Source organism: Oceanobacillus caeni (assembly GCF_042678465.1).
In the GTDB taxonomy this organism is placed as follows: Bacteria; Bacillota; Bacilli; order Bacillales; family Amphibacillaceae; genus Oceanobacillus; species Oceanobacillus caeni.
In genome coordinates this window covers 57,672-115,342 of the sequence record NZ_JBHTKV010000006.1, presented here as the reverse complement: position 1 = coordinate 115,342, position 57,671 = coordinate 57,672, and the positions used below count along the sequence as shown (strand labels likewise).

The 57,671-nt window shown below is 36.5% G+C and carries 60 protein-coding genes, 6 pseudogenes and 1 riboswitch (1 of these 67 only partly in view); of the genes and pseudogenes, 34 read left to right on the top strand and 32 right to left on the bottom strand.

All coding sequences use genetic code 11. The features are described from left to right. Positions 1–130: the 3' portion of an NAD(P)/FAD-dependent oxidoreductase gene (locus ACFQ18_RS06720; protein WP_018705598.1), read on the top strand. The gene continues 785 nt to the left of window position 1, outside the view; only the last 130 of its 915 coding nucleotides appear in the window; its start codon lies beyond the left edge, outside the window; its stop codon occupies positions 128–130. Positions 131–501: 371 nt separating this feature from the next. On the opposite strand, the gene ACFQ18_RS06715 is transcribed toward ACFQ18_RS06720, so the two are convergent. Beyond that, positions 502–666, bottom strand: coding sequence for an IS3 family transposase (locus tag ACFQ18_RS06715; protein WP_328799779.1), 165 nt, complete (start codon positions 664–666; stop codon positions 502–504). Here ACFQ18_RS06715 and ACFQ18_RS06710 point away from each other — a divergent pair. From ACFQ18_RS06710 to ACFQ18_RS06700, 3 genes and pseudogenes are all read left to right on the top strand, one after another. After that, a complete protein-coding gene (locus ACFQ18_RS06710; protein WP_077735391.1) occupies positions 634–1,596 on the top strand; it encodes a VanZ family protein in 963 nt (320 codons plus the stop codon). The two genes, ACFQ18_RS06715 and ACFQ18_RS06710, sit on opposite strands and share 33 nt — an antisense overlap. 135 nt (positions 1,597–1,731) lie before the next feature. Then, a pseudogene (locus tag ACFQ18_RS06705) lies at positions 1,732–2,886 on the top strand (IS3 family transposase). A 234-nt stretch (positions 2,887–3,120) separates the two neighbouring features. Then, positions 3,121–3,333, top strand: a complete 213-nt coding sequence (locus tag ACFQ18_RS06700) for a hypothetical protein (protein WP_033369738.1) — start codon at positions 3,121–3,123, stop codon at positions 3,331–3,333. 401 nt (positions 3,334–3,734) lie between these two features. Here the strand turns inward: ACFQ18_RS06700 and drcS are convergent, their stop codons facing one another. Both drcS and drcR read right to left on the bottom strand, forming a co-directional pair. After that, positions 3,735–4,760, bottom strand: a complete 1,026-nt coding sequence (gene drcS / locus ACFQ18_RS06695) for a daptomycin efflux sensor histidine kinase DrcS (protein ID WP_018705603.1) — start codon at positions 4,758–4,760, stop codon at positions 3,735–3,737. Further along, positions 4,757–5,428: a daptomycin efflux response regulator transcription factor drcR gene (gene drcR / locus ACFQ18_RS06690; protein ID WP_018705604.1), complete on the bottom strand. Its 672-nt coding sequence runs from the start codon at positions 5,426–5,428 to the stop codon at positions 4,757–4,759. Before drcR ends, drcS begins: the two co-directional genes overlap by 4 nt. A 207-nt stretch (positions 5,429–5,635) precedes the next feature. Here drcR and drcA point away from each other — a divergent pair, with 207 nt between their 5' ends. Further along, entirely contained in the window at positions 5,636–6,403 is a 768-nt protein-coding gene (gene drcA, locus ACFQ18_RS06685) for a daptomycin efflux ABC transporter ATP-binding protein drcA (RefSeq protein WP_018705605.1), read from the top strand. Then, complete coding sequence (drcB, locus tag ACFQ18_RS06680; protein WP_094423637.1) at positions 6,390–8,315, top strand: daptomycin efflux ABC transporter permease drcB; 1,926 nt, start codon at positions 6,390–6,392, stop codon at positions 8,313–8,315. Before drcA ends, drcB begins: the two co-directional genes overlap by 14 nt. 715 nt (positions 8,316–9,030) lie before the next feature. Here drcB and ACFQ18_RS06675 read toward each other — a convergent pair. The 5 genes from ACFQ18_RS06675 to ACFQ18_RS06655 all read right to left on the bottom strand — a co-directional run bounded on the left by ACFQ18_RS06675 (position 9,031) and on the right by ACFQ18_RS06655 (position 12,379). Further along, complete coding sequence (locus tag ACFQ18_RS06675; RefSeq protein ID WP_204797943.1) at positions 9,031–9,285, bottom strand: helix-turn-helix domain-containing protein; 255 nt, start codon at positions 9,283–9,285, stop codon at positions 9,031–9,033. Continuing rightward, positions 9,269–9,706: an RNA polymerase sigma factor gene (locus ACFQ18_RS06670; protein WP_204797942.1), complete on the bottom strand. Its 438-nt coding sequence runs from the start codon at positions 9,704–9,706 to the stop codon at positions 9,269–9,271. Before ACFQ18_RS06670 ends, ACFQ18_RS06675 begins: the two co-directional genes overlap by 17 nt. 459 nt (positions 9,707–10,165) lie before the next feature. Next, positions 10,166–11,317, bottom strand: a complete 1,152-nt coding sequence (locus ACFQ18_RS06665; protein WP_204797941.1) for an acyltransferase family protein — start codon at positions 11,315–11,317, stop codon at positions 10,166–10,168. A gap of 102 nt (positions 11,318–11,419) precedes the next feature. Beyond that, positions 11,420–11,641, bottom strand: a complete 222-nt coding sequence (locus tag ACFQ18_RS06660; RefSeq protein ID WP_077735380.1) for a hypothetical protein — start codon at positions 11,639–11,641, stop codon at positions 11,420–11,422. 24 nt (positions 11,642–11,665) lie between these two features. Continuing rightward, positions 11,666–12,379, bottom strand: a complete 714-nt coding sequence (locus ACFQ18_RS06655) for a GAP family protein (RefSeq protein ID WP_077735377.1) — start codon at positions 12,377–12,379, stop codon at positions 11,666–11,668. Positions 12,380–12,499: 120 nt separating this feature from the next. Between ACFQ18_RS06655 and ACFQ18_RS06650 the strand changes: the two genes are divergently transcribed. Together ACFQ18_RS06650 and ACFQ18_RS06645 are read left to right on the top strand one after the other, a co-directional pair. Next, complete coding sequence (locus ACFQ18_RS06650) at positions 12,500–13,105, top strand: TetR/AcrR family transcriptional regulator (RefSeq protein ID WP_077735375.1); 606 nt, start codon at positions 12,500–12,502, stop codon at positions 13,103–13,105. Positions 13,106–13,755: 650 nt separating this feature from the next. Further along, positions 13,756–13,983: pseudogene (locus tag ACFQ18_RS06645) on the top strand (LOG family protein); the annotation flags it as partial. A 351-nt stretch (positions 13,984–14,334) separates the two neighbouring features. Here the strand turns inward: ACFQ18_RS06645 and ACFQ18_RS06640 are convergent. The 3 genes and pseudogenes from ACFQ18_RS06640 to ACFQ18_RS06630 form a co-directional block, all read right to left on the bottom strand. Further along, complete coding sequence (locus ACFQ18_RS06640) at positions 14,335–14,685, bottom strand: hypothetical protein (protein ID WP_379566008.1); 351 nt, start codon at positions 14,683–14,685, stop codon at positions 14,335–14,337. Continuing rightward, positions 14,686–14,823 (bottom strand): hypothetical protein, encoded by a 138-nt coding sequence (locus tag ACFQ18_RS06635; protein WP_018705619.1) that lies wholly within the window; start codon positions 14,821–14,823, stop codon positions 14,686–14,688. After that, positions 14,812–14,954 (bottom strand): annotated as a pseudogene (locus tag ACFQ18_RS06630) (TetR/AcrR family transcriptional regulator); the annotation flags it as partial. The pseudogene ACFQ18_RS06630 and the gene ACFQ18_RS06635, both read right to left, overlap by 12 nt. Positions 14,955–15,170: 216 nt before the next feature. Here ACFQ18_RS06630 and ACFQ18_RS06625 point away from each other — a divergent pair. Next, the gene (locus ACFQ18_RS06625; RefSeq protein ID WP_204797939.1) at positions 15,171–15,383 is read left to right on the top strand and encodes a hypothetical protein; all 213 of its coding nucleotides are present in this window, start codon (positions 15,171–15,173) and stop codon (positions 15,381–15,383) included. On the opposite strand, the gene ACFQ18_RS06620 is transcribed toward ACFQ18_RS06625, so the two are convergent. After that, positions 15,355–16,104: an alpha/beta fold hydrolase gene (locus ACFQ18_RS06620; RefSeq protein WP_204797938.1), complete on the bottom strand. Its 750-nt coding sequence runs from the start codon at positions 16,102–16,104 to the stop codon at positions 15,355–15,357. The genes ACFQ18_RS06625 and ACFQ18_RS06620 overlap by 29 nt on opposite strands. A 323-nt stretch (positions 16,105–16,427) precedes the next feature. On the opposite strand from ACFQ18_RS06620, the pseudogene ACFQ18_RS06615 reads away from it, so the two are divergent. Next, a pseudogene (locus ACFQ18_RS06615) lies at positions 16,428–16,577 on the top strand (TetR family transcriptional regulator); the annotation flags it as partial. Between the two features lie 34 nt (positions 16,578–16,611). On the opposite strand, the gene ACFQ18_RS06610 reads toward ACFQ18_RS06615, so the two are convergent. The 14 genes from ACFQ18_RS06610 to ACFQ18_RS06545 all read right to left on the bottom strand — a co-directional run bounded on the left by ACFQ18_RS06610 (position 16,612) and on the right by ACFQ18_RS06545 (position 30,019). After that, positions 16,612–17,523: a conjugal transfer protein gene (locus ACFQ18_RS06610; RefSeq protein WP_204797936.1), complete on the bottom strand. Its 912-nt coding sequence runs from the start codon at positions 17,521–17,523 to the stop codon at positions 16,612–16,614. Between the two features lie 15 nt (positions 17,524–17,538). Beyond that, positions 17,539–18,549 (bottom strand): bifunctional lytic transglycosylase/C40 family peptidase, encoded by a 1,011-nt coding sequence (locus tag ACFQ18_RS06605; RefSeq protein ID WP_204797960.1) that lies wholly within the window; start codon positions 18,547–18,549, stop codon positions 17,539–17,541. 5 nt (positions 18,550–18,554) lie between these two features. Further along, positions 18,555–20,783, bottom strand: coding sequence for a CD3337/EF1877 family mobilome membrane protein (locus ACFQ18_RS06600; protein ID WP_379566005.1), 2,229 nt, complete (start codon positions 20,781–20,783; stop codon positions 18,555–18,557). Next, the gene (tcpF, locus tag ACFQ18_RS06595; protein ID WP_204797934.1) at positions 20,734–23,190 is read right to left on the bottom strand and encodes a conjugal transfer ATPase TcpF; all 2,457 of its coding nucleotides are present in this window, start codon (positions 23,188–23,190) and stop codon (positions 20,734–20,736) included. The genes ACFQ18_RS06600 and tcpF overlap by 50 nt, the downstream gene beginning before the upstream one ends. After that, positions 23,174–23,566, bottom strand: a complete 393-nt coding sequence (locus ACFQ18_RS06590) for a conjugal transfer protein (protein WP_204797933.1) — start codon at positions 23,564–23,566, stop codon at positions 23,174–23,176. Before ACFQ18_RS06590 ends, tcpF begins: the two co-directional genes overlap by 17 nt. A 61-nt stretch (positions 23,567–23,627) precedes the next feature. Next, on the bottom strand, positions 23,628–24,128 hold the full coding sequence (locus ACFQ18_RS06585; RefSeq protein WP_077702581.1) for an antirestriction protein ArdA: 501 nt from the start codon (positions 24,126–24,128) through the stop codon (positions 23,628–23,630). Positions 24,129–24,293: 165 nt separating this feature from the next. Beyond that, entirely contained in the window at positions 24,294–24,515 is a 222-nt protein-coding gene (locus tag ACFQ18_RS06580) for a hypothetical protein (protein ID WP_077702580.1), read from the bottom strand. 25 nt (positions 24,516–24,540) lie between these two features. Continuing rightward, positions 24,541–25,743: a MobT family relaxase gene (mobT, locus tag ACFQ18_RS06575; protein WP_204797932.1), complete on the bottom strand. Its 1,203-nt coding sequence runs from the start codon at positions 25,741–25,743 to the stop codon at positions 24,541–24,543. Positions 25,744–25,970: 227 nt separating this feature from the next. Then, positions 25,971–27,311 (bottom strand): FtsK/SpoIIIE domain-containing protein, encoded by a 1,341-nt coding sequence (locus ACFQ18_RS06570; protein ID WP_204797959.1) that lies wholly within the window; start codon positions 27,309–27,311, stop codon positions 25,971–25,973. After that, positions 27,311–27,691, bottom strand: coding sequence for a YdcP family protein (locus ACFQ18_RS06565; RefSeq protein ID WP_204797931.1), 381 nt, complete (start codon positions 27,689–27,691; stop codon positions 27,311–27,313). Before ACFQ18_RS06565 ends, ACFQ18_RS06570 begins: the two co-directional genes overlap by 1 nt. Positions 27,692–27,703: 12 nt before the next feature. After that, a complete protein-coding gene (locus ACFQ18_RS06560) occupies positions 27,704–28,018 on the bottom strand; it encodes a YdcP family protein (RefSeq protein ID WP_204797930.1) in 315 nt (104 codons plus the stop codon). Positions 28,019–28,126: 108 nt separating this feature from the next. Continuing rightward, on the bottom strand, positions 28,127–28,321 hold the full coding sequence (locus ACFQ18_RS06555) for a hypothetical protein (protein ID WP_204797929.1): 195 nt from the start codon (positions 28,319–28,321) through the stop codon (positions 28,127–28,129). Between the two features lie 61 nt (positions 28,322–28,382). Beyond that, entirely contained in the window at positions 28,383–29,450 is a 1,068-nt protein-coding gene (locus ACFQ18_RS06550; protein WP_204797928.1) for a DNA cytosine methyltransferase, read from the bottom strand. Further along, entirely contained in the window at positions 29,447–30,019 is a 573-nt protein-coding gene (locus ACFQ18_RS06545) for an MT-A70 family methyltransferase (protein ID WP_204797927.1), read from the bottom strand. Before ACFQ18_RS06545 ends, ACFQ18_RS06550 begins: the two co-directional genes overlap by 4 nt. Before the next feature lie 873 nt (positions 30,020–30,892). On the opposite strand from ACFQ18_RS06545, the gene ACFQ18_RS06540 reads away from it, so the two are divergent. Both ACFQ18_RS06540 and ACFQ18_RS06535 read left to right on the top strand, forming a co-directional pair. Next, entirely contained in the window at positions 30,893–31,441 is a 549-nt protein-coding gene (locus ACFQ18_RS06540) for a GNAT family N-acetyltransferase (RefSeq protein ID WP_145523812.1), read from the top strand. A 579-nt stretch (positions 31,442–32,020) separates the two neighbouring features. After that, a complete protein-coding gene (locus ACFQ18_RS06535; protein ID WP_083452610.1) occupies positions 32,021–32,929 on the top strand; it encodes a DUF2268 domain-containing protein in 909 nt (302 codons plus the stop codon). A 193-nt stretch (positions 32,930–33,122) separates the two neighbouring features. Here the strand turns inward: ACFQ18_RS06535 and ACFQ18_RS06530 are convergent, their stop codons facing one another. Both ACFQ18_RS06530 and ACFQ18_RS06525 read right to left on the bottom strand, forming a co-directional pair. Continuing rightward, on the bottom strand, positions 33,123–33,599 hold the full coding sequence (locus tag ACFQ18_RS06530; RefSeq protein WP_052771732.1) for a DUF3231 family protein: 477 nt from the start codon (positions 33,597–33,599) through the stop codon (positions 33,123–33,125). Between the two features lie 216 nt (positions 33,600–33,815). Further along, complete coding sequence (locus ACFQ18_RS06525) at positions 33,816–35,189, bottom strand: catalase (protein ID WP_128715719.1); 1,374 nt, start codon at positions 35,187–35,189, stop codon at positions 33,816–33,818. A 264-nt stretch (positions 35,190–35,453) separates the two neighbouring features. Here ACFQ18_RS06525 and ACFQ18_RS06520 point away from each other — a divergent pair, with 264 nt between their 5' ends. Next, positions 35,454–35,711 (top strand): type II toxin-antitoxin system prevent-host-death family antitoxin, encoded by a 258-nt coding sequence (locus tag ACFQ18_RS06520; RefSeq protein ID WP_204797958.1) that lies wholly within the window; start codon positions 35,454–35,456, stop codon positions 35,709–35,711. A 254-nt stretch (positions 35,712–35,965) separates the two neighbouring features. Here the strand turns inward: ACFQ18_RS06520 and ACFQ18_RS06515 are convergent, their stop codons facing one another. Both ACFQ18_RS06515 and ACFQ18_RS06510 read right to left on the bottom strand, forming a co-directional pair. After that, on the bottom strand, positions 35,966–36,310 hold the full coding sequence (locus tag ACFQ18_RS06515) for a type II toxin-antitoxin system PemK/MazF family toxin (RefSeq protein WP_047185516.1): 345 nt from the start codon (positions 36,308–36,310) through the stop codon (positions 35,966–35,968). Then, the gene (locus ACFQ18_RS06510) at positions 36,303–36,500 is read right to left on the bottom strand and encodes a hypothetical protein (protein WP_047185515.1); all 198 of its coding nucleotides are present in this window, start codon (positions 36,498–36,500) and stop codon (positions 36,303–36,305) included. The genes ACFQ18_RS06515 and ACFQ18_RS06510 overlap by 8 nt, the downstream gene beginning before the upstream one ends. Positions 36,501–36,751: 251 nt before the next feature. On the opposite strand from ACFQ18_RS06510, the gene ACFQ18_RS06505 reads away from it, so the two are divergent. The 8 genes and pseudogenes from ACFQ18_RS06505 (at position 36,752) to ACFQ18_RS06470 (ending at position 44,192) form a co-directional block, all read left to right on the top strand. Continuing rightward, positions 36,752–36,979: an AbrB/MazE/SpoVT family DNA-binding domain-containing protein gene (locus ACFQ18_RS06505; RefSeq protein WP_379565998.1), complete on the top strand. Its 228-nt coding sequence runs from the start codon at positions 36,752–36,754 to the stop codon at positions 36,977–36,979. Between the two features lie 291 nt (positions 36,980–37,270). Beyond that, on the top strand, positions 37,271–38,191 hold the full coding sequence (locus ACFQ18_RS06500; RefSeq protein ID WP_204797925.1) for an alpha/beta hydrolase fold domain-containing protein: 921 nt from the start codon (positions 37,271–37,273) through the stop codon (positions 38,189–38,191). 64 nt (positions 38,192–38,255) lie between these two features. Beyond that, the gene (locus ACFQ18_RS06495) at positions 38,256–39,512 is read left to right on the top strand and encodes an acyltransferase (RefSeq protein WP_204797924.1); all 1,257 of its coding nucleotides are present in this window, start codon (positions 38,256–38,258) and stop codon (positions 39,510–39,512) included. Between the two features lie 5 nt (positions 39,513–39,517). Beyond that, positions 39,518–40,177: a DUF6320 domain-containing protein gene (locus ACFQ18_RS06490; protein ID WP_204797923.1), complete on the top strand. Its 660-nt coding sequence runs from the start codon at positions 39,518–39,520 to the stop codon at positions 40,175–40,177. Positions 40,178–40,374: 197 nt separating this feature from the next. Next, a pseudogene (locus ACFQ18_RS06485) lies at positions 40,375–40,905 on the top strand (aldo/keto reductase); the annotation flags it as partial. 195 nt (positions 40,906–41,100) lie between these two features. Next, positions 41,101–42,219, top strand: a complete 1,119-nt coding sequence (locus ACFQ18_RS06480; protein ID WP_204797922.1) for an RNA-guided endonuclease TnpB family protein — start codon at positions 41,101–41,103, stop codon at positions 42,217–42,219. Between the two features lie 254 nt (positions 42,220–42,473). After that, positions 42,474–43,484, top strand: coding sequence for a hypothetical protein (locus ACFQ18_RS06475; RefSeq protein WP_204797921.1), 1,011 nt, complete (start codon positions 42,474–42,476; stop codon positions 43,482–43,484). 477 nt (positions 43,485–43,961) lie between these two features. Further along, entirely contained in the window at positions 43,962–44,192 is a 231-nt protein-coding gene (locus ACFQ18_RS06470; RefSeq protein WP_047185509.1) for a hypothetical protein, read from the top strand. A gap of 427 nt (positions 44,193–44,619) precedes the next feature. Here ACFQ18_RS06470 and ACFQ18_RS06465 read toward each other — a convergent pair whose 3' ends face one another. Then, entirely contained in the window at positions 44,620–44,829 is a 210-nt protein-coding gene (locus tag ACFQ18_RS06465) for a hypothetical protein (RefSeq protein ID WP_060668756.1), read from the bottom strand. A 639-nt stretch (positions 44,830–45,468) separates the two neighbouring features. Between ACFQ18_RS06465 and ACFQ18_RS06460 the strand changes: the two genes are divergently transcribed. From ACFQ18_RS06460 to ACFQ18_RS06405, 12 genes and pseudogenes are all read left to right on the top strand, one after another. Next, positions 45,469–45,651, top strand: coding sequence for a hypothetical protein (locus ACFQ18_RS06460; RefSeq protein WP_047185508.1), 183 nt, complete (start codon positions 45,469–45,471; stop codon positions 45,649–45,651). A gap of 21 nt (positions 45,652–45,672) precedes the next feature. Next, entirely contained in the window at positions 45,673–45,930 is a 258-nt protein-coding gene (locus tag ACFQ18_RS06455) for a type II toxin-antitoxin system RelE/ParE family toxin (RefSeq protein ID WP_204797920.1), read from the top strand. 201 nt (positions 45,931–46,131) lie between these two features. Beyond that, complete coding sequence (locus tag ACFQ18_RS06450; RefSeq protein ID WP_204797919.1) at positions 46,132–46,710, top strand: M15 family metallopeptidase; 579 nt, start codon at positions 46,132–46,134, stop codon at positions 46,708–46,710. A gap of 252 nt (positions 46,711–46,962) precedes the next feature. Further along, positions 46,963–47,847 carry a LysR family transcriptional regulator gene (locus tag ACFQ18_RS06445; RefSeq protein WP_204797918.1) on the top strand — a complete coding sequence of 295 codons (885 nt, stop codon included), beginning with the start codon at positions 46,963–46,965 and terminating at the stop codon, positions 47,845–47,847. A 95-nt stretch (positions 47,848–47,942) separates the two neighbouring features. Beyond that, the gene (locus ACFQ18_RS06440; protein WP_047185504.1) at positions 47,943–48,452 is read left to right on the top strand and encodes a flavodoxin; all 510 of its coding nucleotides are present in this window, start codon (positions 47,943–47,945) and stop codon (positions 48,450–48,452) included. A gap of 36 nt (positions 48,453–48,488) precedes the next feature. Next, a complete protein-coding gene (locus ACFQ18_RS06435) occupies positions 48,489–48,806 on the top strand; it encodes a carboxymuconolactone decarboxylase family protein (protein WP_047185503.1) in 318 nt (105 codons plus the stop codon). Positions 48,807–48,845: 39 nt separating this feature from the next. Then, a complete protein-coding gene (locus ACFQ18_RS06430) occupies positions 48,846–49,571 on the top strand; it encodes a dihydrofolate reductase family protein (protein ID WP_047185502.1) in 726 nt (241 codons plus the stop codon). 39 nt (positions 49,572–49,610) lie between these two features. Continuing rightward, positions 49,611–50,011 (top strand): annotated as a pseudogene (locus tag ACFQ18_RS06425) (cupin domain-containing protein). Between the two features lie 145 nt (positions 50,012–50,156). Further along, a riboswitch (purine riboswitch) is annotated at positions 50,157–50,258 on the top strand. 91 nt (positions 50,259–50,349) lie between these two features. Then, positions 50,350–51,654: an NCS2 family permease gene (locus tag ACFQ18_RS06420; RefSeq protein WP_204797917.1), complete on the top strand. Its 1,305-nt coding sequence runs from the start codon at positions 50,350–50,352 to the stop codon at positions 51,652–51,654. A gap of 146 nt (positions 51,655–51,800) precedes the next feature. Then, positions 51,801–53,498, top strand: a complete 1,698-nt coding sequence (locus tag ACFQ18_RS06415) for a methyl-accepting chemotaxis protein (protein WP_204797916.1) — start codon at positions 51,801–51,803, stop codon at positions 53,496–53,498. Between the two features lie 151 nt (positions 53,499–53,649). Further along, entirely contained in the window at positions 53,650–54,354 is a 705-nt protein-coding gene (locus ACFQ18_RS06410; protein ID WP_204797915.1) for a gamma-glutamyl-gamma-aminobutyrate hydrolase family protein, read from the top strand. A gap of 69 nt (positions 54,355–54,423) precedes the next feature. Further along, positions 54,424–55,485 carry an NAD(P)H-dependent flavin oxidoreductase gene (locus ACFQ18_RS06405; protein WP_204797914.1) on the top strand — a complete coding sequence of 354 codons (1,062 nt, stop codon included), beginning with the start codon at positions 54,424–54,426 and terminating at the stop codon, positions 55,483–55,485. A 692-nt stretch (positions 55,486–56,177) separates the two neighbouring features. Here ACFQ18_RS06405 and msrA read toward each other — a convergent pair. Further along, positions 56,178–56,702, bottom strand: a complete 525-nt coding sequence (msrA, locus tag ACFQ18_RS06400; protein ID WP_370447404.1) for a peptide-methionine (S)-S-oxide reductase MsrA — start codon at positions 56,700–56,702, stop codon at positions 56,178–56,180. Between the two features lie 126 nt (positions 56,703–56,828). Between msrA and ACFQ18_RS06395 the strand changes: the two genes are divergently transcribed. After that, a complete protein-coding gene (locus ACFQ18_RS06395; protein WP_047185495.1) occupies positions 56,829–57,365 on the top strand; it encodes a 3-alpha domain-containing protein in 537 nt (178 codons plus the stop codon). Positions 57,366–57,671: the final 306 nt, after the last annotated feature.

Sequence of the window (57,671 nt, the reverse complement as noted above, 5' to 3'; positions counted from 1 at the left end):
TGTTTATGCAGCTGGGGATGCAACTACACACTTGCACCAATCTATTGTTGCAGCTGCTTCAGGAGCTGTATCCGCAGCCGCAATAAACGGAGAATTAAATCGAGAAGAATGGCATAAGAACAACGTTTGATTCAAATTCTAAATATATTTATAAAGAGGACTTTAAATTTATAATGTACCCTTTGTAAAAGACACTTTTATAAGGCCAAGCTACTTGAAGAAAGTGATTCCAGTACTATGAAATACTCCTCATTACCATTTATGAATCAACTCTTTAGAAAAGGTGGCAGGGTCACTCCTGCACGATTTGCCACTGTGCAAAATGGTCCTAAAACAGGTCTGTCAATAAATTTGTGGAATTGACCGTAAAAAAATTTAGTCGGTGTGGAGGATAATCCTGTCCACGAAGCGGATAGACAACCAGAGGTGCGATTATTTCCACAAAAAAGGAGCCATTCCTTCTTTAGACTGTACCCTTTGTAAAGGACAATCATAAAAAAGCTAGGCAGACTTAAGAAGGTGATCTCTGTATTGAATAGGGGTCATCAGGTTCCATTGATATCTGTAACGGTTATAGTAAATCATGTATTTTAAACATGACTTTTGATACACTGTTTCAGGAGGTGTTTTTATATGACTGCCAAGGGCAAAATAACATTGCCACAAAAACGTACAGTTATTTTTACCGTAACTATTCTTTATACTATTTTGATACTATATTTTATTTTTTTCGCTTTCGGCAGAATAGGTGCATCTGCAAGCACGACTGGGGTCACCTTTATTTTTTTTCCGATTGAGTTCTACCATTTGCCAAAGATTTCTGATTTTCTGCATCCTACTCTGATGGATTTCGTAGATCTAGGAAATGTGGCAGCCTTTATTCCATTCGGCATATTGATTCCATTGTTATTCCGTGTGAAGTTTATTCGTTTCTTTTCATTGTTCTTCCTGTCTATTCTCGTGATCGAAACCATACAGGCACTAACTTTGCTCGGAAGCTTTGATATTAACGATGCCATTCAAAACTCTCTAGGCGCAAGCATCGGATTCGGAGCGTACAAACTAGGGTATCGAACAAAAAACTTTTGGCTAAATATGGCTATTACCGGTATCACGTGTATTGTTATTCTAATCGGGGTATTAGCAATTTGCGGAATTGTGGAGAAAACGTTCACGAAAGCAGAGGGTCCCTTTATAGCTTTAAATGAACTGAAAAATAGTTCCGGGCATACAACAGCGGGAACAAAACCGTACAGCTTTAAAGTTAGCGGTCAAAACGTCGAACCTGGATATAATATATTTGGCGCCAAAGGCAAAGGAAGTGAAACCTACACTTATACGTCCAAGAAGGAGATTATTTTTTCATTTTATTATGGAATACCGGACTTAATGGATAGTGATGGAAGTATACGAGTTTTAGTCGATGGTCGTGAGGTATTATCCGGCTCTGGAACGGAGCAACTGAATTATCCGGAATTGTTTCCACAAATGTTTGAAATTCCACTTGAACGTGCAAGTAAGATTACGATAATCGTTAAGGGGAATGAAAAGCTTTGGGATGTAGGGTTTAGGGAAATGAAATATTTCTGGAAATGATTCAAACGTTTTGTTCAAGATAATGGTCTTTTTTCTTTTTCCCACCCCAAACATGTGGTGCTAGTATATTTTCATGGACACATCCTAGTTAGTTTCATAATTTTTGAGGAATAAGATTAAGAAGAGGTGTGTCCAATGAAAGGCCATAATAAAAACCAAAATAAATTTAATGGAGATTTCAAAAGGATGGTTGTGGAATTATATCAATCTGGCACTCCAGTCAAGCAATTAACCAGCGAATATGGCGTATCTGATGTCTCCATTTATAATTGGGTCAAAAAGTTTTCTCCCGTCAAATTTGAAGATGGAACCGTGGCAACGGCGGATGACTATACCAAGATTCAAAAGGAGCTTCGCCGGCTGCAGGAAGAAAATGAAATCTTAAAAAAGGCTATGGCCATATTCGCGAAAAGGTAAGCCAATCTGCAGTAGCTTCCGTGATTGATCAACATAAAGACCAACATCATCCAAACTATGTGCGAAGTCTTGGAATTGCCGCGAAGCTCCTACTACCTAACACTCCAAGAAACCGAATCCAAGCGTGAGCGGGAAAACAAGGAGCTGACAAAAAGGATCAAAGAGATCCACGAAGAAAGCAAAGGACGTTATGGAGCCCCAAAAATTCACCAATATCTCTGTGCGGAAGGATATAGAGTAAGTCTGAAACGTGTACAGAGACTGATGAAAAAAGAGGGCATCCGTTCCATCGTCATTAAAAAATATCGGCCAACACCAAGCAAAGAAACAGTTATCGAACGCGAGAATATCCTGGCCAGGGACTTTTCTACGACCACCATCAATGAAAAATGGGTGGCCGATATTACGTATATCCATACATTAAAGGATGGCTGGTGCTACCTTGCTTCTGTGATGGACCTGCATTCAAAGAAAATCGTAGGCTATTCCTTTTCTTGTACAATGACAACAGACCTGGTGATTAAAGCATTGGATAACGCCTATGCCACGCAGCTACCACCAGAGGAGTTAATTCTGCACAGTGACTTGGGTTCCCAATATACGAGTGAGGCTTTCATGGAAGAGGCTGAGTCAAAAAAGATCAGACAATCATTCAGTCGAAAGGGCTGCCCGTACGATAACGCCTGTATTGAATCCTTCCATGCTATTTTGAAGAAGGAAGAAATACATCACGTAACTTATCTGGATTACGCCTCTGCAAAGATTCATCTCTTCCAATACATTGAAGGCTGGTATAATCGAAAGCGAATGCATGGCAGCCTTCAATATAAGACCCCACAACAGGTTGAAGATGAAATCCGGGTGGCGGCTTAGTCACTGCATCATGTCTGAGCACGGCGCTTTACATGGAGGGGGGCATGTTAGGCTCGTCCGCCTGCGAAAGGATTGTTTGACCCTTTCGACCTTCGCAAGACACCCATGCCCATAGAGGCTCCATGTCAAGCGACATAGACCAACCCACTCTTATGAAATGGAGCTCTGTCCAATCCACCATCTATTTTGTGTCCAGAATATTGGCGTAGATCCAATTATACGATTTACAGTGCTATGAATATTAATTTATTTAATAGGGTTTTTCAACACTATAATCCGAATACCCAAAAGAAAAAGAAATTCAAAGAAGTTGAAGCTACTTTCATAAAATTGTTACCTGATCAATTCCCGAATTGGGGTCAAATAGGCTATGAATGGGTTTATGAAGAAATCTATGGTGCTGACTTTTCACCACTGACTAAAGCAATGGAGGAGGGTTATTTTTAACCCTCTTTCTACACTATTTTCCGATTACCCCATAAAAATATAACCAAATAAAAATCTTAAATAAAGTGTTTGAGCCTCAATTGATTTTCAAAAGTCATTGCATATGCATGTTAAAACCATGGATAATATTTCCCATACTTGGAACTGGAGATAAAAAGAGGACATATAACGTTGATTTATCGTGGTATTAATAAAACCATATTTGAAAAGTTCGATTAAAATATAATAAAAACCTGGTTATAGCTATTTTCAAGTACTTATTTTTTTATCAATTAATTCACTTACTATTGGCTATATTATTTAATATTTCTTAAGCCTTACGATAAACATTATTCTACTTGAACACCTTTAATTTGATACTATTTTCCGATTAACCAATTTCTTTAACCCCACCATTATACTTATAGATGATAATAATTTCTGATTTTTGGAAAGTGGATGATGACCTTCGTATATTTCCCATCTTCTGAATGAATGGAAAGGTCATGTCCTAATTTAAGAGCCATTTCTTTTGCAAGGTAGAGACCTAAACCGGTAGATTTGGTATGACTTCTCCCAATAGATCCTGTAAATCCTTTTTCAAATACGCGGCTGATATCCTCTGGCTTAATTCCAATGCCTGTATCTTGAATCTGTAGCCGCTTTTCTTTTAGATCTTCCTCAAATTGTACGGAGATTTCCCCGCCTTCACCTGTATATTTTAAAGAATTTGAAAAAACTTGATCCATAATAAAACCAAGCCATTTACTGTCGGTATGGACAACCTGTTCAATATTGTCCATATGAAAACGAATTTGCTTGTTAATAAAAGATTTGGCAAATTTCTTTACACTGTTTTTAGCGACTTGATCCAACACTACCTCGGAAATAAAATAATCTTTGGAAAAAGAATCAATGCGAGAATAATAAAGAGCCTGCTCCACGTAATTTTCGATTCTATCCAACTCATCTTCAAACTTGTCCACAAGGTATTCAACAGTTCTTCCATTACTGTTTTCCATAAGCAAGCGACCTGCCGCAATCGGAACCTTGACTTCATGAATCCAAGATGTAATAAAGTCTTGATGATCCATTTTTTCGTTATACAACTTTTGTAATTGATCGCCATGCACACTATTTACTTTTTTTAATAACTCAAGATATAACAGTTGTTCATCGTTTCGCGGTTTAGGCAGAGTTGCGAGAAATTCTTCATGATTACTTTCAACCAAATCATTTAATTCCCGATAAAATTCTCTATTGTAATAGTATTCGATGATTACGTATATAGCTACAATAAAAAAGATAACCACATTGGTATATACGATATTACTTACAGTGTTTCTGGAATCTGTGCTCACAATCGTCATCAAAGAAACAAAGAACATAATGATCACGTTTAATATAAAGAAATTCCGTTTATCTTTTAGATATTGAAAGAAACTCATTGGATAATATAACCTTGTCCTTTCTTAGTCATAATGAAGTGTTCTTTTCCAAGTTCAGCAAGCTTTTTACGCAGACGAGCAATATTAACCGTCAATGTATTTTCGTCTACGAAATTTTCATTCTTCCAAAGGCTACGCATCATTTTCGTACGACTGACGATGGTTCCTTTATTTTTCATCAGGATTTTCAAAATAAGAAATTCTGTTTTCGTGAGTTCCGACTTTCGATCTCCATGTAAGGCCTCTCCGTTCTCAAGGTTTAATATAATTCCATCATGTTCGATTGTCTTAGACTGTGTTTCCATGTAGGAATACGTTCTGCGGAGGAGTGCATTAATTTTTGCAATCAATACATCCATATGGAAAGGTTTTTGAATATAATCATCTCCTCCCATGTTTATCGACATCACTATATCCATTGGTGTATCACGGGAAGAGAGAAAGATCATAGGGACCTTTGAAATTTCTCTGATTTTATTACACCAGTAAAATCCGTCAAACGATGGCAAATTGATATCCATGATGACTAGGTGAGGATCATGATTAAGAAATACCTGCATGATTTGGTCAAAGTCTTCGATCTTAACGGTTTCAAAACCCCACTTTTCTAATGTTTCCCCTACCATATCACGAATGGTCAAATCATCTTCCACAATCATGATTTTCATTCCTCTTCCCTCCAAACAATCATCCTTCTTTAACATCATATTAATTGAATATCGACCAACATACAAAGAAAATATCGTGTTTAAACATATTTTTTATCAATGTGACGAAAATGTAAGGTTACGAGATCAAGCTGTAAGTTTATATAAAGGGCACCTATTGTAAAATAAAAACGTAAAACAAAACAACTCTGAATGGAGGATTTAAATATGAAAACTATTGTCGAAGCAAAACAAATAAAAAAAGTCTATGGTGCAAAGGGAAATGTATTTTCAGCTTTGGAGGATATAGACTTAACCGTCATGGAAGGTGAATTCGTCGGTATTATGGGTCCCTCGGGTGCTGGTAAATCAACTTTACTAAATATATTGGCAACAATTGACGAGCCGACTGCTGGTGACATCGTGGTTGACGGAATCAATTTGACAAAGATGAATGAAGAGCAATTATCTGCCTTTCGCCGTGACAAACTTGGTTTCCTTTTCCAAGACTATAATTTATTAGATACTCTAACTGTGAAAGAAAATATTATCTTGCCGTTAGCCTTGGCAAAATTGAACGTTAAGGAATTGGAACGAAGAGCAGATGAAGTGGCAGATAAGTTTGGCATTCGCGACATTTTAAATAAGTACCCGTATCAAATTTCTGGGGGACAAAAGCAACGCACGGCAGCATCACGCGCGATTATTTCAAAGCCAAACCTAATATTGGCAGATGAACCAACAGGTGCGTTGGATTCGAAATCAGCAACAGACTTATTAGAAAGTTTAAAGGATCTTAATGAACAAGACAAGGCAACAATTTTAATGGTTACCCATGATGCTTATGCGGCAAGTTATTGTAATCGCGTCCTATTTATTAAAGACGGTAAAATCTTCACAGAACTTGTGAAAGGGAAAAGATCCCGCAAAGAATTTTTCAACAAGGTGTTGGATGTTCTATCCGCACTGGGGGGTGGAGCAAATGACGTTATTTAGTTTAGCAAGGAAAAATATTAAAGGTAACTTCAATAATTATTTTGTCTATTTTGTTACGCTCGTCTTCAGCATGGTTATTTATTATACGTTCACTTCCTTGCAATATAGCGAAAAAATTCAGGAAAGCATTGAATTGTCGGATACAATGAGTTTCATGTTTGGGGTATCATCAATTATCTTAATTTTATTCGTAGCAATCTTTATTTTGTACTCCAATTCATTCTTCACAAGAAAAAGGAAGAAAGAAGTCGGATTGTACGCCATACTTGGTTTACGCAAGAAAACCATTGCAAAAATGTTATTTTATGAAAATTTGATTATGGGAATCATTGCAATAGTTATTGGAATTATTCTTGGAACCTTACTTTCCAAATTATTTGCAATGATTTTAATAAAACTTATGGGTTCAATTGCCGAGGTGGACTTCGGTATTTCCATTCTAGCGATTACCCAAACAGTCATAGTCTTTATGGTCATTATTTTATTCACTTCCGTTCAAGGTTACCGTTTGATTTATCGTTTTACATTAATCGAATTATTCTATGATGAGAAAAAAGGTGAACAAATTCCAAAGGTTTCACTTATATCGGCTGTTATCGGAGTTATATTGCTTGTCGTTAGTTACTGGCTGATATTAAAACCATTTCCTGACGAATTTACTACGGAATATTTAATGAAAAATTATGGTATTGCTTTTGTTGCTCTCGTCATTGGCACCCATTTATTTTTTCGATCTGTAACGGTCTATTTATTAAGATTATCACAAAAAAATAAGTCGCGTTATTACAGAGGAACTAGAATAATTGAAACATCTCGCTTACTGTTTCGTATTAGAGGGAATGCACGTACCTTTACAGTCATTGCATTGTTGAGTTCTGCAACGATCTGTTTCTTAGGTGCAACTTACAGTGGGTATTACAGCAACGAAAAAAGAGCTGAGGAAGTTGTTCCGTTCAGTTATTCGCATTTGTCAAAAGGTCCAGAATTTGATTCGCAGGTGGAGAGAATAATAAAAGCAGATCATCGACATCCAATAAAAGCCCAACTAGACATACCCGTCATTCAGGTAAAAGGAATACTCTCATTTCAACTGGATTATGACATAAATCCTGTGCAATTAATCTCAGAAAGTACATTTAATAAAGCAGCGAATGCTTTAAATAAGGATGAAACAGTCTTACTATCAAGAAATCAAGCAGCAGTAATCCAGCCAAGGTTTACTGAATATACGAAGTCGGTTTTTAAAGGAGAAAATATAACGATTCAATTGCCTCAAGGAAGCAGCGAACTGCCATTTGTTCATATGGTTGAAAGTAATGTGCTACCTTTCGATTATCCCGATTTCTTTCTCGTAGTCAGTAACGAAATGTTTGCTGAGATAGCCAAAAAAGAGGCTCCATTAACTTATAAAGTATATGAAGTGGAAAATGAAGTAACGGCACAAGCCACTTCAAAGAAAGTAAATAAACTGGTTGGAAACGATTTTCAAGTTTCTTCATCATTTTATACTGAGTATAAGCAAGGTAAAGAAGGAAACGCAATTACTCTCTTTATTTTTGGTTTTTTGGGACTTGTATTTTTAGCGGCAAGTGGAAGTATCATTTATTTCAAACAGTTAACAGAAGCGAATGAGGCGAAAGGACACTATGAAATCCTTAGAAAAATCGGTGTCAATAAAAAGGATATACGTAAATCAATCAAAAGACAGTCATTATTTGTGTTCGGATTGCCACTAACCGTAGGAATATTGCATAGTTGTGTGACATTGTACTTTACTAGCAACTTTATTTCTAATCTAATTGGAATCAATCTTATCTTCCCTATTCTAATGGCTATAGTCTTCTTTGTTATCATCTATGCAGTCTATTATGTATTAACTGTTAATACGTACAATCGCATTGTAAACAAATAAGAGCGAAACATCTCTCGAATGTTCGGTTCGAGAGGTGTTTTGTCATGTATTCCTTTGTTAAAAAAATCCTCATTACTCTGGAATCTAGACCGATTATATTGTTGAAGTTCAAATTGAACATCCTTAAATCTTCTAACAACAAAAAAAACGAATGATTGGAAATATGATAACTCCCATACAAAATGTATCGCCAATAGAAACACAATTAAGCCTGTACTATCAGAAATGATGCAATATTTTTTCATTAATTTATTTTTGAACCATGTAATATTCTTACTCGGTAATTATGTACGGGTTAGCAGTTGTTTTAATATAGTAATTTGCATACTATAAGGAATCAAGTTCTGTTTCAAAAAGACCCCCCCTTTTAATTAATCAATTAAAATCAGACGGCTGTTGGTACAGCTCCACGGGAATTTCACCCCTGCAAGTATTCCTTCCAGCACTACTCATAGCCTGCGACGCTTTGAACGCTCGAACCATGACGGTAGAGGAGTATCATTATCCTAGCTGATGGGTTATCGCCAGCAATCCACCACGATTGCATTAGACTCATAGATAATCGCTCGTTTCTATCGAAAGTCATGGCGTATGAATCAAGTGGCTCATCATCAGTAGAACGTATCTGATTTTCGGTCTATACTGCACGGCGTTATCTTCCGTGCTTTCTTTGTCAAAGAACAATATATGTGAAAGGGAAAACTTAACCATGTAATCAAATCTTGAAAGCTAAAATGCCCTGCATAAGCTTCGAACGTAAACGATCATGTGTGTCTACATCAATGCCCCAATACGTATTACCACGCTCATCATAAAGTTTACGCATAGACAAACTTGTCATATAGCTTCCATAATGCAAAATAACGTAATTCATCGCTTCTGGATCACCCTTATTTGCAGCTAAAATAATTGGATACGGTAATAAGCCACATTCGTTGTCTTTTGTTTTAGTATCAATCATCCCAGTCATCTGCATGTTCCTCCAAAAATCGCTTTAACCTTTTAAAAGAGCTTGTCCGTCTATACTGAACCGTACTACGAGGAATCTCTAGTAGTTCGGCTATTTCTACATCTGATTTATCAAAAAAATAGTATAGTAGGACTGTCTTACGCTTTTCTATTGGCAAATTATGCAGCGCTTCAGCAAGTAATTTTGGAGTGATTTTCTTTCCAGCCACTTGAAAACTTTGTCCTTCTTCTCCTTCATATTGCTTATCTAAAGTATAGAGTTGATTTTCTTCTTGTGGTGTGAGATCAGAAAATGTCATCTCCTTTGCTTGTCGTTGTTGTCTTTCGTTGAAAATATTAATTGCTTCATTCTTCAATACACGTTTACAAAAAGCATTAAATGCACAGCGAACTTGCCACTCGGTACGATCTGGTTCTATCATGCATTTCCTCTCCCTTCGCAACTGCAAAGGTGGGTGATGATTTCTCCTTTCATAACCTTCAACAAGATTTTTTATGAAATGCCAAAAATAAAAGCAATATTTTATTCATTAAATACAAAAAAGCCCAACTGAACATAAGCCAGGTGGGAGTAAAAATTTATACATATTATTAAATGGAAAATTCTATTTGAAAAAGTTGAAAGCCTTAGTTCAAGAAGAAAACAAAATACGACAAAACAAAAAGTAAAAGTAGTATATGAGCTAAGGCACGATTATCCTGTGAAGGCATTACTCAAAATTGCCGGTATTCCACGTAACACTTATTATTATAAAATTAATACTTTTAAGCACTCATATAAAAATCCAAAGTAGAAAAGGCTCATTAGTTCTATTTTTGAGAAGCATAAGGGCAGATATGGTTATCGTCGTATCCTCTTTTTTCTTTAAAACTCACCATCCCTAAAGAATCTTTGACACAAAGGGAATCTGCCTAATTATATAACCTAACAAGAAGCAAAGTGGTATCGTGATCAGAATCATAGCTAGAAACATGAAGGATGGTGGAAAGTGGATGACCTTCAATCCAGCAATAACAATAGCGATAATCGGTATATGAATGATGTAAATCACGAAGGAATGGGTTGACAAGAAGCTCCAACCTTTTCCTTGATGAAAAACTCTTTTGCGAAAGAATATGATTAATCCGAGAATGATGCCAACACAAAATAGAGCTTCCCAAAGAGAATAAACCAAAGATGTCCAGTTCCAGCCGCCAGAAAACTGTAATCCGTCTACCCCAAATATCAAGACTAAGGGAAGGAGAAGAATCGATGCTCCAATTGCAATTCCAAAACCCGCCCTCCCCATATAATCAGGAATATTTCGAAACCAATTGCGTTGGTAAGCGATGATGCCTAAAATGAATAGCCCGACATATTGTGGGAGATCATAGCCGCTTGCTGTAAAAAGTCCAACAAATGATTGAACCCCGGGAGATCCACCGGGTAAATTAAGAGCAGGGACCCACAGTCTTATGATGAAGTATCCTACTGCTAATATCATGACAAAGACTGTAAACATCCTGTAGGTGGGTGGCGTACTCTGACGAACTACTGATAGCTTATTTTTACTCATAAACTTCGCCCAGACTGCGTATAAACAAATGAATACGAAAAGTAGCTCGACGTACCACATCGGGCCATAGGTTAAATTTGAAAAATAGGTTTGCCATGTAAATGGCTCCTGGTTAAGCATATAGACTTCAATTGATTGAACTTGGCTAAGAATGAGAACGTAGAAGATAAACGGGACTAGGAACCGGATGAATCTATCTTTGATAAATTGGGTCGCTCCATTACGTTCAAAAGATGAAGGAACAAAATATCCGGAAATAAGAAAAAACGTCCCCATGAAAAAAGTCTGATTAAAAGCAAGGAATAGAAGGCCCATAACAACCCCAATAGACCCTTGTGATAATACTTCGTTATAGATGGAAAAATACACTAAATGATGTAGCACTACTAACATTGTAAGAGCTGCCCTTAGGTTATCAATAAAGTATAACCGACCTTCCTTTTGGAGAGACGAGCTCCCTATATGTCTTGAATTCATAATAATTCTTATGTTCCCCCTATTAATCTTTAAAAATATATCTCAACGGAGCATCCGCCAAGCTGGACGGCTATGTATAATCCGTCCTATTTGCTCTATATTTTAATTTTCACTTTTAGTTGATCCGCCTATTTTCCAAGAGGCTAAACTTATGATCCCGCCAACTACAATAAATATAATGTCCATAACAATTTCAAATCCCTGAAACGCATCAATATAATTTACCAAAAACCAACTTTTTCCACCATTAGTCAAATGATTGATTAATCCGCCTACTCCCTGTATAACGAAAAGTAGACCAAGTCCACTGATAATTTCTTTCATGATGAACACCTCATTAATAATTTTTTAATTTAATATGCCTCTAAGACCGATATTAAAAAAAACCGCACCTACTACTCCTATCGCTACCAAGAGTGAGGAAATCGGAGCTTCATTTAATTTTGATCTAATTTTATTTAGAAATTGTTGCAGTCTCTCTTTAAACATAATATTAACCCCTAACAAAAGAAGAGAAGGAAGCACCATTACAAGATTGTAGCCAATTATAATAAAGATAGAAGAGGAAGGCTCAATTGTTAGGTGATTCATTAACAAAATTGAATAAAAGTAAGGCAAAGCAGTTACAAATTCAATTAGAAAAACAATGATACCTAACATGATCATCCCTTTCATCGTTGTTTTTTGGGGTATAAATGAAATTAAACGTTTTTTTGTATTATCATTTGGTTTACAGAAGCTAATTAGAGCCATAACTGCTCCAAAAAGGAGATAAAACCAATTGATAAAGTCAAATTCAGATAATTTTCCGATTCCTTTCAATAGTGAATCTCCACCAAAGTATAGTAATAAGCCCATGATGAAGTAGCCAAACTGCGTAATAAACAAAAAAACAAGCAAACGAGAAGATAATTGATTAGGCTGTGTCAATAATAAATAGGCTGTTACAGCAAGTACACCAGGACTTAATATATCAATTAATGCGCAAATAGAAATAATTAGCAAAGCTATCGATGTGTCTATTGTTGAAGAAGGCATTAATGCTTCAATACTTTCGATCAAATATAGAGTCCCTCCTTTTTATATGTTATAATTTAAATAACACAGTGTGTTAAAATTATAATAACACACTGTGTTAAAATTATAATAACACACTGTGTTAAGAAAAGGAAGTGATTTTTTATGCCAAGGATTGTTGATCATGAAAAAAAGAGGAAGTCAATTGCTGAGGCCGCTTGGAATATTATTAAGAAAGAGGGAATCGAAAAGGCATCTATAAGAAGAGTTGCTATTGAAGCAGGCATGTCTGCTGGAGCGTTAAGACATTATTTTTCAACTAAGGATGAAATGTTATTATTTATCATGGATTATTACCTGGAAGAAGGGAAAAAACGTTCTCAAAGTAAAAGTTGGTCAGACAATCCATTGCAGGCAGTCGCAGAAGTTTTATTGGAGCTTGTACCAATTGATGAAGAAAAGAAAATCGAAACGAGCGTTTGGTTGATCCTTGCACTTCAGTCACTTACAAGTGATACATTAAAAGAAAAAAAAGATGAAATGACTAACGGTATGTATGAATTAGCAAATTCAATGATTGAGATATTAGTCCTACAAGGGATTTTATCTGATTCAACTAATGTAAAATTAGAAAAAAGTAGGCTAGCGGCATTAATTGATGGATTGTCCATTCATGCTCTGTTAAGACCTGATGTCTACACTCCAGAAAAGGTGAAGGAAGTAATCCGTTATCATTTAGAAACACTCTGCGATGAAAGTAAATTGAGTTAATTGATCATGTATCTGAAGTTATAGTCCATTTGTGTTATAACGAGATGCACTTCAAAGGGGCATTTTGTTGAACAGTTGCATGAAGTAGGCTTTAGTATATTACAGCTTTTCCTTCCATTACAGGCATAGCCGTCATATTTTTAGTAAAAATACAGTTCACGGATAAGCTTGTAACTAAGTTAAAAATAAATAATTTTAGAATGGCAGTAAATTAGATGAAAAATTCACATTTTTAATCATAGGTTTAAAAAATAGTTACTTTTCAATAAAAATCTGATAGGAAGTGTGTAAATATGTTGGATACTATATGTTTTTTCTGCAAAAATAAATTTACGATTAATCATTCTGATTCACAATATTATAAAATCAAAAAAGGAGAAAATAAATATTATATATGTAAAAGTTGCAATAATTCATTTCAACAAGAAGCGATTAATAAAACTGGAATAAGTCCGGATCAAATTGATGATTATGATAAGTTTTTCCGGTATAAATAAAATTCTCTTTAATATCGCGTAAATGTCAATTTTCTCATCATTCTTACAAAACTTCCTGTAGAATATTCTCAATGAGGGGATCGGAACGAAAGCGATTAATCATGCGATAGCTTAGTCCGTAACCCTGCACTAGCCACATCATGCGAACACTGTGGAGCAAGTGTTGGTGTTATGGGAGCAGTTGCGGATGCTGTCTTAGATGAAGGTAGACAAGTTATTGGAATTATGCCTAGTTTTTTAGAGCAGAGAGAAATATCGCATAAAAGATTATCCAAGCTGATAGTTGTCGAATCTATGCATGAGAGAAAGGCTAAAATGGAAGAGCTTGTAGATGGCTTTGTCGCTTTGCCAAGTGGACCAGGAACATTAGAATGTCACTTTAGGAGATATATTGCATACCATTTAAATGCTATTTTGCATTAAGTAAATATAAAAGCCTAATTTCTCAACATTAAAATTGAGAAATTAGGCTCATAGAAGGACATTAAAACCTTTCGATCATGATGCATAATGTCCCAGGTTTTTCTAAACTTCATATTCCTCTTTCCTCTGGTTAAATAAACAAATAATAATTTACTCTAGAAGTTTTAGGTGACTGATTATTCACAAAGTAGCCTGTTTGTTGAACTAAGATCAATAATTAGGACTGTGAGTTTATGATACCATCCAAACACAGAAATGTTGAATGGTTGTTTTAAGATTCACTTTTTTTCGTGGACATTACCGTTTTTCTCATCTAACTCGATAAGATGAGACTTGGTCGTTCCAAGAAGTAGTACCAGACATTCCCCAAGAAGTTAAATTGGTGGTAAAGTATTTGTTTGGATAACCTACAAGAGTTAAATAACGACCACCATAATAACGATTTTGATAGAGCCTAATCCAAGAACCAGGAGCTACAGATACAGCAGATATTCTGTTATCCCATGCAGTACTCAGAGAAGTGACCTGAGTTCCAGGATACGCAATTAATGATCTTCCATATCCATGACCCGAAGTATGTTCATATAAATAAGTTGGTCTTGCCATTATACCTATTGACTGACTCTTCTGGTAATATATGATATTTACATAGACCTGCATCTACTTGTCCCATGTTTTTAAAAGTGATTTCAACATATGAATGGCATGTTTCTGCTTTTTAGGATCCAACGGTTTCTGCCATCGAAGTTGCCCTTCTAATAAAAGCATCATTTGGAAAGCAATGTCTTCACATTGCATAAGGACCTCTTCGATTAGTTGTTCCTTTGATGTAAAGTGGTTTTGTATAACGTCATAGTAGCTACATTTGCTTCCTCAATAATTTTCTTTATTCCAACAGCATGAAAACCGTGATAGTTTCGAGCAATCATAAACACTCCTTATTAATAGGAAATCCTTTAATCTCTTTTAATGTATAAAAAAGAAACAGTGGTACCACTGGCTCTAGTCATGCTGTTTGAGAATAACCATTACTTTTGTCATTTAATTTCTCACCAACTGATCTAAAGACGTGAAGTTGTCATAAGTTATCAATATTCTTTAGGTGGAGACAGCCCCATGGATTCATTGACTGGAACAGAGGTAACATGGCACTCTATTTTATTAAGTATGATAAAAATTTTAAAAACTTTAATGAAGAAAATATAAAAATCATAGATATACTAAATGAAAATACAGAATCAGGTGAATGGAAAACCTTAGATTTTGCTAGTTTTGGCGCAAGTGGTTTAGAATTATTTGTCTATGGTGATAAGATGTCATTTCTGATTATCATTCTGGTAACCTCAAAAAAAGATTGATATGGTCGGAAACTTCCTTAGGGTGGGTCAAAGTGATGATGTGATTAGCACCAGGTATACGCACAAAGTTAATATTGGGAACTTCCTTATATAATTGTGCGATTTTAAAGAGATCTCCTGAGTCCTTCTCGCCTATGATAAAAAGTGTCTTCGTTTTAATTTCTCCCAATCTTTCCATCGCTGAATTGGAGGAAACAGTTTCGAATGTTTTCCAATCAAAAGTTTTTTGAATATTGTGTATCATCATTTCGCGCAATAAATCGTATGCTTTTCCAAAAGAAACGCTCCAGGAAGGCTCGCTTAATATTATATTAGTCATTTTCTCAACATCTGGTGCAACTTTAGAAACTCGGCTCTCTAATTCCGCATGTTCGGAAGAAAATTTAAACCCCGACAGGCCTGGAGCGACCAATACCAATTGAGACACCCTTTTTGGATAGGTCAGAGTAAAATCAGTTGCAATTTGTCCACCTAGGGAATGTCCAACGAGGGCACCTTTCTTAATTTTAAGATGATCCAAGAGTTTTCTAAGATCCTTAACATAATCAATGGGTTCATTCGGAACAGGTGACTTCCCTGCACCCCGGACATCAAGAGTGATTACTTTGAACGACTTTGAAAGATGTGGTGTGATGAATTCCCAGTCACGTGAATCCATAGCTCCACTATGAAGTAGTATAACTGGCTTTCCTCTTCCTTTAATTTCGTAATGAAGATCCATCTATTTCAATCTCCTTTCCCTGAAAAAAGTAGGCATTGCCCCATGACTATCTTCGTTTCATTTCTAAGATTCCTTTTCCTATCTCCCAAACTGTTTACAAAACCATTTAATTAACTTGTTCGGTTAAAAAGGAAGTTTAATGTACCATTACAAATGATTTAATTGCTCAAGAAGGTCCTATTTCACCACTTTTATAATGCCCATCCGCTTTAATGTTCTAATAAGCGATTTCAAGAATTTAAACATCCCCCCTTATTTATTTCACACACTGTGATGAAATGATAATAACACAGTGTGTGAAATAAAAGCAAGAGGTGATTTGAGTGCCGAAAATAGTTGATAATGATCACAAAAGAAAAATGATCGCTGAAACAGCTTGGAAAATTATTGAAACGGAAGGCATTGAAAAAGCATCTATCCGAAGAATTGCATCTGAAGCTGGAATGTCTACTGGAGCAATTGATCAAACCTTTATTCTAAAGCTACAGTAAATAAACTAAATCATTTTTACTCGACAATCATCCAATTTGTATCTTTTTCTAACGTGATTATATATTGCGAATACTGTGTGGCTTTTGTTGCTTCGTCAATATATTTAACAGTAACCCATACTTTTATTTGGTTCTCTATTGTCTGGAATACTGGATTGACTAGCCCTGAAAATAGATAATCCTTACCAATCGGTGGTAAAGCATTATTTTTCACATAATAATCAAGTTCCTGTTCTGTTGCAGTCGGATAAAATGTAAAGAACGTCTCCAAAAACTCTGTCACTTCTTGCACAGTATCGGAATCAACTGTACCATTACTTTCAGGTTGTTGTGGCTCATAGTCTGATTTATTCGGTATGCTCCATAAGGTAGGGTTTTGTTTAATAACTAAGTTACCTATATTATCTTGATGTAGTATGATTCGATAGGTGGATCGGACCCTTTCGCTATTTTTATCTTCCGTAATTTTTTGATCTACCGAATAAACAACCGCATAGGTACTATCATTCTTTGGTGACACTGACCAGATATCAATACCACTCACACTGGAACTAGTAGGAATATCCACTCTAACAGTATCGGTATTTAAAGCTTGTAATTCCTCTGTCAAATAGTGACTGATCTTTTCCGCTCGTTGTTCAATGGAATCTTTTTCGTTTTGCCAAGTGTAGTAGTCTTTCACAAAGTTTTTTGTAAAGCTCTCAATCGCATTGGTATCTATGATCTTGGTTTTAATGATTTCTCTTTCATGAACGGTATGTTGATCAATTGCTGTAAAGTTTTTATAGATCCCAAAGGCTAGGCTACCAATAAGTAACATCCATAAAAGAGTTACTGTTTTTTTACGTGTACCGACAGTCCGTACTTTCATTTTTCTGGATTTTGCTTCGGTCGTTTGTTTTTCTTTTCTTTTAAAAAATCTTCTCATCTGATTCAAACCTTTCTATTGTTTAATACGTCCAGCTCCAATTAAGTGCTTTTGCCAGTAGGCAGTAGTTAAATTTGCATAACCGATTGGATCTCCAGCATTATACATTTGGTTGTTCCCAACATAGATTCCAACGTGAGTGACATAGGTTCCTGCATTATATGTGGAATGAAAGAATACTAAATCACCAGGTTTTGCTTCAGACAAGGGTATATGCTCGGTCACGTCATACTGTTCCTGCGCTGTTCGGGGCAAGTTAATACCCGCCTTTCGATAACTCCATTGTGTTAATCCGCTACAATCAAAAGAAGTATTTGGATTATCTCCCCCAAAAACATAAGGAAACCCTTCATACTTTAAAGCTTCATTCATCACGATCTGAACCATTTCATCATCGAAGTGAGGCGATATAAAATATTGACTGACTAAATCGACATAAAACATATTGCCATAACGGTAACGCCAACCACCATTTTTCTTTTTGGTTATTGGATTTGAATAAATGACTCTGCTACCACCTGAACGTTCTTTCGCAAAACTTTCGGCCAGTCCAAAACTATATTGTGTGTCTCTTTTTGCAACGTAATCAATAAAAGCACCGCCATAGTTATATGCTTGAATGACTGTATTCTTATCGACACCACTCGCTTCTGCGGAACGCAGCAAATCTGAAAAGTATTTAGTTCCTTGTTTAATTGAAGCTTCGGTATCTAAAGAATTGGGTGGAAGTCCCAAAGATTCACTTGACTGCATCACATCTGGAAGTTTTCCACCACTCTCTACTTGGATAATGGCAAGTAGGGTAGAGACATATTCACTAATTCCGTATTCTTGTGCATATTTTTCTACCATTGGTTGATGTTTTAACACATCTTTGGAGACCGATACATCGCCTATATCATGGATGAAATCCCCGCTATCTGATGAATGTTCTTCATTTGATATAAAAATAGCTACAAATGCTAACAGACCTAAAAAAGCAAGAAAACCTAATCCTCCAGCAATTAACATGATTTTTATTCTCATAACCTTCATTGGCGTTTCCTCCTAGTTGCATGGATTGGACGCTTAGTGATTTGTTTCTGGTTTGTACGTTTCAACGGCTTAGAAGGACGCTCGATGATTGTCCGACTATTTTTTGGTCGAGAACGTTCTTCATTGGGAGATCGATTTTCTTTTTTAACAGGTTGTTTGGGATTATCTATAAAATACTCTTTTCTGTCTGGACTCGATAACTGTCGTTGTAATTTGAATTGCTTCATATGCTCACTTTTTGTGACAGGTCTTGTCTTTTCTTTTTGTTGAACAGTTGGGTTCTTTAATCTATCTTGATGTGCAGATTCATTGACATCATGCGTGACTGGTCGTTCATAACTAGCAGTCTTTCGAGAAGGGGTACGTTTTTTATCCAATACTTGCCGCCTATCTGCAATGGTTTGACGATGTTTTGCTTGACGGTCTGCATGTGTTTTTTGTCTCTTTTCCTTTGCTTGCTTCATGCCTTCTTTAAAATCACGGGCGGGTTTCGTAAGCTGTTCTTTTCCTTGCATCACCGCATATTGAGCAGTAGTAGGTAAGTCATGCAGTTGTTCTTTACGATGATCAATATTTGCACGGAACTGACTTTTGGCACCAAGCACTTTTCCTGTGACTTGACCTACTTTCTGACTTAAAGATGTTGATTTCGTGCGATCAGTTGGCCGTTCTTTGTTATTTTTTGTAGTCGATGTTAACCGTTGCAATGGGCGTAGGGGGGAGAAGGAACCTTTTGTTTGATTTGATTTTCCAACCATTGCCCCGGCCGTTGCTCCAGCTGTTGCTCCTGCAAGGGTGCGTCCGATTGTTCGCTGTAATCGCCGACTGCCCCGATTAAACATTCGGTAAGGACGACGCATGACTTGACGTCCGACTTGTTGCGAATCACTACTTTGCAGTTTAAACATGCTCATAATGTCACCGAGTTTCATGTAAATGCCTGCAAACGTCACGATCTGCAAAAAGGCAATTAAGAAAAATGGATAGCTTGTCGTTAAACTGTAAAGCATGGATGAAATACTAAAGGCTACTGTAATAATCAACGTAATCCCAGCCCGAAGCATAATCACATTAAATAGTTTCATAATCGCTTGTTTTCCCATGTTTTCAAAGGTGGGTATCATGGAAAGTAGAAAACTAATGGGTAGAAACATGGCGTAGATAATAAACAGAATTTGCGAGAAAATCATAATTCCTGATAGAAGAAACACAAAAATGGATATTCCAATATTAAACAGAAACAAAAAGAAGACCATTCCCAAACGTGTGGTGGTCTTCGTAATCGTTAAGTTTTTATTTTCGTGATCTTCAATTTCTGCTTTGACAGCATCTTCACGATCTTTACCATTATTCGTATCAGGGTTGATAGAAACTAAGCTTTCAACACGTTCTTCGCCAATCGTTTCTTTATCCGAATCATCAAATTGTAATAGCATCCAAGGCTGCTCTACTTGTATGGAAAAGAGGTTATTCCGTATCATATCGACACTATCTTTTCCTTGGCTACTCGAATTCGGCATCAAGATTTTAGTACCTAAATCTAAACTTGCTTGACTAATATCTGCTGAAAAATCATTGATTTTAGCAATATACGTTGGGGCATAGGCAATAAAAGAAGCCGACAAAATAAACACGACTAAAAAGTTTAGGATTGCTCGAATCGCTTTCGTTGTTTCCCGTTTCATTAAGCCTGTATAAGCCACGTAAATTCCAATCACTAAAATGAAAAGAAGCAAGAAACCTACATAAAACCCCGAACTACTGAAACCACTTGCGGTAATCCCAGCTAATGTTTGCATGTTCTTCCCGATAGCGTCTGCCGTTTGTGAAATCAAATCGAGTGAATAAGCTTGTTGGATTAAATAGCCTGTTGCATTAGATAAATACAAGCTAATAATCCAGATGAAATTAGTAATCGTGTAGAGACCATACATGACCTGTTTTCCTATTCCATCGTTCCAGTTCCATGGCAGCCAATCCCAACCTGTGTCAACATAAAAATCGAGTTGGTAATGGTCAAGTGGGTATTTGGAATACAGATTGTCTTCCGATACCGTATCATCAACTAATCCAGCAGCTTGGGCAAATGTTCCAAGTAAAAGAAGACATAGAAAAACGGCAGTACCAATAAGTACCACCGTCAAGACAATCTTTTTCAGTTTTTGTTTATTCAAATTAATCGCCACCTTTCCTCTCCTGTGTCGGTGGACGCGTGTCAAAAGCATGGAATAAATCTTCAAAGACAGGATGGACTTGAATAATTCCCACACGCCCATATAAGTCTTGAATTAAACATTGGCCGTTTTCCAGTTCCCGTAATCGCCTTTGATTCGATTCATCTTCCGCATCCACACCAAAGAATTGCAGGGTTTTCTTTATTTCTGTCATATCCCTGGAACGGAAAGCAAACTTGACGCCGATGTTATTTTTTAATTTTTCATCGGTTAAATCGTCGGCATTCTGGGTAACAAAGTAGACACCAGCATTCATTGCACGCCCTGCACGAACTAATTTATTTGAAAGTGTTTTTCCTTGTGCAACTTGTAGAAAGCTCCAAGCTTCGTCCAAATCAACAATTTTAAAAATGCTACGATCGGAATGTATAAAGTCTAATGCAAAAGTAGAAATGACAATCAGCATGGCGACACTTAATAATTCCATCGTTGTATATTCCTCAAAACTTGTTTCTGCGTCTGGTAACACTAAATCTGCCACTTGAATAATATTCAACTGTTTTTCTAAACTAATCGAATTTTCCACAGTACCATCCGAAAAGAGAAGGTGGGCAAAGTCATAGTCGGTAAAACTTTCGATATGGTCAGCAATTGGACCAGCTAATGGATTAGGATCACTTCTAAGTTCATGAATCACAAGAAGCAAACCACGTTCTTCCTGTTGACCAACAGCTCGAATCGCTCGTCGTAATACAGGGAATTTATCTCCATCCCGACTGGATATACCTGTGAGGAAAGTAAGAATATCAATCGCAAGACTTTCCGAGTCCTTTTTCTTTTTCATAATGACAAAAGGATCAAGTAATCCTTTGTTGGTATCGTCACTTGTTAAATTAACAATATTTATTTCGTGAGCAATTTCAGGTAACGTTTCTTTCCATTTCCCTCGTTCCGCCTTTGGATCAACAATGAGGGCTTGACCACCAAAGAGAACCGCATAATAGACAAGTAGATTATTGGAAAAAGATTTACCTCCACCAAGTGAGCCTAAGAAAGCAGAAGCTAAGGCATTCGTGACCGAACCTTTGACGCCTTGACTAGCAAGGCTAGGGTTGAGATAGACATTTCTTCCCGTATCCAAGTTGTAGCCAAAATATATTCCTTCTGTTTCTCCTAGCATTTGTGTTGCACCAAACCCAAGGCCTGCCAAAAAGTCAGAGGTCACGTACTGGATATAATCATTCATATACCGCTTACTAGCAGGGATAAATTCACTGTGTAAACCGATTATATCTCCAAATGGACGAACAAGTTTTACATTCAAATCATCATAAAAATCTTTTACCTCATTACAACGCTGTTTAAGTTCGTCCAAGTTAGGAGCAGACACGCGAATCACGTAGCTTAACTTATACATCGATTCTTTACTTTGGTCGAGCACATCTTCTAATTCATTTACCTGTTCCAGCGCGTCGATGACATTGCTGCCAGTTTCATTATCGGATTCCCAGGCATGATTATCCAAGTCTTTAAGTTCCTTTTTCTTGTTCCGAACGGTAGATAATGCTTTTTTATTCGTTACAATTTCTACTTTCATGGAAGTAGAAATTGGAAAATCAAATTGTTGTTGTTGATAATAAAAGATTTCATCTGACGGAAATTCAAGGTCACCGACAATGGAATTTATCGTAAAGTAGGCCACATACGTGGTTTGTTCTTCCTGTTCAATTTTTAAATAACGTTGATTTTCCTCAATTAAACAACGAGTCGGTTTAATCAGATCATAACGCTTCACTAAAGTTTCCTTTTTTAACTTCTTAAGAGGTAGGGCATAATCGTACTCGTCATAAGCTATTCCAGTTTGGCCGTGAAGATGTTCAATCAGATAACCAAAGTCATTTTTATCTAGAGGGCGTACCTTAAAACGTCTCGAAATTTTGTTTTGCAATAAAGATTCCATTTTAGAGAAACGTCTAATTTCTTCATGAGGCATCGAGACAAAATCTCCCATCAGGTGATGGTTTACATCACGGACAAATGAAGAAAGTGAATTTTTGATGTTTTTCCCCATTGATTTCATACTGACTTCTTCTTCATTCAACAACAGCTTAAAACCAATAAAGAAGCGATAGTCGACTTGATGTTCGCCAATTATGGAGACAAGGGCTTCCGTTTGGTCGTCAATACGTTCATAAGCAACCTCTTGTAATCGTCCTGTCACTAGCTCCTTGCTTTGTTCCTGTACCGAGCGGATACTGCTTGCGGTACTGATCTGCAAAGCATGAATTTTACCGTCTTGATTTTGGGCAATCAATTGACGGAAATGGTCATGCACCTGTATTTTCTCATCCTCCGATAAAAAGGAATAATTATATGGCAACAGCTCATAATACGCGAAACATTCGCCGTCATGATTGAAAACAAGATTATTTTCAAGGTATTTAATCGGATAACGCATGGACTTCACTCCTAACAGCGGTGATATTTTCATTTACTTTCACACGTTGTAGTTTGATAGGTTTTCCTGCATACGTAACTTTAGGTCGAAACCAATATGTCAATGCAGACTTGAAAAAGCTATACGGTTTTTTACCATCGAATGTTTTTTGACTCATAAACCAAGTCAAACCAACTGGAATTCCAACATATTTTAATAACGCCCCATCAATCAAGGAGAGGGGAGGGAGGTTTCCAAGTAGCATGACAGCTAAAAGAGAAAGCACAAACCATGACATTTGGTTAAAGGTCACTGGGAAAGGTAATCGAAAATCATTAATGGCATAAATCACTTTTTCGACTGACCAAATACGGGTATAACTTTTTAGTTTTTTCACATGAAATCATCCTTTCATCAATAGAAAAAGCAGCCTGTGCGATAACAAGCTGCTTCTCCATCTATTGGATATATTCAAACACACCATGAGACGTAACAAGAAAATTACCGCTGATTTCTAAGTCACGTCCAAAAGCTTCATAATCAATATAGTTTTGTAGATTGGCAGGAACTTCTCCAAGTGCTCCTGTTTCCTCTACGAAATACCTTGCGACATCCGCCATATTCTCACAATCAGGATAATACATAATATCATCTTGGTGCTCCAGCAATTCTTCTATACTATTAAACCAATAGCTTTGAACTTCGGAAAGAGAATCATAAAGAGGCGTACCCTCAATTTCTGCGACCATTGCACATAATCGGTTCACTTCTGAAATAGGTGTATATTCGCCAATTTCAAAGGGAAGTTCGTAATCGAAGATTGCATATTCTTCATACTCTCCATTCAAACCGATACGTTCTTTCACTTCCTCAAAATCAATAGGTGGTGAAAACCAAGCACCATTAACTTCCCCTTCATTATATTTACCAAGATTCGTTATAAAAACTTGCATTTCCATAAAAATTCACATCCTTTTCATTAAAAATAGCCATAAAAAAGCAGCAGCTTATTATCTGCTGATACACAAATGAGGCTTGTTAATCCCTACCGCACTACCGTTTGGTCCACCATTTTTTGTAGAACATAAGAAGACCACTTATCTTCCGCAAAAAAACGGTACAATTTAAGACCCTATGATTCGATTAAATAGGTTTAACAACACGTCTTTCACACCAGCCGCATTAAAGACTAATCCTACTGCAACCAAAGCAATAATTAAAAAGCCAATTAGTTTGGAAAACTCCCGTTTAAACCCTAAATAAATTCCAATTACGACAATCGCCATTAATACTAAAGATTGTGCATTACTTAAAAACCAATTGTATAAATTCTGGCCAAAGTTCATTTGATTTTCTCCCTTCATAAGTTAATCATTCGTTATCTGACTGTGGTTGAATCACTTTCCCTAAAGGAATGGTTTGTTGCATGAGTATTTTTTGATGGCGCTTGGATAACTCTGTCTGTTCCAACATATCCTTAATTACACTCGTTTGATTGAGTTCATCTATCTTTGTCGCTAGTTTCCAAGTGGGGGCGACTTGATGAGCTAGCCATCTGAGTGTCTTATCAAACGTATATGGTTCAGGTTTTGTCGTTAAAGAAATTTTTCTATTCACGCCTAAATCCAAAAATCGTTGCCATTCTTTATTCATTTTCCAACTACTGCGACGTTTTTCCTCGTCTTTATCGACAAAACGAATATATCGATTAATAATAGAAAAGGCGGTTCGCCCAGCATCTTCATACATCATTAAATCCACAACTGCATGGTATGCACGATCATTCTTTAATCGAATTTCAAAGCGATTTTTCACATCTGTATCTTCGAGAGATGTGCCATGCTTCACGTATTGTTCATAATCCTTTTCATACGCACAAAAGTACACGTCACTTTTTAAAGAGCCGATATATAACGTATTTCCCATGTCAGGCTTGTCTTCACTCTGCACAAGTTCACCAGAACGGTAACTTTTAAAACTACGAAAAACAGAGATACATTCTTCATTACGGCATTTGTTCGTTAAAAACGGAATATCCAATACGCTTGTCTTATCGTTTATCGCAAGATCAATTCGTTTAAATACGCCACCAACACGAAACACTTCCATAAAAAAATCGAACCATGTTCGTTGCTGGGCTAATAAAAAGTTTTCAAATTGACGACATCCTTTCCCTTTAAGTTCGAGTAAACACCCTTTGTCTTTATCAGGAGAAACCATGACGACAATATCACCAAAAACGTATTGTTCCATATAGGAGTAAAACGCATAGTCCTCGTGTAACATGTATTCCATTTTGAGTTTTAAAATATCTTCAATGACAGGCTTCGGATTTGTCGTTAAAAATCGAATCCGTACATAGTCAAATAAGATTTCCAAAGGAGCAGCTGGATTAAATTGCTCTAAAATATCGAACAAAGCAACTTGCAGTGAATCAGAAGGAGTTACTTTTCCAGTTTCGATTTCACTAATATATTGTCTTGAAATTCCAATATGAACAGCTAGTTTATTTTGCGATACACCGTATTCCAGTCGTTTTTCCTTTAATTGTTGATACCAAGGTACTTGATTCATGTGCATTCCTCCAAACAAAAAAAAGATGTCAACTAAAAGTAAAAAGCTGACATCTTCTCCATATGCTCCAAACCGTTGCGCCATCAGGTGTTATTGGCTTTTGGAACAGTTTCTTATTGTTTTTCTACCCCCCTGTTAGAAATGGGGGGTTAAGGCGTGGCTGTCGCCACGCAGGCTTAGCCCAGCACAGCGGCTTTCGCTTCGCACGCCGCCGCACTGGGCAGCCTTTATTGTGCTAGTTTAGCAATTTCTTTTAAAAAGTCATGTTCTTTCGGGACAAGTGGTGTGTAAAATTCGGAAATGACATTATCTCCTTTATCGACATAGCCGCGGCCTTTAATTTGTTTTAAGAAAAATTGTTTTTGTATGTCCGACCCAAACATCATGCCATATCCGAGCTCACTCATACGTCCTAAAGCAACCCGAAAATTAAACTGATCTCGAATGCCATCTCCAAGATATTTTGCATCTGGTCGTTGACAGGCGAGGATAAGGAAGAAGCCAGCTTGTCGTCCTAACATAACAATCTGTTTTAATTTAGTTAATACGGCTGTACTTTCCTTAGAGGCAAGCATTTCCATAAATGCGACGTACTCGTCAAAAATTAAAAAGTGAGGGGATAAACCTAAAGAAGCATAGTTTTCTCCTGTCTTATAGTTGGGCATCTGTTTCATTTCTTCACTACGAGCCATCATAGCTTCATAAAACTGGTCAATACAAGTCATCATATCTTCCTTTTTATAATAGACATCAGGCATAACAGTGGCTAAATCCGCTAAATCTGCATTTTTCGGATCTAAGATATACAATTTTGCATCTATTTTTAATAAAGCTTCAATCAGTGTAAGAATAAAGTACGTCTTTCCACCGCCAGTCCCGCCAGCAATCAACATATGTGGCAACTTATCGTATTCCCAATACATAGCATCCATGAGCTTTAAGCTGCCATTTTGTGCAATGACTTCATCAATAGAAATACGACTATTAATTGTGTCATAGAGCAAAATATATTCAACAAAAGAATCATGTAACTCTTTTGAAATTAGCTCACAGTACAGACCACTTTCTAGCTTGTTTTCTAAATTAAGTAACTGGTCTTGATACTTTCCTAGTGTGATTTCCACTTGAATATAGAGCAATCCTTTTTCAAGACTATAGTACATTTTAGGAAAGTAACTAATTTTATCTTTTGCTTTTCCATTTGGTATGTCTTCAAAGAAGCCACTTGACTGTACTTGTTTTGTTTCATACCAACCGTTTTCCAAGATCATTTTTGCGAGTTTTTGACGATGAATGACTTGTCTAATATAGTCATATCGATAACGATAATACAGAAAGGCACATACACCTGTCATAACAAAACTGATTATGAATGTCATCAATCCATAAGGACTGATAAAATGCTCTTGAAATAATGATAGTTTCCATTCCGTTGATAATAAAAATGACAGATGAAAAAGTGTAAAAGGGATAAGCCATGCGACAAATAACCGACTGAACAAAAAGTGAAAGAGGAGGGAAGCATCACTAGCTCGAATGCGTTTCCCTCGTCTTCTAAAAATCTTCATCATTTTTCCTTACTAGAGTTAGATTTTGGGACGTTACTAGCCGATGTTGTCGCTTTTCCTTTTAAGACTAAGTCTTCTGCTTTAATGTACCAATCAACATCTGCCCCACGAAATGTTGCATTTGCGACTGTATCTGCGACAGGGTTTATAATTTCTACTTCCGCATTATAATCAAATTCCTTTAAGGGAACGGAAGCAGGAATACTTACTTGAATCATGCGCCCTTGTTCACGAGACTTTAAGTCATAGGTGCGTTCCTTAACTTCTGTTGATACCGTTCCATCTTCGTTTTGAAGAAACACCTCACGACGTAATGCAGAGAATTTTAATAATCCAAATGTCTTTTCTTTATCAATGACAATACCTTGTGCTAATCTCATCTTTTTTCCTCCTTATGCATTTACCATGTCATCTGCATGTAAAATATAATTTGTAAAACCACGCTCTCCAATTTTATAACCTTCTGCGGTAATGCGAGGATTAACCAGTTTAACTTTTTCCTCATGTTCAAAGAATTTTTCCCCAGCTTCTTGAGGAAGAATGACCTCGATATCATCTGCACGCTGAATATCCGAATAAAGATTATAACTTCGAGATAGTGTTGTCATCCGTCCATTAATTCGGCGCTGTTCGACCTTTCCTTCTCCTGCATATTCTAAATTTCCAAACGTTTTTTCCATGTTCGGAATCACATATTTTAATTCCATCATATAGCCCTCTTTTCTTGTATTAATTTTTGATTATTTATTCATATGGAGAGCATGGGCAGAAGGGAGGGGAACGAGAAAAATACATCTTCATGAATGAATCACTCCTTATGCTTCTTGAAAACGATAATCCACCCGATCATAAATAATGCACCAAAATACAACCATCGTTTCTCCATTTTTATCACGTATTAACTTCCCACAAGGAAAAAACGGAAAGTCCTCCACCTCAATTTCATTCATAACAAAATGATCATCAATCCATTCCATTACCTTTGTTTCGTTATCTTCCAAAGAAACCACACTCCTTCATAGATGAAACAATAAAAAAAGCATGACAGGAGATTTGTCATACGTGAATGTGTTATATCTGTATTGCTTCTGCAATGCCAGCCATGATATATGCTGCACATGGTACAGCGATCCCATTTCCAAGCGCTTTATATCTTGCATGATCACTAATTGCTTCATCTTTGTGTCCTAAAGCTGTCCAGCCCTCTGGTAATCCCATCAAACGTTCACATTCTAATGGGGTGAGTTGTCGTATATAACCTTCTTTTTCTTTTCCTTCATACCAAAATGAAAAATAATTTACGGAACTTGCAAGCAAAGTTGGAAAAGGGTCATGTGTCCGTCCAAAACTTCCAATGAATCCTGTTTTGTTTTTGTCTTTAGCGGTACTTCGCATACGTCTTTCTTGAAAGGGGCGGACGATGGGTATTTTCCCCCTTGTTTTTTGAGCAGATATTCGACTGGTGCTGGTGGAGGACAGCCTGTCTTTTCCGCAAGACGTAGGAAACGATTGCAAATCGCGGGCTTTAAATAATATTTCTCTGGCACGTGTTCCTCTAAAATCTGCCACGAGGAAGATACGTCTTCGTCTTTGAGGTAGCGTGGGCTTTCCCCAATATCGGGCATCCAAGAGTCGCCAACACACTTCAACATCCTTCCCTCGCACCATTCCAGCGTTTGCCCAGACTCCAGAAGCAGGCATTGGAATATTGGTTTTTGTGAACGACTCCAGCACGACTTTAAAATCCAGCCGGTTATTTGATGAAAAAGCTCCCATGACGTTTTCCCAAACAGCGATAACTGGATATATTCCATTCGTCGCACACCTCATTTCTTCAATAATTCGTATCGCGTGATAAAATAAACTTGATTGACTTCCTGCCAATCCTTCTCGATTTCCATTATTAGATAGATTTTGACAAGGCGATCCAAACGTAATAATATCTACGGGAGGGATAGCCCCACCATGAAGTTTTGTAATATCTCCAATATGAATCATCATTGGAAAGTGTCTTTTTGTAATGGATATAGGTGCTTTCTCAATCTCACTTGCCCAAATTGGGGTAATATTAGCAAGAGAAGCAGCTAAAGGGAAGACACCGATTCCATCAAAAAGACTTCCTAATGTAAGACCTGTCATAAGCAATCAATCTTTAATGTAGGATCTTGCTTTTTAGTTTCTAAAGAAATATTACTTTCCACTTCATTTCCCCAAACATCCCAATCAACAGGTGATTGCCTAGCGAATAATTCAACTCGTGGTAAATCGCCCATTAGCTCAACTATCTTATCTCTTGCAATGTCAGGTTTTTTACTGTGTCCTTCCACAGGACTAACAATTAACTGATGAACCTTCTTCGATATTCTTTTGGGACGTCCTTTTACAGCTAATAAACAAATTTCAGCGTTTGAGCGTGTCCAGTGACCCAAACCAAAGAAAAAGCCATTTCCTGACTTGTTTTGTTTCACCCAGACAAAGGCAACTGTTTTAAATGTATATCCCCACGCAATTATCACTTGTAATGCTTCTTGTAGCATAGGGAAGGTCGTCCATAAAAATAAAACACTATCTTTGTGAGAGATAGTATCAATAGGTAAATTACAAATATCTTTTAAATTCATTGTTTGATAATGGTTTTCTGCCACTCCATTTCCTTTTCTTTGTCGGTATTGCCACGGCGGATCAGCGTAGATAATGTTATATTTCATTTTTATCACCTCAAATTTGCACAATAAAAAAATGTCATTTGTCAACGTTTACCGTTTAAATGACAATTAAGATTTATTTACTTATCATAAGAATGCATAGTATAAATTGAAGTTGTATACTTTTATCACTCGATTTTTCCATAAAAAAAGACGCTTCAATTGAAACGTCTCTTGTTTAAGATATCAAATATTTATAGTGATAACTCCAAACAGTGATTTGCATTTATTGCATTAAAATTGCATTATTTTAATTTTTTATATCATATTATAAGCATTGATACTTCCTAAAAACCCTTTAAAATCAATGATATTGCTCTATACCTAGTACGGTGAAAGTAGAGTGGGAATAAGAGGCTAACTTGATTTGAAGAGAGAACGCTGATTTAACAGCATTTATCCTACTCAAAAATGAAGAAAATGTATAAAAAATGATATAGTTCCCTACCAAAAACCCTACCAAGAAAAAATTTTGGTAGGGAATTTTTTTTATCGTTGAATTTTGGTAGGGAATAAACTAGCTAACTTGATTTGAAGAGAGAACGCCTTATTTGCCAGTGTTTATCTTAGCCTTAAACGTACAAAAAAATGGATAATGATATGGTTCCCTATCAAAAATTCTACCATCTTATTTTGGGTAGGGATTATTTTTTTGTATCTGGATTATCGTGAGGAATTAGAATTAATTTTAATGTATGTTAAAATAAGAGATTAAAAGCCCAATTCAAAAGGTTTTTTGTCCAAAAAATACTCTATGGATTGATGTTACTTCTTAAAGGTAGTTGGATAACAAAATTTCTGGGATAAAGCGTTCTAAAAAGGTAATTTAAAATATTTTACAAAAAAGGATTACAAGTTTAACAAAGGGTGAATATTATGAAGCTTTCTGGTGAAAAATTATTGCTAACAATGGCATCAGCCAATGATTTAGATTTTATTTGTAGGATAGAGACTGATGAAAATTTATGGTACTTTGAGGAGTATGTAGAATCGGATAAAGACGTTGTACGTGAAGAATATATTCAAAAAATTGAAGAAAAGGAAAATCGGACAAGTTATGATTTTATCGTTACGATTGCAACAGATAAAAATAAAAAACCTATTGGTCTAGCGCAATTATGGAACGATAGTGAACATAGAAAAAGCTGGGAAATTGGCTTTGCAATACTTCCTGAAAATGGAGGTAAAGGTTACGGGAGCGAAGCGGCGAAAGTGTTATTGAAATTTGCTTTTGAAAAACTATGCGCCCATAAAGTATTTGGAATGTGCAATGCAAATAATACACGCTCTGCGGTTTTGATGGAAAATATCGGTATGAGAAAAGAGGCCATTTTTAAGGAAGAGCTTTTTTGGCAAAATAAATGGGTTGATCAATACTATTTTTCTATTTTGGAGAGAGAGTATTTTGCAGGAGCTAAACCTTAATGTGAATAGAGTATGTTAGTTGCAATGATATAGTTCCCTACCAAGAAAAAAATTTGGCAGGGAATTTTGTTTTTTATTTGAATTTTGGCAGGGAAATTTTTGAACTAAATTAGGTAAGAGTTAGACATGATTAATTAATTATCTAATTGACTTCGGTTTTTATTTGTAGTTGCATCGATGCTTATAATTTTACTTGACTCTAACGTAGCGTAATACCTTAGTCTTGAAATATGGAGGTGAATTACACTGTTTACAACGGTGGACGTTTGCAAAAGAACTGGACTTACTGAACGCTCTATACCTACTATTCTAATTTGGATTTATTAAAACCAAGGAAGAATGCCAACGGCCAGTTAGTTTTATCCAAATTAGACTTAGAAAAAATTACACAAATACTTGCCGCGAAGATTACAGGTTATAAACTTAAAGATTTAAAAGACCGACAACCTTCATTAGGATTAATTAAAAATGACTTAACACAAATAATTGCTGAGATAGAAAATATATTATTTCATTTAGACCTAATATAAAGTTGTTTCAAGATTATAATGTTAAATATTTGCTAAAAAGGTGATTAAAATGGGTATGACTTATAAGGTAATCGATACAGTGGAACAATACGAAGAATTACTTGCGATTACGGATTTGGAAGAAAGAAAAAATTACTTTCGTTATACAATGATGGAGCCATTTAAGGAAATGTGGAATTTAATCAATGTTCCTATAAAAGCAAAACAAGAAAATGGCTATGATGTTATAATGGCTACAAAAATGCTTGGTTATGCAGATATTTCCAACGGTAAACAAATCCAACAGGGGTTATCAATCCTAAAAGAAAATAACGCTTATACAGTAGCGGATAATACCATTAAAAACTGTATAGAAAACGCTAATAAGTCGGGTTTGAAAGTAAACGCTGATGAAATAAAGTTTGGATTGTATGTTGCAAATCCTGATAAACTAAAGCTACAGAAAGGATATACGGGGTTCGGAGGTGTTCCCGGGTTTATTACTGTGAATATCTATCCAAATGAATATAACTTACCGAAACTTCCCGCAGTTATTGCTCATGAATTTCATCACAATATTCGCTTTTCTTATTTTGATTGGGACCATGGTAACGTAACAGTAGGAGATTATCTTGTTATAGAAGGTTTAGCCGAGTCATTTGCAAAAGAATTATACGGAACAGAACAATTAGGACCTTGGGTTACTAGCATGGAAAAAGAAGAATTAGAGTATTCAACCGATGTTATTAGGGAAGCTCTTGACGTAAAAGGGTTTGCCGAAGTGAGCAGTTATATGTTTGGCGATGAAATTGCGGCACAAGAAGGGTATCAACCTGTTGGGCTTCCTTTTTGTGCCGGTTATGCAGTAGGATATAAGGTTGTTCAGTCCTATATGAAAAAGTATAATAAGACAATTTATGAAGCAACTTTGGCTTCCACTGATGAAATAATTCATGGATGTGACTTGTTTTCTGAGTAACCCTCATAGTTCTGCAAAAGGGCGCGATTGGGGACAAAAAGGATACACATGCTAGTTATGTGCTATCCTCTTTTATTTGTTTTTTTAGTTTAGGGATTGAACTTTTTTTCACACTATTTTCCGATACCTCTTTTTTAAAAAAAGTATCCAAAATTGGAATTATGCATTAAAATTTTGCGGAAAAGTTGTTTTTTTAATATTGAAATTTCCTTATCGTTGTAAATCCACATTTTCCTGATGGGACCCCAATACTAAAAGCAAAAAAATCAGTTGCATAATACATCATTAATTGATCAGAAAATGTATATGCTGTACTTTTTGTTATATCCGCATCCCATGTCAAAGGTACAGGCAAATCACTTTCCTTTAATTTTTCGCTAAATAATGCAATATACTTTTTGCCAACTTCTATACATCTTAGAAGGAATGATGTGACATCCTTTGATTGGGCAACTTGGCTAAATCCAATCAAAATAGCTGTTCCAAAAGCTTTTATTTGGATGTTACCATGAAGGATAGCCACTTCCGATCCTATTAAAGGTCTTTTTCCACCTAAATATCCCATAAAAAAATCTTGCTTTTTTACAAAGTCAACTTCATCGAGATTGGGCAGGTATGGTGCTCTGACATACAACCCCTTTGATAACCTGATGGAAGCTTCTTTATACAAAGTTAAACGATTCCTGCTACTATATGAATAGAGCAATCAAATAGATGTAGCTTGTGGATATTTATTTCACCTAAAATATAGTGCACGAATACTGATATCCAAATGGAGATTGCTGATATATAAATTTAATAGTTTAATTTTATAAGACTTAAACTTTAGAAACCGTAACTTAGGAAGAGCCCATAATCTTGATGATTATGGGCTTTAGCAATTCATTTACTCTCGCAATCCATCCAATACACGTTCGCCGAGGTCACGGGAAGCAAAAGTAAGATACTCGATCACCTTGACCTGTAGTTCCCGTCTTATTCCCGTCATTGCGGTGACAAGATTCGAGACAAGGTTAGATTTCCCTGTTTGCGATAATGACCGATAGAAATCTCCTGCTTGTGAAAAATCATCTTGTTTTGCAATATCCGAACGCACGAGTTTCCCTTCTACATATCTGCCTTCTCCACTTGTCTGCAAATCGCCTGGTCGCCAATGCTTTTGCGCATTCACTGGAACCTTGCGAAATTGTGGACCGATACGATAACGTTGAGAATCCCAATATACATTCGCCCGGCCTTGTATAATCTTATCATCGGACAATTCCGCTCCATCTAATAAGTTTGAAGGTGAGAATGCAATCTTCTCCACTTGTTCCATATAGTTTTCGGGATTGCGATTGAGCACCATCTTCCCAACAGGATGGAAAGGGTACATCTTTGCATCCCACACTTTTGTGTCATCAAGGGGATCGAATGGAAGCTGTTCTTCATCCCTTGGATCCATCATTTGTACGTACAGCCCGTATTCTACCGTTCTCCCATTCGCGATTGTTTGGAAAAGATCTTCGCCGGCGTAATCGGGGTTGATCGCCGCCAGCCTTTCTGCCTCCTTGCTTGTAATATATTCCACACCATCAAATGGAAACCAAAGATATTTAATGTAATGGCGTTTTCCTTCCGAATTTCGCCACACGTACGTACTGACGCTGTGGCCGGGGATTCGCCGAAAGCTTTTGATTGTGCCGTGGTCAGAAAAGAGGCGAACGATAAAATGAGTGGTTTCTGGAGTGTTGGCGACAAATCTCCAAAGCCGTTCTGGGTCCATTAAGTTGTTTCGTGGTGATGGTGATAGTGCTTTGATACTCTCTGGAAAACGCATAGGATCGCGCAACAAAAAGACCGGGATATGGTTGCAAATAAGGTCGAAAATTCCGGCATCTGTATAGAACTTCGTTGAAAATCCACGTAAGTTTCGCGAAGTATCAGGAGTGCCTTTATTGCCCGTCCCAAGCGAAAAGCGAACCGCGACAGGAACTGTTTGCCCAGCCTGCTGAAGAAAGGGAAGTTTTGTGTATTCACTCATGCTATTCAACGTTTCGAAATGGCCGAAAGCACCATATCCTTTCACATGTACAGGTCGTTCCACAATTTTCTCGTGAATAAATGTTTCAAGTGTTTCATGCAAAATATTATCTTGCTCCAGTGTGGGACCGTTCTTACCAACCGTTTGTGAATGGGATGGTTCAGGATTATCCGATTGTTTATGTTGATGAACAGGAATACGCTTTTCTTGCTGAGGATTTTGTTTGTTATCGGTCATTATTTCCTCCTTGTGAAAAATTGACATTATTATATGTTATGAATGGTGCTTGTTTCAATATGCGTTATTAGCCAAAAGTAATAGGGTGATTGAAAAAGAGAATGGTGCGCCATCTGTAATAATATGTATTTTGTATTTTTGGAGCATAAAAGTTGGAACAAACGATGATAAACCATGAATATGATGGCATTACTGGCGATATTATAAAAAAATCAATCATTACGCTATAATATGAAGTGTAATCAATTATAAAAGAAAAGGGGAATTGTCGTATTAAGGTACAACCCAACAAATGCAAGAAAAAACCTTTACCAATTGATTAAGCAAGTGAATGATGATAATACACCGATTGAAATAACTAGCACAAAAAATGATGATGGTGCTGTTCTTGTCAGTAAAAGAAATTGGGATGCTATACAGGAAACACTTTATTTGCAAAGCACTGGGGTTCTTGATCGAATGAAACACTTTGAATATGAAGAGACAGAGGACTTGGGTGAGATTGATTGGGATACGCTATAAAGATAAAAAAGGATGAAAAAAAGATTTACCCAAACTGAAAGGGGCAAATCTTCATGAAAAATTTGATAAGCTAATTGAAGTTATTAAAGAAAGTCCTTTTCAAAATCCTCCGCCATATGAAAAATTTGTCGGTGTGGTCACATTTACGAGAGAGAATTATAATAAAGAAGGACTAAAAAGAGCAGAAGGGAATTTGGGAAAAAATGACTTCCTTCAATGAAAAGCCAGCTTGTTCCCAGGTCCTTATGGAAACCTTACTCAAGATTATTTATAAGAACATTAATTTTTGTACGAACATCCTCTAAAATTTCAGGTTTAACTTGACCAAACTTTTTTACAACTATATTCTTTGCGAGTGTGTACACTTTATCTGCCCTGATGCTTGAGGTTATTTTAAGAATTCCTTCTGTTAAGTCCGCTGAATCTATTATTACTGAATAATCAAGGTCTTTTAACTTTGAAGTAATAGCAACTACAATAATATCTTCTGTAAAATTATTGTAGCTATCGTTTGAAATAATTAAGACTGGACGTTGTTTTCTACTCGTTAAATCAGTAAATGGAACCGGTATTAATACAATGTCACCTTGCTTATACATTATTCCAAACCTCATCATCTATATCGTTATCCCAGAAGTCCAAACTACTCTCGCTGGCTTTTGATAAATCCTTAAATAAGCTTATTTCATTCTTATTTTTTATTTGCTCTGCAAAGTCTAATATTTTTCTAACTTCATTTTCAGGTGCTTCATCAATAATTTTCAGTAAACGTTCTTTAGCTGTATTCATGTTGTATGTTCACCTCCATGAATATTTTATTCTATTATATCACTTTGATTTCCTTTTGATAATTGAGTTTGTTTAAAAAATTGTACAATAATACATTCGCATTGGTTTGCGGACTGGATTAAGCAGCAAATCTTAAAATTATTACAGAGTGTTCTTCTTTTCCAATCAAAAGATATGTATCGATTCATTTGAAAATTATAAACTTAAGTCTACATTTTATTTGGAGGTGCTATGATGCGGACAAACAGACAGTGGGGTATATAACCGTTACTGCACAACAATGGGGCAACAGCATTAGTATTCGTATACCTTTTAGATTGGCGGATAAATACGGAATTGTAAAAGGTACAGAGTTGGAAATTCGTGATACGAAAAATGGATTTGAGTTAAAACCAAAGGGAAAGCCAACATTGGATGATTTGTTGGCTCCATGTGATGGTGAAAACCCTTATGAGGAGTTTTTTTGCAAACTGGATTGAAACCATTATTAGTATCCATGTGAAGTTGGGGATTGGATCATTTGGAACATTTAGAGGATATACATGGGGAAAATAATGAAAAGTTGATGGGGAATTTATACCACCAAAGAAGACACCAAAAAGGGATATTGCCCAAAAGCAATATCCCTTTTTTGATGTGTCCGTGTGCCTTTTTGTACAAAACTAAACAATTCCTGCTAGTATAGAGTATAAAGCAACCAACAGACGGATATTTATTTTCGCGTAAGAATACTTTATAAAAATGGTACTACCCCGAACAGGAGGAAACTTATGAGAAGTATTCGAAGCTGGATTGCAGAACGTTTACTCAAACGATTCAGTAATAAAGATAGCTTTACCGATGAAAAACTATACGCTCAATTTCTTAAAGAAAAACAAAGGGAAAACGAGAAACCCTATGTATTACCAAAATATATTCAGAGAAAGTTCAGCATGGTAAAACAGCATTTTGGTGGAATGGAGTGTTACATCTTTAATGAAGAAAAAAAGACTTCAGGAAAATCCATCCTCTATTTGCATGGCGGAGGGTATATTAAACAACCATCGCTATATCATTGGAATTTTCTTTGGAAGTTAGCAAAGGGAACCGACGTTACGATATACGTTCCCATTTATCCGAAAGCACCCAACCATCAGTATAAAGAGTCTTTTGATAAAGTTCTTCCAGTGTATGAATCGATTTTAGAAACCTCGGATAAGGAAAATGTTATCTTGATGGGTGACTCTGCTGGCGGAGGATTTGCGTTGGCCTTAGCACAATTGCTTTTGGATAAAGGGCTACCACAACCTAAAAAAATCATTTTATTTTCACCTTGGCTTGATATTACGATGAAAAATCCAGATGCTTATCAATTGGAGCATAAAGATCCAATGTTAGGAATCTATGGTTTGATTCAAATGGGGAAGGCGTATGCAGGTGGCACTGACCCAAATAATTATTTACTTAGTCCGATAAACGGAAAGATAAATGGATTGGGGGAAATTACTTTATTTATAGGGACACATGAAGTTTTTTTACCAGATGCAAGGAAGTTCAGAGATATTGCTATCTCACAAGGAGTGAGAATGAACTATTTTGAATATCCGAAAATGAATCATATCTTTGTGCTTTTCCCGATTCCAGAGGCAAAAAGGGCGACTAAGAAAATCGTGAATATCATAAAAAACATAAGTAAAATGGACGAACGATGAATCGAGAGCAAATATGATGTAAAATAGGGTACAAGAAAAACAGTAGGTATTGAGGTGTTCAACAATGGATGAATGGTACAAACTTGATAATGCAGGGAAATTGTTTCATGCTGTATCGGAGCAAACCAATTCTTCGGTCTTCCGGGTTGCTGCCATTATGAAGAAAACAGTACACCCAGCTAAACTTCAACTTGCGCTGGATGATGTTCTCAAACGCCTCCCTTTGTTTGCCGTAAAGCTTCGTAAAGGTGTTTTCTGGGATTTTCTTGTGGAAAATAATGAAAAGCTTTATGTTCAGCTTGAAAGCCAATATCCATGTGCACCAATTGATCCGTTAGAAACAAATGGGTTCTTATTACGTGTTACCTATTATAAAAAGCGTATTGCTGTGGAATTTTTCCATTCTGTAACAGATGGGACAGGTGCTTTGGAATTTATTAAAGCGCTTATTTATTATTATCTATCTTATCTCGGAGAAGACGTGGCTTATGAAAGTACACTAATCGATATTCATAATCCGCCAAGTTATTATGAAAGAGACGATAGCTATCAAAACTATGGTACAGATGAAAAAGCGGAGAAATTCAAAGAAACGTCTTCTTATCAGATTCGCGGCACTTCCATCGATCAAACTATTACTGTCCATGGAAAAATGAGCGCTAGCAAAGTGCACCAGCTTGCAAAAAAATACGGAACAACCATCACCGGTTTTGTCACGGCCATTTTAATTGCAGCTATCTATAAAGAAAGATTACGGTATCGGGCATATAAAGAGGAAATAAAGATTGCCGTCCCAGTTAACTTACGGAGTCTTTTCCCATCCAATACTCTGCGCAATTTCTTTGGTGTTGTCAATATAGGTATGTCTGTAACGGAGAAGACGACATTGGAAGAAATTATTGAAGAAACATCGAAGCAATTACGTGAGAAAGTACAAAAGGAAAGCTTGCAGAAAAGTATTAACGACCGGGTGAAATGGCAAACCAGACTGACCGCGAGATTTGTTCCGCTCCCAATTAAATACCATGCCATTCGTTATGGTTACAGGAGTTTTAGTGAGCGCACTAAAGCGATGACCTTGACAAATATGGGGAAAGTACGACTTCCAGACTCCATGGAATCACATATATCTCATATGGAAATGGTTCTCTACCCGACAAAGAAAAGCCCGATTAACGCAGGGATGATCGCGGTGGGGGATGAACTTGTCATCACATTTGCAAGAATGATACAAGAAGTGGATATTATCCGTACATTCTTTAGAGAGCTTTCCAAGACATTTAATTTGGAGATAGAAGTATACTCCAATGACAGCAGGTGAAATCAATGCAACATTATTGCTCAAATTGCGATATCTATACACAACAACCATATTGTCCGTTATGTAAACACAAACTTTCTGAGGGATTGGAACATAACGCGTATTATCCTGCCTATGAAACCAAAGTTCAACGGCGTCGCTTTGTTCAGCGGCTCGTCTTGTTTATTGCTATTTTCGCTATTAGTACAAGCCTATTAATCAATTTATTAACTAAACCGAATCAATTATGGTTCTTGTATGTGCTAGGTCCCGTACTATATGGGTTATTATTGATTAATCATACCATACTCTCTAAAGCCCACACTGGTTCTAAAGTCATTTTTCAAGTTATCGCACTTTCTATTATGCTTTTTATCTTGGATGCGGCATCTGGAAGTTCAAAATGGTCGATCCATTACGTTATTCCTTTTCTCGTTTCGCTTGCTACATTATTTGTAACCATTATTGTACTAAGAAAACCAATGAAATGGCGAGAGTACATCGGGTATATGACAACAATGGTTATTTTAGGCTTTCTTCCTGTCATTCTTTTTCTAAGCTCCTGGTCAACGGTGTTATGGCCAAGTGCTGCAACTGCCTTATATGCTCTGCTAACGCTAATTGGGATGATCTTATTTTCGGAAAAAACAATGAAGAATGAAATTGTGCGGAGGTTTCATTTTTGATGAAGAAATGTAAGTATTAATATGAATAAAGGCTATAAACCCTATTGATAAGGTTTACAGCCTTTTATTTTTTAGATGACTCCTGTTGGTATCTCTATCGGTTAAGAAAAAGCAACATTCGTTTTTTCGTTAGTTAAACTGGTTTCTACGTAAGGTTCTAATGGAAACTTCATGTTCTCCTAAAAGTTTATTTAGATCTTTATCTCCTTCATTGGAAAAGCAGTATTCCAATCGAAGAAACAATAGAAGCAATGGAAAAAGCTAAAATGCAGGGGAAAATCAAAGCTTGGGGAGTTTCAAATTTTGATGTGAATGATATGAAGAAATTACTAAAACAACCCAATGGTCCTCACTGTGCCACGAATCAAGTCCGTTATAATTTAGGAGATCGTGGAATTGATTTTGATTTAGTTCCTATGATGAAGGAAAATAATATACCGTTAATGGCATATGCCCCTGTAGCAAGAGGAGATCGTTTAGGTGCCGATCTAACGAAACAAAAAGTGTTACTAGATATTGCGAAAAAGTATAACGCAGATGTTTTTCAACTCCTATTAGCATGGTGTATTCGTAATGGGCAGACCATCGCCATTCCACAATCTAGTAATACGGAACATGTTATCAATAACGTAAAAGCTGCAGATATTCAGCTTACGGAAGAGGATCTTGCAAAAATAGATTCCGTTTATCCAGAACCAAGAGTTAGTGAGCCACTTGCATTGTGCTAAGTAGGCCTAAATGATGAATGGAATGTTAAGAGTAGAATTTTCTACTCTATTTTTTTACGAGCTTGGCAGAACGCCCCTTATTTTAATGAGGGGATGAATGCCAAGTTTATTTTTTGAACAACTTTATTATGCAAGCCTTTTTAGGTTGATAATCGAACGTATGTTTGGTAAAATATTCCATATGGAGGTGAAAAAATGGCTACGAAAACTATCTTAGTTAAACTCAAAAAGCCAACAAAGAAAAAGCATAAACAATTTATATATGAGCAAACGGAGTTTTCTGATTGCGTAAATCATTGTGTAGAACGCCTACAAAATGGAGAAAAAATTTCTTCAAAAAACGTACCATTCAACCTTAAATCCGCTATAAGAAATGAGGCTATTCGTCGAGCGAAAAAGGCAATTTCTGATTATAAAAAGGGGCGAGCAACTACTATTCCAGTTTTCAAAAAATCACTTGGTGTGAAAATAAATAATCAAAACTGGAATTCCATAGAGAAAAAAGGAAGATGGTATATTGCATTTACCTCTAATATGGGGAAAAAGGTACTACCAGTAGTAGAAACAAAAGATGTACAAACGTTTTTTCCGTTTTTAACGCAAAAAATGAAAGGGTTTCGTGGAACCATGGAATTGTTACGTAAAGGGAAATATTGGTATGTGGCGATTCCAATACAAATAAGTTCAGAACTAGACTTTGAAAAGAAACATAAACGCATCTTTGAAAACATGAAACGACAAAGGTCTACATCTATTGGTGTGGACTTAGGGTTGCGACATATTGCGGTCGTTTCTGAACCCCTTAGTGGTAAAAGACAATTTTTCTCTGGTAAAGAAGTCGGTTATATGCGACGTCATTTTCGTTCCATACGACGTTCGTTAGGTAAAGCAAAGGCGCTGCGCGTCATAAAACGTATAGGTAGAAAGGAAAGACAATGGATGAAAGATTATAACCGAAAATTAGCCAAAGGTATAGTGGATTTCGCCCTGCAATTTGATAACCCAATTATAAAAACAGAAGCATTAGATGACATTCGAAAAACATGCCGTAGCATAAAAAGAGCAGATAAAACCATTCATTCGTGGTCTTTCTATCAATTAAAACAGTTCATCAAAGAAAAGGCTGCGAAATACAATATTCCAGTTGTGGATATTAACCCTTATCAAACAAGCCAATTTTGCGGATGTTGCGGTCATGCGGAAAAGAAAAACCGCAACGGAAATAAATTCCACTGCGTAAAATGTAATTATACGTGTCATGCTGATTTGAATGCTGCAAATAATATTGCACGTAGCACAAGCTTGGCGGGGTAACACGGAACAGTCGTGAGATAGGTTCGTGTTATAGACCAAGTGCCTAGTTGGTACAATCCAACCTAGGAGCCCCAAGTGGCATGGGGTATGGCGGTCATGTTGGAAGGTGGGTCAGAAATGGAACAACATGGGATTGTCGGGAGACAAGCTCCCACCCTAGTGAACCGCTTCCGCCTCTTTTTAAGAGGTTTTCACTTTGGAAGCTCGGTATTTTAATGCCGAGAGGATGTCACTAAATTTAAGGGGGCAGTTTAGTGGTCAGGCGCAACCGATTAGCACTAATGATTCTATTTTTAGCTGCATGTGGTAACAGTGAAGATGAAAAACAAGGGGAAACGGAAAATCAAAACAATGCGAGTACACAAGAAGAGTCAGGATCAAAAACTGAAGAAGATTCAACAGCTAGTGCGGAGGAAGTTTCCTTTGAAGTGAATCAAGCTCCAAAAGACCAGGGTGATTTGGAAGTAGCGCTTGAAGGGGATATCCATGTTGCAAATAAGGGTGTTTCCGTCAAAGGAACGACAAATCTATTACCTGAATCAAGACTTATCCTTATCATTAACTCAGAGGATGGAGTATTAATTGGAACAAGTGATCAAACACTGGTTAAAGAAAACGGGGAATTTGAATTGGAATCGAGTCTTCCAGAAAAAGTGGAAGGAGTAGTACATATTGAGGTGAAATTTGAGCCTGCAAATCAGAGTGAGGAAATAAAAAATCATTATTTAAACGAGCTTAGTGGAAGCTTTGTACGAAATTATACGGATTCAGGCGAAACCTATCAAAAAGCATCTTTCCAGAAAACAGTCACACTAGATGAAGGTGAACAGACATTTGCAATTACGGAACCGAGCTGGGATATACCGGATAATTATGGGGAAGCAGCAGTATGGATGGAGCCAGAAATAGAGAAGCAAGAAGATTATGTGGTAGTAAAACTAAATAGTAATATTATAGATGGAACGTTTATCCAAGCAAGGGCCCACATTCCCAATTACATTACATCGGGAATACAGGGCTATAGCTATATAAATCCGGATGGCTCCGCAGTCCTATATATTGAGGATCCAGAAAAAGACAGTCGAATTAAAAATCTAACTGAATACGAAATTATTATTACCATGGATCCATCCCATAGTAATAATGGTTCGCTTGTCACAGAAGCATATGGAGAAAGTGGACAGAATTTGGCAGGCGATTATGTTGATACTGAAAATGATTCGAAAGTGATTAGACAAACCCTAACAGTTACGGTGGATGAGTGATATAGGAAAGACAATGAACACTATCTTATAGGGAGTTTAGACTTTTCCCTGGGATAGTGTTTTCTTCTGGAATAAAATTAAAGAGTAATTATAAAAGTATGATTTGTGTAGGGCTTCACTTAAATTAACGGGCAGTATAGTGCAATAACGTTATATTAATTACAGATGAAACATTTACTATTTTATTGTTTTATTATTGCGTTAACTGGTTCTTAGTTAAAGGAAACATTTCGAGTCTAATTGTATAATTATAAAAAAGGGTGATTTGGATATGAGAAGCATTCCGAAAAAAAGGAAATATTACTCGATGAAAAAATTGATGAACAGGAGTTTATTAGGATAATCAACAACTTATACGAGCAAGATTGTTATATCTATGCGATTATTCCTGAATATGAACAAGAACTATTAAATGAACTTTCGATTGACTTTATTGAAGTTAATAAATTTCCGTTACCACGAGTTTTTCCAAGGGAAATGGGTTATCTGGGTTATGTAAAAGACAGTCAAAAACGATATATTTTCGAATTTTATTTACGATCCACTACAATGGATTATCTGATTTTTTCCGAGACTGATTTATCAGAACAATTAAGTAAATTAACCAAGAAGAATTTGGACATTTATAAAATGTTCGAATTAAATAAGGTTCCTCATGTAACCATTGGTCCAGATGGTCAATGGTTAACTATAGTTGAATATGAGTAGTTTTTTCTTTAATGAAAGGGTATAAAAAAGGTTAGAGTGATGTAAATATGAACACTCTAACATTAAAAGACCTTGAATCAAGAGTTCTTCGGAATTCCAATCAATATAAAAAAACTGTTAATCGGATAACCACTCAAATAAAACGGCAAAATTTGAATCGAGGACGTATTCGACCAAAAAATCCAACCGAAGCTAAAATCCTTGCAAAGTTTAAACAGAAATAGGTGTTTTATGAATATTTATCAAGCCAAACAGAAATTAGAACAAAATATAAACGAAAATGCGAAGCTATGATTAAAACAGCTACTATCATAACAGGTCTAGCACCACTAAAAAACCCCCTAAGTTAGACTTTTTATTGTCCAACTTAAGGGGTTTAAATCAAACAGCGTTCATTTTTACTTTCCAACGTTTACGTAAGATATAATCACGACCGTAAAGGTGCTTGCTGCTGCTTCTCTTTCGATACTTTAGATGGTTGCTTAAAGGAGAATAATCCTATAATTGTAGCTACACATACTGATAATAATGAGACCCAAATAATCGAATGGATATCAGCTAAATTAACTACTACACCTCCTAGGCCTGACCCTAGTGCAAACCCAATTTGTACAAAAGAACTATTCAAGATCAGCATAATTGACGCTGCTTGTGGAGCAATATTCATTGGGCTGAGTATACAGAGGAGCATAAAAAGAAAGATGATGAAACGATTGAGTTTATTCTAAAAGAAGATGGTAAACAAGATGAAAGCAATATGTAATAAACCACTGTATTGATTATGGTAACCCAGTATTTTTCATTTTTTCCTCAATTAAAAAGTTATTTATGTAACCGTATGTACATTTTAATAACTCCACAACTAGTACCTCCTAAAATGGTATCGTACTGCTTTTTTTGATAGAACAGCAACCTTTTTACGCCCCTATTTTGTGATTTAATTTGCTTTAAAGTGCACTCTAAGTTTCGTCACGATCACATTCCTACTTAACAACGTAAGAAACTTTCGCCAGTTGTATCTGGGATTATTGAGGAATCGATGAACTGCATCTTTTTTAGGAGCATCCTGCACGCGGCCTGAATCAAGAATCCGATAAAGATTTTTCCCGTGTAAGACAAGAGAAGAAAATAACACTAACTGGTGTAATATTTAATCCTAAGTTAGAACATTAATCGTTAATAACTAATTATAAGATAAGATGAAACCTTTTAGTCAACTAATGATAATGAAACGGCTTTGGTTTATAATTATGAATAAAAGTTAGGAGGTAGTTGAATGAATACAAAAGAAGAAGTTATAAAAATTATTAAAGACCTACCTAATGATGTAACTTTAGAGGATATTATTAAGGAACTTTCTGTTAAAGAGAAGATTGAAAAAGGGTTGAACCAACTTAACGATGGAGAATATTATTCTCATGATGAAGTGAAGGAAAAGTTTGCTAAATGGCTGAAATAAGATGGTCAAAATTAGCCGTTAGTGATTTTTGAGGATATCATTTCTTATATCTCCATGGACTCCGAAGAGAATGCCAGATTATTTGTATCTAGAATTATTGATTCTGTTGAAACAATGGTCTTATTCCCATACTCAGGTAGAATTGTACCCGAATTAAATAATGAATTAATTAAAGAGAAGGTATTCAATAATTATCGGATAATTTATAGAATAAAGGATAATGTGATGGAAGTTGCCCGTGTTCTTCATAGCGCTAGAGAGTTACCAGAATTGGGATAGAATGAATAACATCGTGACCATGGATTATGGTTATGATGTGAAATAATCTTTAACGTGGATAGCACCTCAAATGTTAGAATTTGAATCTAATGTTCGGGGTGCTTTTTTGACAGACAGCACCCATTTTGTATTTGATTTGCTCTAAAGTGCACTCTAAGCTATATAGTATAGTTAGCAAATTTTCAAGAGGGGAATAATTACATGAAACGCTTGAGAAATATACTTCTTTCATGGATAATGGTCACCCCGGTTCTAATTACCCTAATGATTGCCTATAACAACAAAATGGATGAAAGATATATTGATTTGGGAGATGATGCGCCGATTCCAAGCGAACTGCATCCAGTAGTTGAAAAAAACAAAAATATACTGCTGGAACAGGCGGATGCTATAAATATAGATGTAGTTATTACAGTTGGAACCCGCTCCATTGATGAGCAAAATGAATTATATGCACAGGGGCGGACGACAAGCGGTAATATTGTAACAAATGCAAGGGGTGGTGAATCTTATCACAACTATGGCCTTGCGATTGATTATGCCATAAGACAAGAAAATGGCGTGATCACCTGGGATACACAATATGACGGCAATAACAATAGAAAATCAGATTGGCTGGAAGTAGCTGACCTTGCAAAGGATCTTGGATTTGAATGGGGCGGTGACTGGGGGAATTTTCCCGACTACGCTCACCTGCAAATGGATTTTGGTCTTAGCATTAACCAGCTTCAAAATGGGAAAAGACCAGCTTATGATAAAAATACGGAGGAGGGCGCTTGAATAGAAAAATTATTCACGCGCTTTTTCTTGTTTGATGTTTTAAAGTACAATCCAGAATTGAGTTGTACCCCAAACTTTAGAGCTCTTTCTATTATTTGAGGTAATTTTTTAATAAATGTTTCCATGATGATTATTTCGTATTGAACTTGTCTTAGAGCGTAATCTAGGTAGTATAGTAACAAGACGATACCATATCACATGGTAAGGTATCATACTTATCCAGGTATTATTGAAAATCAGGGAGTAGTGACAATGGAAATAAGGGTACTAAGATACTTTTGGACAATTGCTGAAGAAGGAAGCATTTCCAGAGCTGCGGAACTTTTGCACATCACCCAACCTACCTTAAGTCGACAATTAAGAGAGTTGGAAGAGGAGCTGGGGACGGAGCTATTTTATAGAGAAAATAAACAAATGACTTTGACGGAAGCTGGTGTTTTTTTAAAAGATCGAGCACAAGAGATTCTCTCGCTTACCGATCAAACAGAACAAGCATTTATGGATCAGAAAAAACAATTATTTAGTGGACATATTTCGATTGGTTGTGTAGAGGCAGATAACTCGGAAACGTTAGCGATGATGTTAGGAGAAATGGTTCGTGATTATCCACAAGTAACCTTTCATATCTTTAGTGGGACGAGCGATGACATCACAGAGAAGTTAGATAAAGGATTGATTGACCTTGCCGTTCTACTTGAACTGATACCGACAGACAAGTATGAACGAATTATCTTACCCAGAACGGAAAAATGGGGTCTTTTGGTTTCTAATGAATCTTTTTTAGCGCAGAAAAAGAAAATGGTACCGGAAGATTTGATTGGAGTTCCTTTGCTTTGTTCCGCAAGAAAAGAAGTACAGAAGATGATTGCGGATTGGATGAATGTCTCTATTGAACAGATGAACATTGTAGGAACCTATAATTTGATATTTAATGTTTTTTCTTTAGTGGAAAACAGAGTGGGATCGGCATTAACGATTGAAGGGTCAGTAATGAGTCGACATGTTAAGAATCTTACCTTTGTTCCGCTCTATCCAACAATTGAAACAGAGTGCGTGGTTGCATGGAAGAAGAATCGTTCCTTTTCCCCGGTAGTCAATGAATTTATACGGAGAATGAAGAACGCCTTTGAAGCATGAACCTGTTTTCCGATAAGCATTAGCCGGGCGACACATCGCGATGTATCATATATTTATAGAAAAAATTATTACATGTTTAAGAAGCAGGTGATTCATTGCCAATTGTCCTATATTTTTCTCGTAAGCATGAAAATATGATGAATGGTGAAATCCGTAGTGTGGATATGGGAAATACCGCCATGATTGCAAATAAAATTGCAGCACAATTAAATATGGATGCAATTGAAATTACACCTATAAACGAATACCCCGAGAACTATCAGGAAACGGTAGATTGTGCGAAAACGGAAAAGGCAAAACAAGCAAGACCTAAATACAAATTAGGGACCTTTGATTTATCGAAATTTAAGGAAATCATTATTGGGTACCCTAATTGGTGCGGAACATATCCAATGGTTATTGCCAGCTTTCTAGAAGATTATGATCTGTCTGGAAAGATACTATATCCTTTTTGCACGCATGAAGGTAGTGCATTAGGCACTAGCATGGATGATTTGCGGGAAAGCTGCCCTAACTCCACTATCAAACAAGGATTAGCTATTCATGGATCGAAGGTTGCCAAGGCAGATAGGGCCGTGATGCATTGGATATCACATATTGGTTAAAAAAAGATATTTTTCATAAAAGAAGGAGGAAAAAGTATGGCAAAACAAACAGCCGGTCGTAATCAATTAGGTGAATTCGCACCCAAATTTGCAGAACTGAACGATGATGTATTATTTGGAGAGGTATGGTCAAGAGAAAAAGAATTATCCCCTCGTGACCGTAGTATGATTACCTGCTCCAGTTTATTAACGCAAGGCGCATTCCCGCAATTGGAAGCACATATGAAGATTGCCAAACAAAATGGCGTAACAAAAGAAGAAATCTCAGAAATAATTACGCATTTAGCCTTTTATACGGGATGGCCAAAAGCATGGTCCGCTTTTAATATTGCGAAAGAAATTTATGGGGAATAATTAAAAGATAAAATAATTGGAATAAAGAGGAGAGGTAGAATGAATAGACCTTACATCTTTTGTCATATGGAAGTATCCGTTGATGGGAAAATAATCAGGAAATTTATGGGAACCCCAGAAGGCAAAAAAAGTGGGAAATTGTTTTATGATCTTGCTTTTGGAGAAAATCCGCATTATCGTCATCAAGGTTGGTTGTCTGGACGTACCACAACGGATGATAATTTTACCAAGTATCAAAAGCCTGATTTAGACAAGGATGCACCAACTGTTCCTGAAGGCGATTTTGTCGTAGATACTGACTTAGATAAATACTATGTATCTGTGGATCCTTCTGGCAAACTTGGCTGGACAAGCAATGTATTAAAATATCAAGATACAAAAGCACATGTCTTGGAAGTATTGACAAAAAAGGCGAGCAATGAATATAAAGCAATGCTCCGAAAGTTAAATATATCTTATATTATCGCTGGGAAAGATAAGCTTGACTATAATGTCGTAGTGCAAAAACTAAAAGAGTTATTTCATATTGATAACTTGATGTTAGGAGGCGGCGGTGTCCTTAACTGGTCATTTATCCAAGCGGGGCTTTGTGATGAAGTGAGCATCGTAATCAGCCCTTCAGCAGATGGATCAGCCGATGCTCCATCACTTTTTGAAACAAAAGAAGGCTTATCCGATGATACGCCGGTAAGTTTTTCATTAAAAGATGTAGAAGCAAAAGAGGATGGCTGCGTTTGGTTAAGATACCTAGTTAATTATAAATAAAAGACTTATCAATCTTAAATGAAAGAATGGAGAGATAATATGAGTAATGAAAATCACGATACAATATTTCCAATCGGAGAAAAGAATGAACAGTTTGCACAGTATTTTATCGGACAAAGTTACTTAAATATGCTTTCAACTTCCGGGGTGACTGTTGGAAATGTAACGTTTGAACCTGCTTGCCGAAATAATTGGCATATTCACCACAAAGGTGGGCAAATCCTACTTGTCACAGCTGGAGAAGGTTACTATCAAGAGTGGGAAAACCTGCACAAAAATTGAAAGCAGGCGATGTTGTACACATCGCACCGGAAGTAAAACATTGGCATGGAGCAACAAAAGACAGCTGGTTTACACATCTTGCCATTGAAGTCCCAGCGGAAGGTGCTTCTAACGAATGGTTAGAAGCAGTGTCGGATGAGGAGTATAATAAACTTTAATTTGATTGTTAAAATGATAGATAAACATAGGAAAACCAGTGAAAAGCATATCTTCGCTGGCTTTTTTAAATTCGAACAATATACTAATATTTAAAAACAACGTTCGACTTCTATTGACATAAGTCCACGTTATTAGTAATATAATACTGTAAATTAAATAAAAACGCGTATAATCTCGGGGATATGGTCCAAGAGTTTCTACTAAACTACCGTAAATAGTTTGACTACGCAGAGATATTGGGATGAAAGGATCTTTCATTGCCTTTTTTCTGCCGTAGCACTCTTGTTGGTAACATGGGTGTTTTTTATTTTTGAAAAAGCGATGAGGAGGAAAAGGAATGAAAGAGTACTTTCAATTTGAAAAACTTGGCACTAGTTATAGAACAGAGTTTACAGCCGGTTTAACGACATTTCTAGCGATGGCGTATATATTATTTGTTAACCCGTCGGTGCTATCTGATGCGGGCATGGATCAGGGGGCTGTTTTTGTTGCTACTGCTGTGGCTGCTGCAGTCGGTACTTTACTTATGGGGATTATTGCAAAGTATCCAGTAGTTCTCGCACCAGGGATGGGATTAAATGCATTTTTTGCTTATACGGTTGTTTTAGGTTATGGAATTCCTTGGGAAACTGCATTGTCAGGAGTATTAGCTTCAGGACTTATATTTATTGTTTTAACGTTGACAGGACTTCGTGAAATCATCATTAACGCGATTCCTCATAACTTGAAGATGGCTGTTGGGGCCGGTATTGGTTTGTTCATTGCTTTTATTGGTCTAACAAAATCAGAGATTGTAGTAGCTGATGAAGCAACGTTTCTAGCTATTGGAGACATCACATCACCAACCGTATTATTAACTATTTTTGGGCTCGTTGTTTCTGTTATTCTTTTAACGAAAGGGATTCGCGCTGGAATATTTTATGGAATGATTATTACAGCTATTGTAGGAATGATCTTTGGTTTAGTTCCAATTCCAAGAGGGATCGGTGATATTGTAGGTGCCGTTCCAAGTATAGCCCCTACATTTGGTCAAGCATTCACTCATTTTGGTGATATCTTTACAATTGAAATGCTTGTTGTTATTTTAACTTTCTTATTCGTTGATTTCTTTGATACAGCGGGAACGTTAATGGCTGTTGCTACTCAAGCAGGATTAGTAAAGGATAATAAACTTCCTCGTGCAGGCAAAGCGTTATTTGCTGATTCAACTGCGACTGTTGTAGGATCTGTCGTTGGTACTTCAACAACAACCTCCTTTGTTGAATCTACAGCAGGAGTTGGAGTTGGTGGTAGAACAGGATTCACCGCAGTCGTAGCGGCAGGATTCTTTATATTAGCATTATTCTTTTCCCCATTACTTGGGATTATCACTACGGAGGTAACGGCGCCAGCATTAATTATTGTCGGTGTGATGATGGCAAATCAATTGAAACAAATTGAATGGGATAAATTCGAGATTGCTGTACCTGCATTCTTTGTTGTTCTAATGATGCCATTAACATATAGTATCGCAACAGGAATTGCGGTTGGATTTATTTTCTATCCAATTACCATGATTGTAAAAGGACGCGCGAAGGAAATCCACCCAATCATGTACTTTCTTTTCGTTGTGTTTGTCTTGTACTTTATCTTCTTGAGTTAAATGAAGAAAAGTGCTGGAGTTAGAAAATTTCAAAAAGAGTTGGGACTTTTTGTTTAAGTCCTAGCTCTTTTTTATTATTCTTTTTGTGACTAAAGTCACGGTGCTTTTTGTCATATTATGGTATTATATGTTGGGGGTGGTAAGCTATGAAAAGGAAATCGCTAACATGGAACTTAGGAATTATTATACTAGGTGTCATTATAGCTACTGTTATTATTAATGGTTTTACTACATATAGAACTGCTTATAACAGTCTCTACAAAGCAGCTGGAATTGAAGCTTATGGCTGTGCGAACATCACAACTGGACTTTTGACGACAGATGATATTGAAGATTTGAAAAATGAAAATCGAAACAACGAAATTGGTGAAACGCTAAATTGGACAGTGGATCATAAGGATATTTTTGAAAGTCATTATATTCTTAGTTTAGATGGTAAAATACTAGCATTAGATGACAATTTAAAAGCAGATGGCTTTCAAATTGGGGATAGCTTTCCAATGGATGAAGAAGCTATAAAAACATTAAAGGAAACGAAGCATTCTACATATTCAGAGATTTACGAATATGGTGGGATTGAAAGAATTTCTGGATATGCTCCTATTTTTGAAGATCATGATTCTACGAAAGAGTTGGTCGCTATTAGTGTCATAGATTTTGATGCGAATATTGTTACAGATCGTACTTGGGATGTGGTGAAAGAAGGCATTCTAGTTGGAATGATTCCTCTATTGCTAGCAGCTGCTATTACGATTTATATAATTAGAAAGAAAACGAAACCTATTTCAAGTCTAATTGAACAAACCAACAAAATCGCAAATGGTGATATTACGAAGAAAGAAGTAAATGTAAATAGCAAGGATGAAGTTGGTGACCTAGCTCGTAATTTAGATTATATGTCTGATAATTTAAGAGAAATCATCGTTACGATAAAAGAGGCATCACATAATTTATCTAGTAATGCAAATGACACTTCTATATCCATGCAAGAGATAAAGATGGCGCTTAGTCATGTTTCTCAGAACATGGAGGAAATTGCTGCTGGTACTTCAGAAGGGGCAGACATGACAACAGATGTTTCAAGTTCATTAATGAATTTGGCCGAGTTAATTCAATCATCAAGAGAAAAAGCAGACGTAAGTGTGAAAAGTGCAGAATACACAATGGAAACAGCGAAAACAGGAATTCAGAAGGTTAATGAAATTGTAGAACAAATGAACACGATTAAACGTTCTTCTTCTGATACAAAACAAGCAATAGAAGAATTAAACGCCTATACAAATGAGATTCAACAAATTACTGAAACGATTACAAGAATTGCCGAACAGACGAATCTTTTGGCGTTAAATGCTGCCATTGAAGCTGCTCGAGCAGGTGAACAAGGCAGGGGATTCGCTGTTGTTGCTAATGAAATTAGAAAGTTAGCGGAACAGTCAAACAAGGAAGCTTCCGGAGTTGAAAAGGTCATTTCCAAGATTACCTCTAATATTGTCGGTACAGTTGAAACGATTGAGGATAATCATAAAAATGTAGAAGCTGGTGAAAAGTCGGTTATAGAAACAGGAGAAGCTCTTGAAAATATTCAAACTGCAGTTCTGAATATTGCTGAGGAAATTAGCGGATTGTCCGAACTAACACATGAAGAAGCGACAACATCTGAAACTATGATTCAACAAGTTAAACGACTAGAACAGACGAATGAATCTATGGCATCAAATGCACAAGGTGTTTCTGCAGCCTCAGAAGAAACTACGGCATCCATCGAGGAAACAGCCGATCGATCTACACATCTTGTTGATTTATCCAATGAATTGAATAAGATTGTGAGTAAATTTAAATTATAGTGTTGCTGATTAAGCCGGAAATTCCATCGTGGAGTTTCCGGTTTTTAAAAAGCAAACACATTTCATAAATAGTTGTATAAAATACACCAAAGGATCAATGCTTTAATGTAAGTATCATAATGGAATCAGCGATAGGAAGGAGGAATTCCATTTGAAACCATTCATTGGTGTGACATGTTCGATGGAAGTGGATCGTTCTTATTATATGACGAAAAACGATAACATAAAGGCAATAATAAACGCTGGTGGTATTCCAGTGATTCTTCCGTTTTTATCACAAAATACAGATATTGAACAAATTGCTAAACGAATCGATGGATTATATGCAACCGGCGGATATGATATTGATCCAACCTTATTTGGGGAAGAACCACATCAAAAACTTGGAACAATTATCCCCGAACGTGATTTTTTTGAAATAGAATTAACGAAGAAAATGCTATCCATGGATAAACCGATTCTTGGCATATGTAGAGGAAGCCAAATAATAAATCTTGCGGCAGGTGGAGATATGTACCAAGATATTTACGCACAAATAAATGATCATGTCCTGCAGCATACCCAAAACTCCCCACGTGATCACGGGTCACATTTTGTCAACGTGCGAAAAACCTCTCTGCTTCATCAAATAACGAATAAAAAAAAAATAAAAGTAAATAGTTTTCATCATCAAGCTAATCGCTCTGTCCCAAAGGAATTTCAAATAAGTGGAGTAGCGAATGATGGGGTAATTGAAGCGATAGAAAGTAAACATCACTCCTTTGTACTAGGGGTCCAATGGCATCCGGAATCCATGACAGATGAAGTGTCCATGAATATATATAAAAACTTTATTTCGGCATGTAATTGCTTGTAAGAAAAAGGATTTTTCCTTATGAATAGAGAATATATTAAATAACTTATATTCTTAAAATGAGGTGTAACGATGCTGCGAAATAAAGTGGCCGAACTATTTGATATTACCTATCCGATTATTCAAGCACCGATGGCCGGTGGAATTACTACTCCTGAGTTAGTATCTGCGGTTTCGAATCATGGGGCTTTAGGAATGATTGGTGCTGGATATATGAGTCCGGGAAACTTAAGAACATGTATTCATGAAATTAAACAGAAAACTGAAAACAACTTTGGTGTAAACGTCTTTGTACCTAATGACTTTCATGTCACCGAGGAAACGATTGAAGGGTCAAAAAAATCATTAGAATCAATCTATAATACGTTATCGATTGATGAAAACATGCTTTTAGAAATCCCTACACCTAAATGTATCCAGCAAAAATATGAAAAACAACTGGAAGTAATTATAGAGGAAAATGTCCCGATTTGTTCTTTCACTTTTGGGGTGCCATCTAAAGAAACGATTCAACAGTTAAAAAATAAAGATATAATTTTAGTGGGGACCGCTACTACTGTAAAAGAAGCAATTTTAATAGAAGAGTTGGGAATGGATGTCGTCGTTGCGCAAGGCTATGAGGCTGGGGGGCATCGAGGCTCATTTTTAAATGGGTCAGAGGATGGTGCCGTTGGAACGATGTCACTTGTTCCTCAGGTAGCGGATGCAGTAGATATTCCCGTAGTTGCTGCTGGTGGAATAATGGATAGTCGGGGGTTAAGGGCTGCGATGTTTCTAGGAGCAAAAGCCGTTCAAATGGGAACTGCATTTTTAACGTGTAAGGAAAGCGGCGCGAATGAACTCCATAAGGAAGCAATTTTAAACGCGTCAGAATATGAAACAACCTTAACCCGTTCCTTTTCTGGAAAAGCGGCAAGAGGATTAAAGAATCATTTTATCCAAGAGATGATAGAGAAGGAAAAGGAGCTTCCTGAATATCCGGTTCAAAATTACTTAACAAACCCGATTCGGAAAGTAGCAAAAGAGCAACAAAACAAGGAATATATGTCACTTTGGTCTGGTCAAAGTCCACGGCTTGCAAAAAATCAGACAGTAGGGGAGTTGATTCATCGGGTGATGGAAGGTGTTTTTTAAATAGAATCTAATGCTGAACAGTTGCTTCAAATCGATTATAGAAATTTTGATTCCAAGGTGACAATACAAGTTATTTAATTTTAAAGCTTCAAACACGTATAACCTCGTCCAAAACCTAGGGCGAGGTTATGGGCGCTTATCTGAATAAATACTATTCCTAAATTGGGCCAGATTATGGGGGTGCTTTTTTGGAAGAGGAAGTTAAAAGGCATATAACTAAAATTATATCTGTGACTATTGTAGGCTCACTTCTGATGATAGCAATACCTTTTCTCTTTAAGATTTTTGGTTAAACGTTGTTCGAGAAAAGGGCGTATATCTACAATAAGAAGATTACTGAATGGGGATTTGTCCATTTTAAACAAGGTAATGTAAAGAAAGTAATTTTCCTAATGGTCTATAACGGTTTAATGAATAAGCTTTATTCTTGCTGGGGTTAGTATGATCATTGAATTAGTATTTCTTGATTCAGGTCGAGGATTTTTCATTGGAATGTTGTTTTTTGTTATAGCTGTCATCTTATTGGGTGTTGGAAATAAAAAATATCTCAAAAACAAAGAAATCTTGTGAACAAAAGCCTTAGTGTAATAGGTTTATTCAAGTATTAAGCAATAAAAGGGATAACACAAATTAGTCATGATAATATGTGTCATCCCTTATTTTCTAATTCTATTTATATCTGTAACGCAAGTCTAATTCCAAACCTTCTCAATAAACTCATCTCTACCCGACTTAGCGCGATCTTCTTTATATTCCTTTTCATTTTTCTTGTAAAAGTCCTGATGGTATTCTTCTGCTGGATAGAATGCTACAGCTGGAAGAATTTGTGTAACGATAGGTTTTGAAAACTTTCCGCTTAGATCAAGTGATTGTTTGGAATTTTGAGCTAATAATTTTTGTTCGTCATCATGGTAAAAAATGGCTGTACGATATTGATCACCACGATCCTGAAATTGCCCACCCGCATCTGTTGGATCAATTTGCTTCCAATATAGGTCAAGTATTGTTTCATAACTCATGATAGAAGGATCATAGGTGATCTCAACAGCTTCATAATGACCGGTATCTCCTTTTTTAACTTGTTCATAAGTTGGGTTCTCCACGTGACCACCAGTATAACCGGAGATGATCTGATGAACTCCATCCCACCTGTCAAAGGGTTTAACCATACACCAGAAGCAGCCGCCTGCGAATGTTGCCTTTTTAAATTTTTCCACTTTCATTTTCCCCCCTGCTTCATATCTATCTAGCTTTCTAAGTAGCTATTCGTATACCAAAGGCTTGGCTAAGATAGATTTTTCTAATAGAATAACTATATCATACCTAAAAAAGAAGGTGAAATCATGGAAGAACCTTATGTTTATAAAATCTTTTCCAATGAAAGGAAAGAAAAAAGAAAAAGATTTAGATTACTAGAAACGGGTTTCTCTAAGAATAAAATAAAAGATGAAGCAATCTTCGCTTACCCCATTAAGTATTATTCGGAATTGGATGAAGAGGAGAGATCTGATAGCATTGGTTCGATGGATGAGAACTTCGCGGTACTGGAGATGGATGAATTTACGGTTTCAATTGGGGATACGTATCGAATGGATGAGGCGGTCATTCAAGTATCAAAGCCTGGGAAAATACGGAAGACAGAGCAGAAGGAGAATTTTCAAACGGGCTGGTATTTTCGTGTGTTAGAAGAAGGTAAAATCAAGTCACGAACAGATTTAGAATTGCTGGACCGGCCGTATCCGGAATGGACAATTGCTGCTTGTAATGAAATTATGTTCGTCAATAAACATGATTTGCGAATGGCTGATGAACTTTGTGACTGTGAGTTATTAAGTGAGCAGTGGCGCCGTATCCTTCGAAAAAGAGTCAGAGGATTTTAAACTTGAATTAATATCGTGTGAAATGGCAAGAACCTTGGTAGTATATAGTCCGCGGTTCTTAAGCATTTTTTAAAAGGTAGTTCAAAAAGTCCGGTGAAAATGACATGCCCCTGCAAAAGGGGTATGCCGACGTTGGGCGCAAAGCCCGTTTTTAGTCGGCCTTCCTTTAAAAAGGTGCGTTGGCTTGCTTTTCCGTTCCTCGCGTATTAATTGCATACGTTCCGGTACTCAAAACTACGCCGCCTCGAACTGCGACGCACAGGACGTGCTAGTGTCGGCGTTGCAACAAATCTTTACGGTGGGACG

Excerpts from the sequence above, each read along its gene's own strand:
- ACFQ18_RS06710 (WP_077735391.1), top strand. The coding sequence starts at position 634 with ATGACTGCCAAGGGCAAAATAACATTGCCACAAAAACGTACAGTTATT.
- ACFQ18_RS06700 (WP_033369738.1), top strand. The coding sequence starts at position 3,121 with ATGAATATTAATTTATTTAATAGGGTTTTTCAACACTATAATCCGAAT.
- drcS (WP_018705603.1), bottom strand. The coding sequence starts at position 4,760 with ATGAGTTTCTTTCAATATCTAAAAGATAAACGGAATTTCTTTATATTA.
- drcR (WP_018705604.1), bottom strand. The coding sequence starts at position 5,428 with ATGAAAATCATGATTGTGGAAGATGATTTGACCATTCGTGATATGGTA.
- drcA (WP_018705605.1), top strand. The coding sequence starts at position 5,636 with ATGAAAACTATTGTCGAAGCAAAACAAATAAAAAAAGTCTATGGTGCA.
- drcB (WP_094423637.1), top strand. The coding sequence starts at position 6,390 with ATGACGTTATTTAGTTTAGCAAGGAAAAATATTAAAGGTAACTTCAAT.
- ACFQ18_RS06675 (WP_204797943.1), bottom strand. The coding sequence starts at position 9,285 with ATGACTGGGATGATTGATACTAAAACAAAAGACAACGAATGTGGCTTA.
- ACFQ18_RS06670 (WP_204797942.1), bottom strand. The coding sequence starts at position 9,706 with ATGATAGAACCAGATCGTACCGAGTGGCAAGTTCGCTGTGCATTTAAT.
- ACFQ18_RS06665 (WP_204797941.1), bottom strand. The coding sequence starts at position 11,317 with ATGAATTCAAGACATATAGGGAGCTCGTCTCTCCAAAAGGAAGGTCGG.
- ACFQ18_RS06660 (WP_077735380.1), bottom strand. The coding sequence starts at position 11,641 with ATGAAAGAAATTATCAGTGGACTTGGTCTACTTTTCGTTATACAGGGA.
- ACFQ18_RS06650 (WP_077735375.1), top strand. The coding sequence starts at position 12,500 with ATGCCAAGGATTGTTGATCATGAAAAAAAGAGGAAGTCAATTGCTGAG.
- ACFQ18_RS06640 (WP_379566008.1), bottom strand. The coding sequence starts at position 14,685 with ATGCAGGTCTATGTAAATATCATATATTACCAGAAGAGTCAGTCAATA.
- ACFQ18_RS06635 (WP_018705619.1), bottom strand. The coding sequence starts at position 14,823 with ATGCAATGTGAAGACATTGCTTTCCAAATGATGCTTTTATTAGAAGGG.
- ACFQ18_RS06625 (WP_204797939.1), top strand. The coding sequence starts at position 15,171 with ATGGCACTCTATTTTATTAAGTATGATAAAAATTTTAAAAACTTTAAT.
- ACFQ18_RS06620 (WP_204797938.1), bottom strand. The coding sequence starts at position 16,104 with ATGGATCTTCATTACGAAATTAAAGGAAGAGGAAAGCCAGTTATACTA.
- ACFQ18_RS06610 (WP_204797936.1), bottom strand. The coding sequence starts at position 17,523 with ATGAGAAGATTTTTTAAAAGAAAAGAAAAACAAACGACCGAAGCAAAA.
- ACFQ18_RS06605 (WP_204797960.1), bottom strand. The coding sequence starts at position 18,549 with ATGAGAATAAAAATCATGTTAATTGCTGGAGGATTAGGTTTTCTTGCT.
- ACFQ18_RS06600 (WP_379566005.1), bottom strand. The coding sequence starts at position 20,783 with ATGCTTTTGACACGCGTCCACCGACACAGGAGAGGAAAGGTGGCGATT.
- tcpF (WP_204797934.1), bottom strand. The coding sequence starts at position 23,190 with ATGCGTTATCCGATTAAATACCTTGAAAATAATCTTGTTTTCAATCAT.
- ACFQ18_RS06585 (WP_077702581.1), bottom strand. The coding sequence starts at position 24,128 with ATGGAAATGCAAGTTTTTATAACGAATCTTGGTAAATATAATGAAGGG.
- ACFQ18_RS06580 (WP_077702580.1), bottom strand. The coding sequence starts at position 24,515 with ATGAACTTTGGCCAGAATTTATACAATTGGTTTTTAAGTAATGCACAA.
- mobT (WP_204797932.1), bottom strand. The coding sequence starts at position 25,743 with ATGAATCAAGTACCTTGGTATCAACAATTAAAGGAAAAACGACTGGAA.
- ACFQ18_RS06570 (WP_204797959.1), bottom strand. The coding sequence starts at position 27,311 with ATGAAGATTTTTAGAAGACGAGGGAAACGCATTCGAGCTAGTGATGCT.
- ACFQ18_RS06565 (WP_204797931.1), bottom strand. The coding sequence starts at position 27,691 with ATGAGATTAGCACAAGGTATTGTCATTGATAAAGAAAAGACATTTGGA.
- ACFQ18_RS06560 (WP_204797930.1), bottom strand. The coding sequence starts at position 28,018 with ATGGAATTAAAATATGTGATTCCGAACATGGAAAAAACGTTTGGAAAT.
- ACFQ18_RS06550 (WP_204797928.1), bottom strand. The coding sequence starts at position 29,450 with ATGACAGGTCTTACATTAGGAAGTCTTTTTGATGGAATCGGTGTCTTC.
- ACFQ18_RS06545 (WP_204797927.1), bottom strand. The coding sequence starts at position 30,019 with ATGAAATATAACATTATCTACGCTGATCCGCCGTGGCAATACCGACAA.
- ACFQ18_RS06540 (WP_145523812.1), top strand. The coding sequence starts at position 30,893 with ATGAAGCTTTCTGGTGAAAAATTATTGCTAACAATGGCATCAGCCAAT.
- ACFQ18_RS06535 (WP_083452610.1), top strand. The coding sequence starts at position 32,021 with ATGGGTATGACTTATAAGGTAATCGATACAGTGGAACAATACGAAGAA.
- ACFQ18_RS06525 (WP_128715719.1), bottom strand. The coding sequence starts at position 35,189 with ATGACCGATAACAAACAAAATCCTCAGCAAGAAAAGCGTATTCCTGTT.
- ACFQ18_RS06515 (WP_047185516.1), bottom strand. The coding sequence starts at position 36,310 with ATGTATAAGCAAGGTGACATTGTATTAATACCGGTTCCATTTACTGAT.
- ACFQ18_RS06510 (WP_047185515.1), bottom strand. The coding sequence starts at position 36,500 with ATGAATACAGCTAAAGAACGTTTACTGAAAATTATTGATGAAGCACCT.
- ACFQ18_RS06500 (WP_204797925.1), top strand. The coding sequence starts at position 37,271 with ATGAGAAGTATTCGAAGCTGGATTGCAGAACGTTTACTCAAACGATTC.
- ACFQ18_RS06495 (WP_204797924.1), top strand. The coding sequence starts at position 38,256 with ATGGATGAATGGTACAAACTTGATAATGCAGGGAAATTGTTTCATGCT.
- ACFQ18_RS06490 (WP_204797923.1), top strand. The coding sequence starts at position 39,518 with ATGCAACATTATTGCTCAAATTGCGATATCTATACACAACAACCATAT.
- ACFQ18_RS06480 (WP_204797922.1), top strand. The coding sequence starts at position 41,101 with ATGGCTACGAAAACTATCTTAGTTAAACTCAAAAAGCCAACAAAGAAA.
- ACFQ18_RS06470 (WP_047185509.1), top strand. The coding sequence starts at position 43,962 with ATGGGTTATCTGGGTTATGTAAAAGACAGTCAAAAACGATATATTTTC.
- ACFQ18_RS06465 (WP_060668756.1), bottom strand. The coding sequence starts at position 44,829 with ATGCTGATCTTGAATAGTTCTTTTGTACAAATTGGGTTTGCACTAGGG.
- ACFQ18_RS06460 (WP_047185508.1), top strand. The coding sequence starts at position 45,469 with ATGAATACAAAAGAAGAAGTTATAAAAATTATTAAAGACCTACCTAAT.
- ACFQ18_RS06450 (WP_204797919.1), top strand. The coding sequence starts at position 46,132 with ATGAAACGCTTGAGAAATATACTTCTTTCATGGATAATGGTCACCCCG.
- ACFQ18_RS06445 (WP_204797918.1), top strand. The coding sequence starts at position 46,963 with ATGGAAATAAGGGTACTAAGATACTTTTGGACAATTGCTGAAGAAGGA.
- ACFQ18_RS06435 (WP_047185503.1), top strand. The coding sequence starts at position 48,489 with ATGGCAAAACAAACAGCCGGTCGTAATCAATTAGGTGAATTCGCACCC.
- ACFQ18_RS06430 (WP_047185502.1), top strand. The coding sequence starts at position 48,846 with ATGAATAGACCTTACATCTTTTGTCATATGGAAGTATCCGTTGATGGG.
- ACFQ18_RS06420 (WP_204797917.1), top strand. The coding sequence starts at position 50,350 with ATGAAAGAGTACTTTCAATTTGAAAAACTTGGCACTAGTTATAGAACA.
- ACFQ18_RS06415 (WP_204797916.1), top strand. The coding sequence starts at position 51,801 with ATGAAAAGGAAATCGCTAACATGGAACTTAGGAATTATTATACTAGGT.
- ACFQ18_RS06405 (WP_204797914.1), top strand. The coding sequence starts at position 54,424 with ATGCTGCGAAATAAAGTGGCCGAACTATTTGATATTACCTATCCGATT.
- ACFQ18_RS06395 (WP_047185495.1), top strand. The coding sequence starts at position 56,829 with ATGGAAGAACCTTATGTTTATAAAATCTTTTCCAATGAAAGGAAAGAA.